General features: G+C 62.1%; 49 protein-coding genes (1 of these 49 running past the window's edge). 26 read left to right on the top strand and 23 right to left on the bottom strand.

What is annotated here, in order from left to right; translation table 11 throughout:
* The 8 genes from NKH73_RS19105 to NKH73_RS19070 all read left to right on the top strand — a co-directional run.
* On the top strand, nt 1-625 hold the 3' portion of the coding sequence (locus NKH73_RS19105) for a LysR family transcriptional regulator (RefSeq protein WP_352934740.1). The gene continues 335 nt to the left of window position 1, outside the view; 625 of the gene's 960 nt are visible here — the last part of the coding sequence; its start codon lies beyond the left edge, outside the window; its stop codon occupies nt 623-625.
* 63 nt (nt 626-688) lie between these two features.
* Nucleotides 689-937, top strand: a complete 249-nt coding sequence (locus tag NKH73_RS19100) for a ParB N-terminal domain-containing protein (RefSeq protein WP_095489540.1) — start codon at nt 689-691, stop codon at nt 935-937.
* A 139-nt stretch (nt 938-1,076) separates the two neighbouring features.
* The gene (locus NKH73_RS19095) at nt 1,077-1,562 is read left to right on the top strand and encodes an SRPBCC family protein (RefSeq protein WP_352934737.1); all 486 of its coding nucleotides are present in this window, start codon (nt 1,077-1,079) and stop codon (nt 1,560-1,562) included.
* 26 nt (nt 1,563-1,588) lie between these two features.
* Entirely contained in the window at nt 1,589-2,545 is a 957-nt protein-coding gene (locus NKH73_RS19090; RefSeq protein WP_352934735.1) for an alpha/beta fold hydrolase, read from the top strand.
* Between the two features lie 189 nt (nt 2,546-2,734).
* A complete protein-coding gene (locus NKH73_RS19085) occupies nt 2,735-3,133 on the top strand; it encodes a GFA family protein (protein WP_352934734.1) in 399 nt (132 codons plus the stop codon).
* Between the two features lie 139 nt (nt 3,134-3,272).
* Nucleotides 3,273-3,488: a hypothetical protein gene (locus NKH73_RS19080; RefSeq protein WP_352934732.1), complete on the top strand. Its 216-nt coding sequence runs from the start codon at nt 3,273-3,275 to the stop codon at nt 3,486-3,488.
* Nucleotides 3,489-3,663: 175 nt separating this feature from the next.
* Entirely contained in the window at nt 3,664-4,680 is a 1,017-nt protein-coding gene (locus tag NKH73_RS19075) for a glycoside hydrolase family 25 protein (RefSeq protein WP_352934730.1), read from the top strand.
* Nucleotides 4,681-4,877: 197 nt separating this feature from the next.
* Nucleotides 4,878-7,076 carry an esterase-like activity of phytase family protein gene (locus tag NKH73_RS19070; protein ID WP_352934729.1) on the top strand — a complete coding sequence of 733 codons (2,199 nt, stop codon included), beginning with the start codon at nt 4,878-4,880 and terminating at the stop codon, nt 7,074-7,076.
* Nucleotides 7,077-7,237: 161 nt separating this feature from the next.
* Here the strand turns inward: NKH73_RS19070 and NKH73_RS19065 are convergent, their stop codons facing one another.
* The 7 genes from NKH73_RS19065 to NKH73_RS19035 form a co-directional block, all read right to left on the bottom strand.
* Entirely contained in the window at nt 7,238-7,969 is a 732-nt protein-coding gene (locus NKH73_RS19065) for a hypothetical protein (protein WP_352934727.1), read from the bottom strand.
* A gap of 303 nt (nt 7,970-8,272) precedes the next feature.
* Nucleotides 8,273-12,043, bottom strand: a complete 3,771-nt coding sequence (locus NKH73_RS19060; protein ID WP_352934725.1) for a vitamin B12-dependent ribonucleotide reductase — start codon at nt 12,041-12,043, stop codon at nt 8,273-8,275.
* A 625-nt stretch (nt 12,044-12,668) separates the two neighbouring features.
* Entirely contained in the window at nt 12,669-13,157 is a 489-nt protein-coding gene (locus NKH73_RS19055; RefSeq protein WP_352934722.1) for an NUDIX hydrolase, read from the bottom strand.
* Nucleotides 13,158-13,374: 217 nt separating this feature from the next.
* Nucleotides 13,375-13,875, bottom strand: coding sequence for a xanthine phosphoribosyltransferase (gpt, locus tag NKH73_RS19050; protein ID WP_352934719.1), 501 nt, complete (start codon nt 13,873-13,875; stop codon nt 13,375-13,377).
* 148 nt (nt 13,876-14,023) lie between these two features.
* A complete protein-coding gene (locus NKH73_RS19045) occupies nt 14,024-14,857 on the bottom strand; it encodes a universal stress protein (RefSeq protein WP_352934717.1) in 834 nt (277 codons plus the stop codon).
* 174 nt (nt 14,858-15,031) lie between these two features.
* Complete coding sequence (locus NKH73_RS19040; RefSeq protein ID WP_352934715.1) at nt 15,032-15,775, bottom strand: competence/damage-inducible protein A; 744 nt, start codon at nt 15,773-15,775, stop codon at nt 15,032-15,034.
* 326 nt (nt 15,776-16,101) lie between these two features.
* Entirely contained in the window at nt 16,102-22,443 is a 6,342-nt protein-coding gene (locus NKH73_RS19035) for a kinesin (protein WP_352934713.1), read from the bottom strand.
* 270 nt (nt 22,444-22,713) lie between these two features.
* Here NKH73_RS19035 and NKH73_RS19030 point away from each other — a divergent pair, with 270 nt between their 5' ends.
* From NKH73_RS19030 to NKH73_RS19020, 3 genes are all read left to right on the top strand, one after another.
* Complete coding sequence (locus NKH73_RS19030; protein WP_352934712.1) at nt 22,714-23,082, top strand: Hpt domain-containing protein; 369 nt, start codon at nt 22,714-22,716, stop codon at nt 23,080-23,082.
* Nucleotides 23,083-23,181: 99 nt separating this feature from the next.
* Nucleotides 23,182-23,502, top strand: coding sequence for a 2Fe-2S iron-sulfur cluster-binding protein (locus tag NKH73_RS19025; protein WP_006334837.1), 321 nt, complete (start codon nt 23,182-23,184; stop codon nt 23,500-23,502).
* A gap of 207 nt (nt 23,503-23,709) precedes the next feature.
* Nucleotides 23,710-24,738, top strand: a complete 1,029-nt coding sequence (locus tag NKH73_RS19020) for an NAD(P)/FAD-dependent oxidoreductase (RefSeq protein WP_352934709.1) — start codon at nt 23,710-23,712, stop codon at nt 24,736-24,738.
* Nucleotides 24,739-24,748: 10 nt separating this feature from the next.
* Here the strand turns inward: NKH73_RS19020 and NKH73_RS19015 are convergent, their stop codons facing one another.
* Both NKH73_RS19015 and NKH73_RS19010 read right to left on the bottom strand, forming a co-directional pair.
* Entirely contained in the window at nt 24,749-26,233 is a 1,485-nt protein-coding gene (locus NKH73_RS19015) for an MDR family MFS transporter (RefSeq protein WP_352934707.1), read from the bottom strand.
* A gap of 277 nt (nt 26,234-26,510) precedes the next feature.
* A complete protein-coding gene (locus NKH73_RS19010; protein WP_352934704.1) occupies nt 26,511-27,128 on the bottom strand; it encodes a DUF922 domain-containing Zn-dependent protease in 618 nt (205 codons plus the stop codon).
* 84 nt (nt 27,129-27,212) lie between these two features.
* Here NKH73_RS19010 and folP point away from each other — a divergent pair, with 84 nt between their 5' ends.
* From folP to folK, 3 genes are all read left to right on the top strand, one after another.
* A complete protein-coding gene (gene folP / locus NKH73_RS19005; RefSeq protein ID WP_352934701.1) occupies nt 27,213-28,055 on the top strand; it encodes a dihydropteroate synthase in 843 nt (280 codons plus the stop codon).
* Between the two features lie 110 nt (nt 28,056-28,165).
* Nucleotides 28,166-28,525, top strand: a complete 360-nt coding sequence (folB, locus tag NKH73_RS19000; RefSeq protein WP_352934698.1) for a dihydroneopterin aldolase — start codon at nt 28,166-28,168, stop codon at nt 28,523-28,525.
* A complete protein-coding gene (gene folK / locus NKH73_RS18995) occupies nt 28,509-29,036 on the top strand; it encodes a 2-amino-4-hydroxy-6-hydroxymethyldihydropteridine diphosphokinase (protein ID WP_352934695.1) in 528 nt (175 codons plus the stop codon). Before folB ends, folK begins: the two co-directional genes overlap by 17 nt.
* A gap of 47 nt (nt 29,037-29,083) precedes the next feature.
* On the opposite strand, the gene NKH73_RS18990 is transcribed toward folK, so the two are convergent.
* From NKH73_RS18990 to NKH73_RS18965, 6 genes are all read right to left on the bottom strand, one after another.
* On the bottom strand, nt 29,084-29,629 hold the full coding sequence (locus NKH73_RS18990; RefSeq protein WP_352934692.1) for a DUF924 family protein: 546 nt from the start codon (nt 29,627-29,629) through the stop codon (nt 29,084-29,086).
* A 13-nt stretch (nt 29,630-29,642) separates the two neighbouring features.
* A complete protein-coding gene (locus tag NKH73_RS18985; protein WP_352934689.1) occupies nt 29,643-31,478 on the bottom strand; it encodes a monovalent cation:proton antiporter-2 (CPA2) family protein in 1,836 nt (611 codons plus the stop codon).
* A gap of 181 nt (nt 31,479-31,659) precedes the next feature.
* A complete protein-coding gene (locus NKH73_RS18980) occupies nt 31,660-32,214 on the bottom strand; it encodes a hypothetical protein (RefSeq protein WP_352934685.1) in 555 nt (184 codons plus the stop codon).
* Nucleotides 32,215-32,380: 166 nt separating this feature from the next.
* Nucleotides 32,381-33,469 (bottom strand): YcjF family protein, encoded by a 1,089-nt coding sequence (locus NKH73_RS18975; protein ID WP_352934682.1) that lies wholly within the window; start codon nt 33,467-33,469, stop codon nt 32,381-32,383.
* A complete protein-coding gene (locus NKH73_RS18970) occupies nt 33,466-34,962 on the bottom strand; it encodes a YcjX family GTP-binding protein (protein WP_352934679.1) in 1,497 nt (498 codons plus the stop codon). The genes NKH73_RS18975 and NKH73_RS18970 overlap by 4 nt, the downstream gene beginning before the upstream one ends.
* 103 nt (nt 34,963-35,065) lie before the next feature.
* Complete coding sequence (locus tag NKH73_RS18965) at nt 35,066-35,569, bottom strand: SixA phosphatase family protein (RefSeq protein WP_352934677.1); 504 nt, start codon at nt 35,567-35,569, stop codon at nt 35,066-35,068.
* A 265-nt stretch (nt 35,570-35,834) separates the two neighbouring features.
* Between NKH73_RS18965 and dksA the strand changes: the two genes are divergently transcribed.
* The gene (dksA, locus tag NKH73_RS18960; protein WP_181057150.1) at nt 35,835-36,251 is read left to right on the top strand and encodes an RNA polymerase-binding protein DksA; all 417 of its coding nucleotides are present in this window, start codon (nt 35,835-35,837) and stop codon (nt 36,249-36,251) included.
* Nucleotides 36,252-36,308: 57 nt separating this feature from the next.
* On the opposite strand, the gene NKH73_RS18955 is transcribed toward dksA, so the two are convergent.
* Complete coding sequence (locus tag NKH73_RS18955; protein ID WP_352934674.1) at nt 36,309-37,064, bottom strand: hypothetical protein; 756 nt, start codon at nt 37,062-37,064, stop codon at nt 36,309-36,311.
* A gap of 337 nt (nt 37,065-37,401) precedes the next feature.
* Here NKH73_RS18955 and cckA point away from each other — a divergent pair, with 337 nt between their 5' ends.
* Both cckA and NKH73_RS18945 read left to right on the top strand, forming a co-directional pair.
* Nucleotides 37,402-39,972, top strand: coding sequence for a cell cycle histidine kinase CckA (gene cckA, locus NKH73_RS18950; RefSeq protein ID WP_352934671.1), 2,571 nt, complete (start codon nt 37,402-37,404; stop codon nt 39,970-39,972).
* A 231-nt stretch (nt 39,973-40,203) separates the two neighbouring features.
* Complete coding sequence (locus NKH73_RS18945; RefSeq protein ID WP_352934668.1) at nt 40,204-40,914, top strand: purine-nucleoside phosphorylase; 711 nt, start codon at nt 40,204-40,206, stop codon at nt 40,912-40,914.
* Here NKH73_RS18945 and NKH73_RS18940 read toward each other — a convergent pair.
* Nucleotides 40,911-41,216, bottom strand: a complete 306-nt coding sequence (locus NKH73_RS18940; protein WP_127204129.1) for a ribbon-helix-helix domain-containing protein — start codon at nt 41,214-41,216, stop codon at nt 40,911-40,913. The genes NKH73_RS18945 and NKH73_RS18940 overlap by 4 nt on opposite strands.
* A 280-nt stretch (nt 41,217-41,496) precedes the next feature.
* Between NKH73_RS18940 and NKH73_RS18935 the strand changes: the two genes are divergently transcribed.
* The 3 genes from NKH73_RS18935 to NKH73_RS18925 all read left to right on the top strand — a co-directional run bounded on the left by NKH73_RS18935 (nt 41,497) and on the right by NKH73_RS18925 (nt 44,119).
* Nucleotides 41,497-41,892 (top strand): VOC family protein, encoded by a 396-nt coding sequence (locus tag NKH73_RS18935; protein ID WP_126106435.1) that lies wholly within the window; start codon nt 41,497-41,499, stop codon nt 41,890-41,892.
* A 79-nt stretch (nt 41,893-41,971) separates the two neighbouring features.
* The gene (locus NKH73_RS18930) at nt 41,972-42,502 is read left to right on the top strand and encodes a gluconate 2-dehydrogenase subunit 3 family protein (RefSeq protein WP_352934663.1); all 531 of its coding nucleotides are present in this window, start codon (nt 41,972-41,974) and stop codon (nt 42,500-42,502) included.
* 45 nt (nt 42,503-42,547) lie between these two features.
* Complete coding sequence (locus tag NKH73_RS18925; RefSeq protein WP_352934661.1) at nt 42,548-44,119, top strand: GMC family oxidoreductase; 1,572 nt, start codon at nt 42,548-42,550, stop codon at nt 44,117-44,119.
* 70 nt (nt 44,120-44,189) lie between these two features.
* On the opposite strand, the gene NKH73_RS18920 is transcribed toward NKH73_RS18925, so the two are convergent.
* Together NKH73_RS18920 and NKH73_RS18915 are read right to left on the bottom strand one after the other, a co-directional pair.
* Complete coding sequence (locus NKH73_RS18920; RefSeq protein ID WP_352934658.1) at nt 44,190-44,549, bottom strand: alkaline phosphatase PhoX; 360 nt, start codon at nt 44,547-44,549, stop codon at nt 44,190-44,192.
* Nucleotides 44,550-44,929: 380 nt separating this feature from the next.
* Nucleotides 44,930-45,325, bottom strand: a complete 396-nt coding sequence (locus NKH73_RS18915; protein ID WP_352934655.1) for a hypothetical protein — start codon at nt 45,323-45,325, stop codon at nt 44,930-44,932.
* Nucleotides 45,326-45,624: 299 nt separating this feature from the next.
* On the opposite strand from NKH73_RS18915, the gene urtA reads away from it, so the two are divergent.
* From urtA to NKH73_RS18885, 6 genes are all read left to right on the top strand, one after another.
* A complete protein-coding gene (gene urtA / locus NKH73_RS18910; protein WP_473631830.1) occupies nt 45,625-46,935 on the top strand; it encodes an urea ABC transporter substrate-binding protein in 1,311 nt (436 codons plus the stop codon).
* Between the two features lie 121 nt (nt 46,936-47,056).
* Nucleotides 47,057-48,673 (top strand): urea ABC transporter permease subunit UrtB, encoded by a 1,617-nt coding sequence (urtB, locus tag NKH73_RS18905; protein ID WP_352934652.1) that lies wholly within the window; start codon nt 47,057-47,059, stop codon nt 48,671-48,673.
* On the top strand, nt 48,670-49,902 hold the full coding sequence (gene urtC / locus NKH73_RS18900) for an urea ABC transporter permease subunit UrtC (protein ID WP_352934650.1): 1,233 nt from the start codon (nt 48,670-48,672) through the stop codon (nt 49,900-49,902). The genes urtB and urtC overlap by 4 nt, the downstream gene beginning before the upstream one ends.
* Nucleotides 49,903-49,906: 4 nt before the next feature.
* Nucleotides 49,907-50,653, top strand: coding sequence for an urea ABC transporter ATP-binding protein UrtD (gene urtD / locus NKH73_RS18895; protein WP_352934647.1), 747 nt, complete (start codon nt 49,907-49,909; stop codon nt 50,651-50,653).
* A 70-nt stretch (nt 50,654-50,723) separates the two neighbouring features.
* Nucleotides 50,724-51,419 (top strand): urea ABC transporter ATP-binding subunit UrtE, encoded by a 696-nt coding sequence (gene urtE, locus NKH73_RS18890; protein ID WP_095485572.1) that lies wholly within the window; start codon nt 50,724-50,726, stop codon nt 51,417-51,419.
* A gap of 457 nt (nt 51,420-51,876) precedes the next feature.
* Nucleotides 51,877-52,053: a hypothetical protein gene (locus tag NKH73_RS18885; RefSeq protein WP_263789703.1), complete on the top strand. Its 177-nt coding sequence runs from the start codon at nt 51,877-51,879 to the stop codon at nt 52,051-52,053.
* Nucleotides 52,054-52,088: 35 nt separating this feature from the next.
* Here NKH73_RS18885 and NKH73_RS18880 read toward each other — a convergent pair whose 3' ends face one another.
* The 4 genes from NKH73_RS18880 to uvrA all read right to left on the bottom strand — a co-directional run bounded on the left by NKH73_RS18880 (nt 52,089) and on the right by uvrA (nt 57,589).
* On the bottom strand, nt 52,089-53,240 hold the full coding sequence (locus tag NKH73_RS18880; RefSeq protein WP_352934644.1) for a GGDEF domain-containing protein: 1,152 nt from the start codon (nt 53,238-53,240) through the stop codon (nt 52,089-52,091).
* A 94-nt stretch (nt 53,241-53,334) separates the two neighbouring features.
* On the bottom strand, nt 53,335-54,141 hold the full coding sequence (locus NKH73_RS18875; RefSeq protein ID WP_352934641.1) for a DUF72 domain-containing protein: 807 nt from the start codon (nt 54,139-54,141) through the stop codon (nt 53,335-53,337).
* Nucleotides 54,142-54,163: 22 nt separating this feature from the next.
* Nucleotides 54,164-54,634 carry a GNAT family N-acetyltransferase gene (locus tag NKH73_RS18870; RefSeq protein WP_352934637.1) on the bottom strand — a complete coding sequence of 157 codons (471 nt, stop codon included), beginning with the start codon at nt 54,632-54,634 and terminating at the stop codon, nt 54,164-54,166.
* Nucleotides 54,635-54,667: 33 nt separating this feature from the next.
* On the bottom strand, nt 54,668-57,589 hold the full coding sequence (gene uvrA / locus NKH73_RS18865) for an excinuclease ABC subunit UvrA (RefSeq protein WP_352934634.1): 2,922 nt from the start codon (nt 57,587-57,589) through the stop codon (nt 54,668-54,670).
* Between the last annotated feature and the right edge of the window lie 82 nt (nt 57,590-57,671).

Here is a 57,671-nt window from a genome sequence, read left to right as displayed (position 1 = left end):
TGTCGTTTCGCCGCTGTTCGACCAAGCGCTATCGCAATTCCACAGCAGCTATCCGCGCGCCAGCCTCACCATCACAGTCGCGGCGAGCACCGAAGTGACCAAGCAGGTGCGAGAGCGCCGCGCCTCTTTCGGTGTCTGCCTCGTCAGCCAGCGCGATCCGGCGCTCGAATACACTATGGTCTATCGCGAGTTCTTCGGCTTCTTCTGCGGGCCGCACCACAGGCTCTATGGGCGAGCAGGCCTGACACTGGCCGATCTCAGGGGCGAGCCTTCCGTATCGTTCCAGACGGACCATATTTCGGATGCATTGCGGCCGGTTGCGCTGCTGCGCAGTGAGGCCAAGCTCGACGCCGAAGTTGTCGGCGTATCTTCGAGCCTGGAGGAGGTGCGGCGCATGATCGTTGCCGGGCTCGGCATCGGGCCGCTGCCGCTGCACGTTGCGCGGCGAGACGTGGCCGATGGATTGCTGTGGCGGCTGCCGCCCTATCAAGCGCCGCCTGCCATTGACATCTTCCTGCTGGTGAATCCTGACAACACATTGAACCGCGCCGAGAAAGCGCTGCTCTCGGGGCTACAGGCCTCGATCGCCGCGACGCCGCTTGAAGATCGCATCTACAATGGTTGAAGGCGCTCTTGGCCCTTTTCGCCAAACCGACTATCACAGGCCTTTTCCGCCACGGGAGCCGACATGCTGAGAGTGCAAAAGGTCAGGGTGGACGACATCTATGTGCCGACCGCGCGCAAGAAGACGCTGCATCCCGAGACCGTCCGGCATCTTGCCGAGGACATTCTGGAAAACGGCATGAAGACGCCGATCCAGGTGCGCCATGACGGCAAGCGCCATATCCTGGTCGAAGGCCTGCACCGACTGGAAGCGGCGAAATGGCTCGGCGAGACCGATATCGACGCCTATCTGGTGCAAGCCAAGCGCCACTAAACTCTCATTCAGCGGTCCGCCGGAATCGGCCTGGCGAAGTTTTTCGCGGGACCGTGTCGGGCTGCGCGTTGCCCGCTCGTCCTTGAGACGGAAACCAGAATTCAAGCCAACTTTTTTGCAAGCAAGTGAGGAGACCATCATGACCACCAAGCTCGACATCGCCCCCAGCTCCGACCGTGAACTGGTTCTCGCCCGCATCATCGATGCGCCGCGCGAGAGCGTCTATCGTTGCTGGACCGAGCCGAAGCTCGTGACGCAATGGTTCGCGCCAAAGCCGTGGACGACGCCGCGCGCCGAAATGGACGTGCGTACCGGCGGCTCCAGCCTCGTCGTCATGGCGGGACCCGACGGCAATGAATTTCCGAACCCCGGCATCTTCCTCGAAGTCGTGCCGGGCAGGAAGATCGTTCTCACCGACGCCTATACGAAGGCGTGGGAGCCGTCGGAAAAGCCGTTCATGACGGTCGTGCTGACCTTCGAGGATGAGGGCGAGGGCAAGACCCGTTACATCGCCCGGGTTGCACATTGGTCCGTCGCTGACCGCGAACAGCATGAGAAGATGGGCTTTCACGAGGGCTGGGGCCAGTGCGCCGACCAGCTCGAGGAGCTGGCCAAGCGGCTTTGATATCAGCGGGATGAAAGGAGACCGATATGTCCAGATCGATGTTTTTCGCCATTTTCGCCTCGGCTGCGGCGCTGTTCGCCGCGCCGGGCGCCACCAAAGCCGAGGAGGCAAAGCCCACCATGACGACCCAAACGACAGTCCTGCCGAAACCGGCAAAATCCGGCCTGCTGCCGATCAACGGCCTGAACTACTATTACGCCGTTTACGGCCAGGGCGAGCCGCTGCTTCTGCTGCATGGTGGTCTCGGCACGACCGACATGTTTGCACCGATCTTGCCGAAATTTGCCGAAAACCGCACCGTCATCGGCGTCGACCTGCAGGGGCACGGCCGCACCGCGCTCGGCGACCGGCCATTGAGCCTCGAGGCGATGGGCGACGACATGGCGGCGATCGTCAAGGCGCTTGGCTACGATAAAGTCGATGTCATGGGCTATTCGCTGGGCGGCGGCGTCGCCTTCCGCATGGCCGTCCAGCATCCCGAGGCCGTGCGCAGGCTGGTCCTGGTCTCGACCGGCTATGCCGCGGACGGCTTCTATGCCGAGATGCGTGGCCAGCAGGCACAGGTCGGCGCGGCGATGGCCGACATGATGAAGGACACGCCGATGTACAAATCCTACGTGGCGGTAGCACCGCGCCCGCAGGATTTTCCGAATCTGCTCGATCAGCTCGGCGCCTATATGCGCAAGGACTACGATTATTCCGCCGACGTGCCGAAGCTGAAGATGCCTGTCATGCTGGCCTTCGGCGACGGCGACATGTACCGGCCCGAGCACGAGATCAAATTCTATCAGATGCTTGGCGGCGGATTGAAGGACGCCGGCTGGATGCGCGAGAACCTGTCGCAGAATCGGCTGGCCATCCTGCCGAACCGCACCCATTACGATGTGTTCTTTGCGCCGGAATTGACAGCCGCCGCGCTGCCCTTCCTCAATGGCGAGACCAAGGTGAAGACCTGGGACGAGATCGTCAGCGAAACGAACTGACGCCTGACAATCGCCTGCAGGCCGTCTTCCGCAAGATGGCCGGCAACGCTTGTTACGCGTCGTGCCTCACCGCACCGCAAGTTCCGCCGGCCGCATCACGTCAACAGATGGCGCCATCAAAGCATTTCAATTGACGCTCCTGTGCCGGTAGCTACCTTGGCGCCCATCTTCAGAAAGAGGGACGCAAATATGGCTAGGTATCAGGGTGGCTGCCTGTGCGGCGCGGTGCGCTACCGCACTGATGCCGCGCCAATCAACGAGCGCGTCTGCCATTGCCGGCTTTGCCAGAAGGCGCTGGGCGCGGCCTTCAACGCCCGCGTGCTGTTCCGCATCGACGACGTGACGACAGAAGGGCCGGTGGCGTTGGTGAATTCCTCGCCCGATCTCAAGCGCGGCTTCTGCCGGGCCTGCGGCACGACGCTGTTTTCCCGGCGCGACTCCGCCGGCATCATCGGCGTCACCTCCGGCTCGCTCGACGATCCTTCGGTATTCAAGCCACAGATGCATATGTGGACCGCTTCGAAGCAGCCCTGGATACAGCTCGACGACGGACTGCCGCAATATGAAGGTGCGCCGCCGCCCGCCTAACCTTTTCCCACAAGGGGAGAGGCAAGGCGCGTGCCCAAATTTTTTCATCCGGGACACGAGATAGCCGGCAAAGCGTCATTGGCGAGCCATCATTGCCACCTATCTATTGCTTGCGGGTCGGCGGTCGAGGAGGCGACGGATGAACGACAGAATCAACACCCTGGATGAGCTTTTGAGCGATCCGATGGTCAAGCTCGTGATGGAGCGTGACCGCGTGCAGCCGGCCGAGCTTCGCACGCTGCTTGAAGAAAAGGTTCGCCGGGCGGAGGATGATGCGCCGGTCAACCCCGGTCGCTTTGTACCGCCAGCCCACATGGTAGCCAAGACCTGCCAAAAACTATGGCTGTGCAGCTAGGCAGCGGTGCCTGACAAGGTCAGCGGTCCTTCGCGCTGTTCCGCCGGCGCTTCGATGAAGAGGCGCTAACAATTTGATTCAAACTTTGTTGGTAATTTCTCGTTAGTAATCTGGACTGGTTTGTCCGGCGGCGTTGTCTTGCCATCGGTCTGTTGTGTTTTGCGTACAGGTCCAGATGCGGTTATCAGGCGTCGTCATCTTCTCGATCGCAGCGCTGTGCCTTGCCGGCTGCACGTCGACGTCCGGCGTCGATGCGCTGCAAGTGCCGTCCAGTGAGACGACCAGCTCGGTTGTGCGGCCGCCCGCGCCGGTGGCCTCGGTCGATGCGGCCGATGCCGCACCCGCCTTCGCTGAGGAAGAGGCGATGGACCAAGCCGTGGCGATGGCCCCTCCAGAGCCTGTGGGAAGCATCGAACCACCCGCCGAGCCGATTGCCCTGGTGGCGCCGAAGCGACTGGCGCGGGCAGCACCGATCCTCGCCGAGCCGGTCCAGCGCTATCGTTTTCGTGACGCCAAGCCGATTAATTTCGGCAAGGCCTCGCCGAGGCACCTGGCCGTTCACGGCGTCGACGTCTCGCGCTGGCAGGGCAACGTGGACTGGGCGAAGCTGCGGGCGCAGGGCGCGAATTTCGCCTATATCAAGGCGACCGACGGCGGCGATCACCTCGACCCGATGTTCAGGAAGAACTGGCGCAATGCCGATGCCGCCGGACTGAAGCGCGGCGCCTATCATTTCTTCTATTGGTGCCGCACCGCAGGCTCGCAGGCCGACTGGTTCATCCGCAACGTGCCGAGGGTCGAGGGCGCTCTGCCGCCGGTGATCGATGTCGAGTGGAACGGCGAATCGAGATGCAAGCGGCGCCCGTCGCGGCAAAAGGTGCTGGAGAAGATGCAGGTGTTCATGGACAAGCTGGAACGCCACTACGGCCAGCGGCCCATCATCTACACCGCGCCCGATTTCTACCGCGACAATCTCAAAGGCGCTTTCCCAGACTATCCGTTCTGGCTGCGCGCGGTGGCACAGCACCCGTCGAAGGTCTATCCCGGCCGCAAATGGGTGTTCTGGCAGTATTCCGGCTCCGGGCTGTCGCACGGCGTGAAAGGCCGCATCGACCTCAACGTCTTCCACGGCGACGAAAGAGCCTGGCGGAACTGGGTTGGCGGGCGGCAGATGGTGGCCGAGGCGGAGTAGGGGGCCGGCTGGAGCATCCTGCTGCTCGCGCCTGCGGCGGTACTGATCGCACCGCACAAAGCCGCATTTGCAGGCCAGCATGACGTGAATATTGACGACCCTGACCGCCTGTCGCGGAACTGTCATGGATCTGTCATCGCATTGAAATGTCGCTCCTCCAAAGCAGGTGGCTTCCATTCGAACAGGAGACGCCACCCGTGCCCCGCCATTCCGCGCTTTTCGTCCTGACGGCAGCGCTTGCTGCCTCCGTTTCCCTGCCGGCCTATGCCGACATGATGTTCAACCGGGTCGCGAGCTTCGCGGTCGCCAGAAACCTCCCGGCGGACGTCGAGAAGACCACGCCGACTTCGTCCGAGATCATCACGGCCAGCGAAGACGGCATGACGCTGGTCTATTCCGACAGCCCGCTCGGCGCGGTCGGCTTCATCGATCTCGCCGATCCCAAGGCGCCCAAGGCGGGCGGCATCGTCAAGATCGACGGTGAACCGACCTCGGTCGTTGTCCTCGGCGGCAAGGTGCTGGCCGGCGTCAACACATCGGAGAGCAAGGCCAAGCCTTCGGGCAACCTCACCGTCATCGACCTTGCCTCCAAGGCGATCGAAAGCACCTGCGACCTCGGCGGCCAGCCGGACTCGCTGGCGCTGAGCAAGGACGGCAAGTTCCTGGCCGTCGCCATCGAGAACGAGCGCGAGGAGGAGCTGAACGACGGAGAAATGCCGCAGATGCCGGCGGGCGACCTCAAGATCTTCGCGCTTGCCGAAGGCCAGCCTGACTGCGCGACGATGAAGACCGTGAACCTGGCGGGCATTGCCGAAGTCGCGGCGGAAGATTCAGAGCCGGAATTCGTCACCTTCAACGAGGCCGGCGAGATTGCGGTTACGCTGCAGGAAAACAATCACATCGCCATCGTCAATGCCGAAACCGGCGCGATCGTCAGCCACTTCTCCGCAGGCTCGGTCACGCTGGACAAGATCGACACCAAGAAGAACGGCGCCCTTTCCTTCGACGGCAAAATGGAAAACGTCGCGCGCGAACCCGACGCCGTGAAATGGCTCGACAATGACCGTCTCGTCGTCGCCAACGAGGGCGACTACAAGGGCGGCTCGCGCGGCTTCACAATCTTCAGCAAGAAGGGCGAGGTTCTCTACGAATCTGGCCCGTCCTTTGAGTACGAGGTCGCCAATGCCGGCCATTACCCCGACGACCGCAACAAAAAGGGCGTCGAGCCGGAAGGTCTCGATACTGGCGCCTTCGGCGAAGACAGGCTGATTTTCGTCGCTTCGGAGCGCGGCTCCGTTGTCGGCGTCTACAAGGACACCGGTGCTGAGCCTCAGTTTGTCCAGATCCTGCCGTCCGGCATCGGCCCGGAAGGCCTGGTCGCGATCCCGTCGCGCAATCTCCTGGTCACCGCCAACGAGGCCGACCTGGTCGAGGACGGGCTCGCCCGCTCGCATGTGATGATCTACGAGCGCTCCGAGGGTCCCGCCACTTACCCGATGATCACGGCAAAGCTTACGGCAGACGGCACGCCACTCGGCTGGGGTGCGCTTTCGGCGCTCGCGGCCGGCGACGCTGCCGGCAAGCTCTTCGCGACGTCGGACTCGTTCTACGCCAACGCGCTCTCGATCTTCGAGATCGATGCCACGCAGACGCCGGCGCTGATCACCGGCAAGACCATCGTCACGCGTGGCGGCCATCCTGCACAGAAGCTCGACATCGAAGGTCTTGTCGCCGACGGTGAAGGCGGCTTCTGGCTGGCCAACGAAGGCGATCCGGCAAAGCTCGTCCCGCACGCCATCCTGCGCGTCGACGACAAGGGCGAGATCAAGCAGGAAATCGGCTTCCCGATGGAATTGCTCGCCCACCAGACCCGCTTCGGCCTCGAAGGCATCACCACCATTGGCGAGGGCGACGACCTGACGCTGGTGATGGCAGTGCAGCGCGAATGGGCCGACGATCCGAAGGGCCAGGTCAAGCTTTTGGCCTACAAGCCGAAGGCCAAGGAATGGTCGGCGGTGCGCTACCCGCTCGAAGCGACCGAAGCCGGGTGGATGGGCCTGTCGGAGATCACTGGGCATGAAGGCAAGCTCTACATACTCGAACGCGACAACCAGATCGGCGACCTTGCCAAGGTGAAGCGCGTCTATTCGGTGACGCTCGACGCCTTCAAACCGGCCAAGCTCGGTGGCGAACTGCCATTGGTCGAAAAGACGCTGGTGCGCGACATCATCGGCGACCTGCAATCAGCCACCAACGGCTATGTCGTCGACAAGGTCGAAGGTTTCACCATCGACAAGAACGGCGATATTTTCGTCGCCACCGACAATGACGGCGTCGATGATTCATCCGGCGAAACGCTGTTTTTACGCTTGGGCAATATCAGCGCCGTGAACTGAGCGCCCCCTTGACCAACAGCCGCAGCGTCTTCGCTGCGGCTGTTCTCATTGGCGACAAACGCGGCGGTTTCCGCGAAACGTAGTTGCCAGCAGGTCCTCCGTGGCGGCGCGGTCTTGCATTCTCCCACAACGACGGGAGAAGGTGGAGCGTTGCCGGATGATTATTTAAGCCGTTTCCGACTAGCCACTTCGTCAGCAATTAGCCTCGCCCGAATTGACTGCCATCTGTCTGCAATCTCTTGGCACGAAGCTGCCAGCAGCTTTCTGCGTTGGCTGAAACTACCAGGTGCAGTGAAAATCTTCTGCGCAAACACATCAATCACAAAACAGAATTCTGCGCGTGGTTCTCCGGCATCTTGGAAACATTCCTCCGCATACCAATGGAGAAGTGCCCCATGCAGCGCCGAAGTTTCTGTCGACAATGGTAGAGTCTTGCAGAGATAAGGTTTAATCAAGCCGAAGCCAAATTCCTTCTTTCCTGTCTGTGGTACCTTGGCCGAGTTTGTCGGTCGGACGCTAACAGAGACACCGCCGAGAAAGAACTTTGGTTGGCTATCTGAAATGCCGTTTAATTTTGCAGCAGTAGGTAGCTTGGCCAAGCTCATAGTGCGGCAAAGTTCAATTGCATCATGAGCTGTAAGAAGCCTTTGTTCATCGTGCGAGGTAGCAGGTTGGCGCGACAGCAAGGCCCTGTCGAGCTGAGACAGTCGGCTGTCATCCTGACCGTGAGTTTCAATGAAATGCATCATTGCGCGCTCAATCTCATTGTAGCGCGTGTCGAGGAGGAAGTTCTTGGGTCTGATGATATCTTCAATGATCGCAGTTCGTCGGGTGGATCGAGCGAAGCAATACTCAATCAATTTATTGGCGCTGATTTGCGGTTCGGTTTTCATAATGAGAAGGCCTTTCTGGAGCCGTTAAAAGTCACACTGCTACCGATGCCTTCTCGACTCCTAGATCAGAATCTCCATATAATAACCTTGCTACAGGAGATGGGATTCTGATCTCGTCGCCCCGCGTGGGCCTCGGCTTATTCCGCGGTATCCAAGGCCGGCCAAAAGGGCCGGCCTTGGTGTTTTCAGAGGATGCTACATAAAGACATCCTTATGCGCTCGTACCCTTTTTGTTCCTTTTGCTATTTCGGCCCGATCTTGCGACCGGGCCGACCATGTTACGTTTTTAGGTATGCAGATTCCTCAGCTGCACCCGCTCGTAGCCCCACAAGTATCGCACTTCTCACATGTCCCGTTCCGGACCATGGTGAAGTTTTGGCATTCGGAGCAGGAATTACCGGTGTAGCCCTGGAGGAGCGATTTGGCGCGGCGGTCGGCGGCCAGCTTCTTCGCCTCGGCCGCCTCGAGGGCTGCGGCATCGGTGAACAGCGCCGCCGTGGCATCTGAAGCCGCCTCCTCGAAGGCGATGTCCTCGATCAGCTCTTTTGCCCGCTCCTCGTAATCGCGCTTGTAGGCGGTGGCTTCGTCGCTGGCCGGCTTCAGCGCCAGCACGTTGGAGCCGGAGAATGCCGTCGGCGCGGAGCGGGCACTGGGCGAGCCCGAACCGGCAAAGCCCTTCGGATCGTTGCCGCTCACCCTCGACACCAGTTTCACCGGCGAGGCGCCGCGGGTCAGGCCCTTGGAAACGGCGTCGGTCTTGCCTTCGCTGATTCCGCGGCCAAGTGCCGTGTTGGAAAAGTCCGACTGGTCGACATGGGCGAGGTCGTTGCGGCCGAGATAGGAGATGGCGAGCTCGCGGAACACGTAGTCGAGGATCGACGTCGCGCTCTTGATGGCGTCGTTGCCCTGCACCATGCCGGCCGGCTCGAACTTGGTGAAGGTGAAGGCGTGCACATATTCGTCGAGCGGCACGCCATATTGCAGGCCGAGCGAGATGGCGATGGCGAAATTGTTGAGAAGGCCGCGCAAGGTCGCGCCCTCCTTGTTCATGTCGATGAAGATCTCGCCGAGACGGCCATCGTCATATTCGCCGGTGCGCAGGAAGATGGTGTTGCCGCCGATCTTGGCCTTCTGCGTGTAGCCTTTGCGGCGGCCGGGCAGCTTTTCCTGCTCGCGCGACACCCGCTCGACGATGCGCTCGACGATCCGTTCGGTGATCTGTGCCGCGCGTGCCGCCGCCGGTGCGGCGATCAGCTGCTCGACGGCATCGTCCTCGTCGTCTTCGACGTCGGCAAGCAGTGAGGCGTTGAGCGGCTGGGAGAGCTTCGAGCCGTCGCGATAGAGCGCGTTAGCCTTCAGCGCCAGCTTCCACGACAGCATGTAGGCGCCCTTGGCGTCTTCCACCGTCGCGTCGTTCGGCATGTTGATGGTCTTGGAAATGGCGCCTGAGATGAAGGGCTGGGCCGCCGCCATCATCTGGATGTGGCTGTTGATCGACAGCGAACGCTTGCCGATCTTGCCGCACGGGCTGGCACAGTCGAACACGGGCAAGTGTTCTGCCTTCAGGAACGGCGCGCCTTCCAGCGTCATCGCACCGCAGACATGGATGTTGGCGGCTTCGATGTCCTTCTTCGAGAAGCCGAGCGCCGGCAGCATCTCGAACGAGAAATCGTTGAGCTGCTCGTCGGTGAAGCCAAAATTCTCCTTCACCCAATCCGCGCCCAGCGTCCACTGGTTGAAGACGAACTTGATGTCGAAGGCCGACTTCAATGCTGCATTGAGTGCCGCGATTTTGTCGTCGGTGAAACCCTTTGCCTTGAGCGAACCGGGGTTGACGGCAGGCGCCTGGTTCAGATTGCCGTGGCCGACTGCATAGGCTTCGATCTCGGCGATCTGGCTTTCCGAATAGCCGAGCGTGCGCAGCGCTTCCGGGACGGCGCGGTTGATGATCTTGAAATAGCCGCCGCCGGCCAGCTTCTTGAACTTGACCAGCGCGAAGTCGGGCTCGATGCCGGTGGTGTCGCAATCCATGACCAGGCCGATCGTGCCGGTTGGCGCGATCACGGTTGCCTGCGCATTGCGGTAGCCATGCTCCTCGCCGAGCTCGATGGCGCGGTCCCAGGCAGCCTTGGCATGGGCGGCAAGCTCCGGCTGCTTCAGGTCGGAGGCGACCAGCGGCACCGGATTGACGGCGAGCTTTTCGTAGCCGTCCTTGTCGCCGTAAGCAGCACGGCGATGGTTGCGCATGACGCGCAGCATGTTCTGCGCGTTGCGGTCGTAGTCGGGGAAGGCGCCGAGTTCGGCGGCCATTTCGGCCGAGGTGGCATAGGCCGTGCCGGTCATGATTGCAGTGAGTGCTGCGCAGATGGCGCGGCCCTCGTCGGAATCATAGGGAATGCCCGAGGTCATCAGCAGGCCGCCAATATTGGCGTAGCCGAGGCCGAGCGTGCGGTATTCGTAGGAGAGCTTGGCGATTTCCTTCGACGGGAACTGCGCCATCATGACGGAAATTTCGAGCACCATGGTCCACAGCCGAACCGTATGCTCGTAGGCTGATATATCGATGGTGCCGTCGGCGTTGCGATAGGGCAGCAGATTGATCGAGGCCAGGTTGCAGGCGGTGTCGTCGAGGAACATGTATTCCGAGCACGGATTGGACGCCCGGATCGCACCGGCCGAGGCGCAGGTGTGCCAGTCGTTCATCGTCGTGTTGAAGTGCAGGCCCGGATCGGCCGACGCCCAGGCGGCATAGCCGATCTTTTCCCACAGGTCGCGCGCCTTCAGCGTCTTCAGCACCTTGCCGTCCTTGCGGGCGGTGAGGTGCCAGTCGGCATCCTCTTCGACGGCGCGCAGGAAATCGTCTTTCAGCGAGACCGAATTGTTGGAGTTCTGGCCCGAAACGGTGAGGTAGGCATCCGAATCCCAGTCGGTGTCGTAGGTCTTGAACGACATCGAGGTGTAGCCCTGCTTGGCGAACTGGATGACGCGGTAGATGTAGTTCTCCGGAACCCCGTCCTTCTTGGCCAGCTTGATCTCGCGCTTCAGCGCGGTGTTGATCGCCGGATCGAAGCAATCGTCGTCCTGGCCTTCGCAGTTGATGCAGGCCTTCATGATCGCTTCGAGGTGCTTCTTCACGATCTTGGAGCCGGTGACCAGCGAGGCGACCTTCTGCTCCTCATTGACCTTCCAGTCGATGAACTCCTCGATATCGGGATGGTCGGCATCGACGATGACCATCTTTGCGGCGCGGCGCGTCGTGCCGCCCGACTTGATGGCGCCCGCGGCGCGATCGCCGATCTTGAGGAAGCTCATCAGGCCGGACGAGCGGCCGCCGCCGGACAGCTTTTCGCCTTCGCCGCGCAGGAACGAGAAGTTGGAGCCGGTGCCGGAGCCGTATTTGAACAGGCGCGCCTCGCGCACCCACAGGTCCATGATGCCGCCTTCATTGACGAGATCGTCCTGCACGCCTTGGATGAAGCAGGCATGCGGCTGCGGGTGCTCGTAGGACGACTTCGACTTGGTCAGCTTGCCGGTGAACGGGTCGACATAGAAATGGCCCTGGCTCGGGCCGTCAATGCCATAGGCCCAATGCAGGCCGGTGTTGAACCATTGCGGCGAGTTTGGCGCGACGCGCTGGGTGGCCAGCATATAGGCAAGCTCGTCACGGAAGGCGCGGGCATCTTCTTCCGATTTGAAATAGCCGCCCTTCCAGCCCCAATAGGTCCAGGTGCCGGCGAGGCGATCGAAGACCTGGCGGGCATCGATCTCGGAGCCGTAGCGCTCGGCCTCGGGCAATTTTGCCAGTTCGGCCTCGTCGGCAACGGAGCGCCAGAGGAAGGAGGGGACGTCATTCTCCTCGACCTTCTTCAGGCGTGCCGGCACGCCGGCCTTGCGGAAATATTTCTGCGCCAGGATGTCGGCGGCAACCTGGCTGAACTGCGCCGGCACGTCGATATTGTCCAAGCGGAACACCACCGAGCCATCCGGATTCTTGATCTCCGAAAGCGCCTTGCGGAATTCGATCTCCGCGTAAGCCGATTGACCCTGCTTGGTGAAACGACGCTCGATGCGCATTGGCCCTTTTCCTTTTGTCTATATATAGCGCTTTTCCCCGGGGATTTCTGCCCCCAATGCGAAACGCGCATGTCCGCCGTCTGCCGGCGTTCAAAAACGGCCGGCTCCTTTTCACAGCCTCCGCCCGCCCTGCTGGTCGACCTCCTTGCGAAGGTGCCGTCCAACGCGCTGACGAACCCTGCGGGTCCCTCAAGACTGAAACTTTTTTGCGACTCCCTCAATCGAGGGAACTTCACACTATCTAGCGTCGAACTTACCTGCAAACACTAAATATAGTATTAACAGACAATTTATTCCAGTCCGACAATTTTCCCTTTTCGTCTCCCCAAGCCCACCAATCCCAACGCTTCCGCCGGCCTCGTAACCAGGCGGAAATGCGGGCAAAACGCACAAAATCCGGGAAAAAGACCGGGCTCAGAACTTTCCGGTCGCGCTCTCAACAGGAGCGCATGGCCTATAAAAGGCGACTCGTTTTGCGCCGTCAAGGATTCGTTTGCGTAGCTTTTGTGACCCCAACATCTTGTGTGTCACACATGTGGATAACGGGGATAGAAAGTGGCGTGCAAGATTTCGATTTTGCTCGCGCGCAGGCGACGCGGCTTTGGCTGTTGGGGCCTAGTCCAACTCAGGAGAATTGGCGCGGGTCGGCACAGAAATAGGCAATGATCTGGCAAAGGTCCGGTTCGTTGACCATGCGCACCGCCTCGGCGGGGCTGACCCATTTGCGGGTGCGCGACCGCTTTTCCTTCCACCGGTCGGCGATCTTGTCGACCTGCAGCGGAAACACCAGGACTTCGCAAGGCACTTCCTCGCCGGAAGACAATGCCTTGGCATAGAAATAGCGACCGGCTTCGTGGTGGGAGATCGTGCCGCGCAGTCCGGCTTCCTCGCCGGCCTCGCGCGCCGCCGCCTCGCAAAGCAGTTCCTTGGCCTCAGGCCAGCCTTTGGGAAGCACCCAGCGGCCGGTATCGCGGCTGGTGATCAGCATGATCTCGATGCCATGTCCGGTATCGCGCCAGGGCAATGCTGCAACCTGCAGGCGGCACGGCGCCGCACCGAAGAGCCGCTGGACCCTTTCGGCCAAATGGTTGTGCGTTGCTGGCGTCGTCAACATCGGAGAAGCTTGCCCCAGCCTCCAGAATCATCTGCCGTCTCGTGAATCTTACGGCTAATCATAAGCAATAAAAGTAAAAAACCTCATACGGGGTGGTTAACCACGACAAGGCGCGTCGATTCAGGAAATATCGTGCGCCGCGGCGTTCTTTCAAGAAGTGGTCGCCAGCAGGAAGTGGCCGCCCGGCTATCCCAGGAGAACAAGCACTTGCCGCGAATCAGCCGACGTGGTCGTCGGCGATCGGCTTCTGGTAGGTGAAGCCCATATCCCACGGAAAATAGATCCAGGTGTCCTGGCTGACTTCGGTGACGAAGGTATCGACTAGCGGCCTGCCTTTCGGCTTGGCGTAGACGGTGGCGAAATGCGCCTTGGGCATCATGGCCCGCACGATGCCCGCGGTTTTGCCGGTGTCGGTGAGATCGTCGATGATCAGCACGCCGGCGCCGTCATCGGCGAGCAGTGCAGGCGTGACCTCCTTCAGCACCTGCAACTGCCCCTGGCTGGTGTAGTCGTGGTAGGAGGCGACGCAGACCGTCTCGATGATCCGGATCCCGAGTTCACGCGAGATGATGGCAGCCGGAACCAGCCCGCCGCGCGTGATGCAGACGATCGCCTTCCATTGGCCTTTGTTGGCGCCGGCAAGCCGCCAGGCGAGCGCACGCGCGTCGCGGTGGAACTGATCCCAGGAGACGGGAAAGGCCTTTTCGGGAAGGGACATTTTTCTGCGCACTCCGCAGCGCGCAAAAAATCGCGCGCAGACACTTGAGGGAATGCGCGCGGAATTAACTGGAAAGCCTAGGTGTTGGCAAGTGGCGGCGGCGAACGATCCCTGTGGACGCGCCCAGCGTGGACTTATCCTTGTGGGCCTACCGCGACAGGAAGGCTGCCACCGGTACCGTGCGCAGCACCGTGCGCGTGACGCCGCCGAACAGAAGCTGGCGCAGCCAGGAATGGCTGTAGGCGCCGAGCACGAGCAGGTCGGCGCCGGTTTCGGCAACCCTGGTCTGGATCACGTCGTCGACCGAGAGGCCGCCCGATTGCAGGACCGAGACGCTGACCGTGGCGCCATGCCTGGACAGGGCAGCGGCGATTTCGGCGCCGGCCGCCTCCGGCGCCGCGTCGAGCGTATCCGGTGGGTCGATGACGACAACATCCGTCTTCTCGGCCTCGATAATGAAGGGAAGGGCGTCGAAGGCGGCGCGCGCGGCTTCCTTGCTGCCGTTCCAGGCGAGCAGCACATGCTTGAAACTGGTGACGAGCGGGCCCGAATGCGGCACGACCAGCACCGGCCGGCCGGCGTCGTAGACCAGCGTGTCGACGTCGGCGCTCGGATCGCCGCCCGACTCGCGCTGCGCGGCGATGATCAGGTCCGCGGTGCGGACGGTCGGGATACCGGTCAGCGCGCTGTCTCCGGAAAAGCTCTCAAGGCTGCGCCATTCGAAGGACAGGCCGGAATCCTCGATATGCCTGAGGAAAAGCGCGCGCAATTTTTCGGCACGCTCCTTGTTCATGTCGGCTGAAACCTGCAGGAACTCAGTGTCGGGAAAGCCGGTGGCCGAGGTGTAGGGGACAGGAAGCGCTTCGGCATGAATGCCGATGAGATGGCTCTCGAACTTGTCGGCGAGCGGAATGGCACATTCTAGCACGCGCTCCGCGTCCTGTTCGTTCTGCAGTATGGCGACGATGGTCTTGAATCGCATGGTAAATCCCTCATTTTACGGCGATCGAAACTCGCCCGCGAGAAACGTCACAGTACCATGCTTGGTTCCGGCCTGATGCGTGTCGCAAAGTCCGCAGCGGTTTGGGACAGCGACATGCATGAAACAAGAACCTAAAGCGCGTCGCATGGATTCCTTCAGACGACGCACTTTAGCTCAACTGGCCGCGCTGGCGAGGCCTGCGACCATTGCCTCGACGTCGGCGCGGGCGGCCTCCAGCGCTTCCTGGCTGCGGGCACGGATGACCAGCTCAGTCCAGAATTTGCCGTCGCCATATTTCGGGTAGGACCCGATGATCGTATCTGGATGCGCCTTCTGGATGTCGCCCAGCGGTCCGCCGACAAGGCCTTCGCCAAAGGGACAGTGCACCGTGGCCGACAACATTATGGTGCCGGCCTTCAGCGTCGGCACCACATTGTCGAGCATCGCCTGGAAAATCGATGGGACGCCGGCCATCACATGGACGTTGCCGATGCGAAAACCCGGCGCGATGGACACAGGATTGTCGATATGGTCGGCGCCGCGCGGCATTCGTGCCATGCGCTTGCGCGCCTCGGTGTATTCGATACCGCGCGCGGCGTAGCTCGCTTCCAGCATGGCATAGGCCTTGGCATCGTATTCGCAGGGCACGCCGAAGGCCCTGGCGATCGAATCCGCGGTAATGTCGTCATGCGTCGGACCGATTCCGCCGGTCGTGAAGACATAGGTGTAACGGGCACGCACGGCATTCACCGCGGCGACGATCTCGCCTTCCTCGTCGGGAACGATGCGCACCTCCTTCAGGTCGATGCCGATCGCCGTCATGATGTCGGCGAGGTGGCCGATATTCTTGTCCTTGGTGCGGCCGGACAGAATCTCGTCGCCGATGACGAGCATGGCGGCGGTAACGATTTCAGGCATGGGAGACTCCGGCAAACGTCGACCTGAAGCAGATAGGGTCGCCTGAAGCAGACAGGATCGCCTGAGGCAGACAGCGGTCGCCTGAGATAGCGCGGCAGATGGCCGGCGGCAATGCGGTATTGATGGCGCTGCCGCAGCAGAGCAATTGCTTCAGGTTTGCGCTGCCCGTCACTGCCTTGCCGGGTGTTGCTATACGAGAGAAGGTCCCGGCAGGCGGAGGCGGTGAGGCGGCGCGGCCGACGACATGCAGTGAACATCACGTAACAAGCTTGCTGCCCGGGGGAAACAAGAGGCGGGCCGAGGCCCGCCTCTTGTTTGGCGCCCGATCAATGCAGACGGCCGCTGGCGTGGGCAAGCATCGTGTAGACCTTGCCGGTGTCCGATGTCAGGTAAGTCTGCGCCATCATGTTATCGCGGTCGTTGCGCGACACATCCTTGAGCAGCTTTTCGAAATCATCGCAGTAACGGTCGACGGCGGCGCGGAATTCCGCCTCCATCTGGTATTTGCGGCGGATCTCGTCGAAAGTCTGCTGGCCTTTCAGTGTGTAGAGACGCCGCGTGAACACGTCACGCTCGCCGCGCCGGTAGCGGTTCCACAGCTCGATCGAGGCATCGTGATCGATGGCGCGGGCGATGTCGACGGAGAGCGAGTTGAGCGACTCCACGACATGAAGCGGCGAGCGCTGGGCAGGTGCCGAGCGTGGCGCTTCTGAGGGCGCCGCGGGCTTGGTGACCTCTTCGCGAGATGCCCCGGTCAAGAGATCGCGCACCCAGCCGCCCTGCGGCGCACGGCCGGGGTCGCGCTGGCGCGGCGCCGTCTCAGCCGGGCTTTCCAGGTCGAGCGTGCCACGCAGTGCGGTGTCACCCGATGGCGCCTGCGGGGCGCGAGGTTCCGGTTGCGGGGCCGAAGGACGGCGCTGCGGTTCAGCGGCGCGCGCGGCAGGCGCTTGCGGTGCTGGACGCAGATTGCGCGGCTCCGAGGAGTCGGTGCTGCGACCCGATTTCGCAACGATTTCAGAAAGTTCCTTCAGCGCGTTGATCTGCTCGGAAACGGCGCGGCGGATGGCCGTGGTCGATTCCTTTGCCTCTTCAGGCATCTCGATGACGCCCTTCTTGAGCTCGGCGCGGGTGAGGTCGAGCTCGCTCTTGATCGAGCCGGCGGTGCGTCGCATCTCCTCGGTCGCGTCGGCGAAGCGCTTCGTTGCCGAATCGACGACGTCGGAGATGGCGGTACGGATCTTGTCCGCCGATTCCAGCGTCTTGCCTTCGGCATTCTGCAACGTCTGGCCGACCAGGGTCTCGAACGAGCGCATGACCTTTTCGAGATCTTCCGATTTCTTGACCAGGCCGACGGCCAGGTCCTCAAGCGACGACTGCCTTTCCAGCGTGTGTTCGAGGTTGCTCTGGGCCGAGCTCAACAGGTCCGAAGCACTGGACAGCAGACGGCTGTGCTCGTCGAACTTGGTGGCGATCGAGGCGACCTCGCGCAAGGTGGCAGACGACAATTCGGTAAGCCGTGTCGTATTCGAATCGACCAGGCGCGCCGAACTAGCGAAGGTCTGTGCGGCTTTTTCGGTCGTTGCCGCGAAGCTCTGCGTGCTGCCGCTCAGGCGCTCGTCGACCTGGCCCAGATTGGCCGCCGCCTGCTCGATCAACTGACCGAGCTGCGCGCTGGAGCTGCTCATGCGGCCGATGAGATCAGCGACACTGTCGGCAAGCGTCGAGCGCGCTCCTTCGACGGCCGACAATGTTTCGGCCGTGCGGCTGGCGAGCGCGTCGACCAAGGCGGCGTTTTCGCTGCGCAGTTTCTCGGTGGCGCGTTCGGTGACTTCTTCCATGCTCTTTTGCAGTTCTGAGCCACCCTGGGCGAAGCGCTCGACCAAAGGCCGTGCCGTTTCGTCGAGGATCTTCGAGATTTCCGCCGAACGCGCCGCAAGCATGGTGTTGAGCTCGCGGGTGTTGGTGCCGATCGTCTTCGCCGCATCGTTGGTGCTCTGGCCGATATGCTGGCCGACAGCGGTGAAGGTTTCCGCGATCGAATTGGCGCGCGAAATGAGTTGCGCCTCGGCGGTCGAAACCTGCTCGTTGAGCTTCTGGCCCAACGTCTCGGTGGTGTAGGCGAGACGGTTCTCGACGTTGGCAACCTGCTCCTCGACGCGAGCCGCCGCAGCCGCGGCGCTGGACGCCAGGCGCTCGTCGGCGCCGGCCAGCGCCTGCTCGATTTCGCGGGCATGGACGGCAAGTTCCTGACCGGTCTGCCTCGCACGTTCGGCAACCCGCTGCTCGGTGCTGGCAAATGCCCCCACGATGTTCTCGGTATGCTCTCCGATCGTCGACGAACTGTCGGCGATGCGGGACACCAGACGGTGATCCGCCTCGTCGAAGATACGGCCGATCTCGGATGCGCGGGCCGACAGCGCTTCCGAACCTTCGGCAATGCGCGACATCAGCTGCTGATCGGCGGCATCGAAAATGCGGCCAAGGTCGGATGCCCGAGCCGCGAGCGCTTCGGCCGATTCGCCGATGCGTACGCCGAGCCGTTCGTCGGCGCCTTCGAAATTGCGCAGGATGTCGCCGGCGCGTGCGGCCAGCGACTGCGCCGTTTCGACTGCGCGGGCAACCAGCTTCTGGTCCGCCGCATCGAATGTGCCGGCGATCTCGCTGGCACGGACTGCCAGCTGGTCGGCTGTTTGCTGGGCGCGCGCCAGCAACGAGTTCGACGTATCGTCGACACGGGCGATGATTGCGCTCGATGTATCCTCGGCGCGGGCAATGAGCGCGCTTGACCTGTCCTCGGCACGTTCGGCGAGGCGGCGGTCCGCCTCCTCGAAGGTGCGGGCGATATCCTCCGCTCTGGCGAGCAAGGCAGCCGAAGTCTGCTCGGCACGCTCGGCGATCTTGCGGTCGGCGTCGCTGAACGCCGCGCCTGCCTGTTCATGCAGCGCGCTGGTGACTTCCATCACCTTTTCACGCAGCGCTCCTGCAACGAAGACGGCGCTCTTTTCGAGCACGCTGCGGACGTTGTCGACACCGGTCGACAGCGCGCGCTCCATGGTTCCGGCGCGCTCCTCGATGATGCCGGTCTGGCGGCTGAACGCCCGCTCGATCTTTTCGACATCGGCGGCAATGGCATCGGAGATGTCGCTGCTTCTGGCGGCGATCTGGTCGATATGACCGGACAAGGAACGGTCGACTTCCTTGCGTGTGTCGGCGAGTTTGGAGAGATCGTCCTCCAGCGCGCGGGTCAGCGCGTCACGGCCTTCGGCCAGCTTGCCGACATGCCCGGCGATGATCTCGTCTACGTCGCTGCGGCTCATTGCGATTTTCTGCAGATCTGCTTCCAGCGCACGTCTGAGGATGTCGCGCCCTTCGGCCAGTTTCTCGACTTGGCCGGCAACCAGCCCGTCGATGCTCGACCGGCTCTCAGCCAGTTTGGCGAGATCGTCTTCGAGCGCCTTCGACAGGGTCGAGCGATCCTGGATGAGCTTCTCGGCGTGGCTGTTTACAAGGCCGTTGACGCTGCCGAGATCGGTCTCCAGCGCCCGAGCAAACTGTGCCCGGTTGTCGGTCAGCTGCTGCGACTGGTCGGCGACGACACCCTTGATGGTATTTAGGTCTGCTTCCAGCGCACGTCTGAGGATGTCGCGGCCTTCGGCCAGTTTCTCGACCTGGCCGGCAACCAGCCCGTCGATGCTCGACCGGCTTTCCGCCAGCTTGGCGAGATCGTCTTCGAGCGCCTTCGACAATGTCGAGCGCTCCTGGACGAGTTTTTCGGCGTGGCTGTTGACAAGATTGCTGACGGTGCCGAGATCGGCCTCGATCGCACGGGCAAACTCTGCGCGGCTGTCGGTCAACTGCTGGGACTGGTCGGCGACGACGCCCTTGATAGTGTTGAGGTCCGCTTCCAGTGCGCGCCTGAGGATGTCGCGCCCCTCTGCCAGCTTCTCGACTTGGCCGGTCACCAGCCCATCGATGCTGGAGCGGCTTTCCGCCAGCTTGGCAAGATCGTCTTCGAGCGCCTTCGACAGGGTCGAACGATCCTGAGCAAGTCTGTTCATATGGTCGGAGATGAGGCTGTTTACGCTCTGCAAATCGGCTTCCAATGCCTGTGAGAGCTGACCACGGTCCTCCGCCAGCCTTTCCGACTGGCTCGATATGACGTCCTTGATCGTGTTGAGATCGGATTCCAGCGCGCGCTTGAGGATGTCGCGGCCTTCGGCAAGCTTCTCGACCTGGCCGGCGACCAGTCCGTCGATGCTCGACCGGCTTTCCGCCAATTTGGAAAGGTCAGCCTCGAGCGTCTGCGAAAGCAGGCTGCGATCGTCGGCGAGCCTGCCCGAATGGTCCTCGATTAGGCCTCGGATGCCGGAAAGGTCGGTTTCGAGTGAGCGCGAAAGCTGCGTGCGATCTTCCGCCAGCTTGGCGGAATGGCTCTCGATGAGCCCCTTGATGCCGATAACGTCTGCTTCCAGCGCCTTGGCGAGTATGGCGCGACCTTCGGCGATCTTCTCGACCTGGCCGGCGACCAGCCCGTCGATGCTGGCGCGGCTGTCGGCCAGCTTGCCGAGATCGGCTTCGAGAGCGCGTGAAAGAATGCTGCGGCCTTCGGCGAGCTTTCCAACATGGCCGGCAACCATTTCATCAATAATCGTACGGGCTTGTACAAGTTTTCCGGAGTCTTCGTTCAAAGCCTGTGAAAGCCTGTTGCGGCCCTCTTCGAGTCTTTCGAGATGGCTGCCGAGCGAAGCATCGATGGTGGCACGCGACTCGTTGACCTTGCGCAAATCCTCTTCGAGAGCGCGCGAGATCAGGTTGCGGCCTTCGGCAAGCTTCTGCACCTGGTCGGTGACCGCTGCGTCGATGCCGGCGCGGCTTTCGGCGAATTTCGCCAGATCGGCTTCCATTGCCGCCGCCATGCGTTCGCGGCTTTCGGAAAGCTTGCGGCTGTGGTTCTCGACGGCTTCCTCGATGCCGACGCGGGCATCGGCAAGCCGCTGGATGTCGGCGTCGAAGGAGCGCGACACCACATGACGGGCCGCTTCCATGCGCCCGGCGAAGTCACCGGCGCGCGCTTCAAGCATAGACGAGGTCGACGAAACGATGTCGGCCATGTCGGCGCCGATCTGGGTCTTGCCCTGATCGATCATCGCCGACAGCGTCTCTTTGCTTTCCTGGAAGGTATGGGCGATTTCGCGCGCGCGCTCGACCAAAGTCTCGTTGATCTGGCGTGCGCGGGCCTCGAGCGCGGCGTTGAGCTTCTGTGTGCCGGTGTCCAGCGCTTCGGCGCGGGTTTGGAATTCGCTGATCAGCGCCTGGCCGCGCTCGGCCAGCGTCCGCTCGATGCCGTCAAGGCTGGCTTCGAATTCGGAGTTGAGCGTGCGCGCGGCACCACCAAGCAGCGAAACCATGCCGGAGGTCCGATCGTCGAGCAGATCGGTCAGCGACCGGGTGAGGCCGTCGGTCGTGTCCGTCAGCTTGGCAATGCGTGTATCGAGGAGACTGGCGAAGGCTTCGCCGGAGGTCGACAGCCGGTCCGTGATCGATTCGAGACGGCCTTCCACCGAATCGAAGATCGACATCGAGCTTTGGTTGATCCTGTCGATCAGCGTGTCACCTGAGTTGGTGATGGTCATCGACAGGTTGGTCGAGGCGTTGAGGATGCTGTCGCGAATGATGTCGCTGGCAGCCCCGATTTCGTCCTTCAGCGTCTCGTGCGCGCCGGTGATCGAGGCACGCACGCGTTCGGCGTGGGTGACCACCGCTTCGCGCTCGCTGCCCAGCCCGTCGACAAGCGAGCGGATGCGGGATTCATTCTCGGAGTAGGAGCGCTCGATCTGGTTGACTTCGCTGTGCACGAGGGTTTCTAGCTCGACGGCACGCGCAAGCGTACGCTCGATGCCTTCGCCCATGGCCGCCACCTCGCGGCGAACCGCCTGCCCGATCATCATGACGCGATCCTGGGCTATATTTTCCGGCTCGGTGAGGCGGAAGGCCACTTCCGTCATCGACTGAGCGGCGATGCGCATTTCCTGCGCGCGGCGGATCATGGCTGCAAACGCCCAGAACAGGAGGAGGGGCAAAATTGCAGCAGCCGCCAGGCCGATCAGTTCGGGACGGGCGAAAAACTGGTCGGGCGTGCGGATCTGCCAGATGCTTGGTCCAAACAGCATATTGGCCAATGCACCGGCACCGGCGATCCAGGCGAGCGAAACGAGCGCCACGACCCAGTAGATCGTGTTGGAAGCACGCCGATTGAGGGTGTGCAGCAGCGTTTTGTAATCTTTTTGACGGGGATCATTGGCTGGCGTGAAACCAGCCGGCTGCTGGCCATTGCGCGTTTCCACAGGGCGCAGTTCAGCCGGCTTGGCCTTTGCAGCGGGCTTTGCCTGGTCCTGGTCCTGGTTGGTGACGGGCTCCGCCTTCTGGCTCTGGTTCGCGACGGGCTCGACGTTCGGGCTTTGACTGACGACAGGCTCGGCATTCTGGTTGCGGCCTTCGCGCGCCAGCTCGTCCGCAGCCTGCGATATCTGGGCTTCCAGATCTTCCATCGACGCCGCGATATCGAGATCGCCGCCGACGTCCCCGCTCAGGTCGATTTCAAGTGCTTTTTCGAGTTCCCTGGCTACGTCGCTGTCGAGCGTTCTTGCCGTCGTTGTTTTCTTCGCCATGCCTTCGCTACCCTGTACAAGCTGCCGCGGGACTTATGATTCTGCTTGTCGTGTCCCACGCAAGAGGCTGAAAATGGACCTGTCGTATCGTAATGACACACCCGGGTAAAGAAAACATGCATTCGGTGCGATACGTAAAACTTTAAATATAAGGTTAACAGAACCGTGATTCCGGCGCCGCTATCGCGACATTTTTCCGGGCCAATCATTAACCCGTTGTGCACAGGATGCGCCTAGTTTTTTCGGCTGGAAGAATGGAGTTGCAGATTCATGCGTGGCGATAACGGCATTGCCTTTTCGATGCCCGGCGGTGACGTATCGGGAACGGCTGGGTCGCGGCCGGTGGACTTGGCGCATCTCGCGCGCCAGACGATGGGCGACCGCAGCCTTGAACAGGAGGTGCTGGCGCTGTTCGTGCAGCAGGCGCTTTCCGTTCGCGATAAGATCGTCGATGCCGATGTGAGCCAAAGATTGCTTCTGGCGCATGGGCTGAAAGGCTCGGCGCGCGGTGTCGGCGCTTTCGCTATCGCCGACTGCGCCAGCGCGATCGAACATCAGCCTGAAGACACCAACACCCTCAAGCGGCTTGGTTCGCTGATCGAAGAAGTCCGCGATTTCGTCGCCGCCGTCAGTCGTTAAACCCATTTCCGAAAAAACGGCATAGAACGCCGCTTTCGCGCGGCAGTTGACTTGTCTGCCGGAGTGATTATCTCGGCTGGGACTTCCTTCAGGTGACAAATGACCAAGCTGACCTTCATCGCCCATGACGGCACACATTTTGACGTGGATGCCGAAAACGGCTCGACCGTCATGGAGAACGCGATCCGCAACGCCGTGCCGGGGATAGAGGCCGAATGCGGTGGCGCCTGCGCCTGTGCGACCTGCCACGTCTATGTCGACGAGGCATGGACGGCCGAGGTCGGCGAGCCGGAAGCGATGGAAGAGGACATGCTGGACTTCGCCTACGACGTCCAGCCGAACTCACGGCTCTCCTGTCAGATCAAGGTGCGCGACGCTCTCGACGGCCTGGTTGTGCGCGTGCCCGCCCGCCAAGGCTGAAGAGTGAAGGCTGAAGCGCGGGTATATGGCCGATTTTTCTGGCCCCCGCTTGGCAGCGGGCCAATGGTCATGCAGTGTCGCGCCGTTCTCTACAGCGTCGCGCGCCTCTTGGACACGCAAAGGACGGCTGTAGCACCGTGATCTGGCGCATGGTCCTAACGGAAATCGATTCTGATTTTCGGGGTCATGCGCATCAAAGGCGCATTCATGACCGATATCACCAGAACGGACGTATTGATTGTCGGGGCAGGGCCTGTCGGCCTGTTCGCCGTGTTCGAACTCGGCCTCTTCGACATGAAGTGCCATCTGATCGACATACTCGACCGGCCCGGCGGGCAATGCGCCGAACTCTATCCAGAAAAGCCGATCTACGACATTCCCGGCTGGCCGTCGATCTCGGCGCAGGGGCTGGTCGACAAGCTGCTTGAGCAGATCGCGCCGTTCAAGCCCGACTTCACCTTTAACCGCATGGTCTCGAGCCTCGAAAAGCTCGATGACGGCAGCTTTCGCGTCATCACCGACGAGAACGAGGTGTTCGAGGCCAAGGTTGTGGTTATCGCCGCCGGCGGCGGCTCGTTCCAGCCGAAGCGGCCGCCGATCCCGGGCATCGAGCTTTATGAAGGCAAGAGCGTTTTCTACTCCGTTCGCCGGATGGAGGAATTTCGCGGCCACGACCTCGTCATCGTCGGCGGCGGCGATTCGGCGCTCGACTGGACGCTGAACCTGCAGCCGGTGGCCAAGAGCGTGACACTGGTCCACCGACGGCCGGAATTCCGCGCGGCGCCCGACAGCGTCAACAAGATGTACGCCATGCAGGAGATGAAGGAACTGGATTTCCAGGTCGGGCAGGTGACCGGCCTGACCGGCGCCGACGGCCAGCTTTCCTCCGCGACGATCAAGGGACCGAACGGTGACATCGAGGTGCCGTGCACGCGGATGCTGCCGTTCTTCGGCCTGACCATGAAGCTCGGGCCGATCGCCGAGTGGGGGCTCAATCTCCACGAGAACATGATCCCGGTCGATACCGAGAAGTTCCAGACGTCGGTGCCGGGCATCTTTGCCGTCGGCGACATCAACTGGTACCCCGGCAAGCTGAAGCTGATCCTGTCGGGCTTCCATGAGGTCGCCCTGATGGCGCAGGCGGCCAAGCGCATCATCAGCCCCGGCGAGCGCATCGTATTCCAGTATACGACCTCGTCGACCAGCCTGCAGAAGAAGCTCGGCGTCGCCGGCTGACACTCCACTCTTACTCAACGAGAATCGGCCCCTCGGCCTCGGGATGGCCGCGCAGCGGCTTCTCCGGCATCAGGCCGAGCGTGACAAGCGATACGAGCAGCGTCGCCGCGGCGGCAAGAAAGATCATCACGAACGGGGCGGCCGATGCGATATGGCCGGCCGTCGGCGCGCCTTCGCTGGCCAACGGCAGACCGTAGCCGAGCGCGACCGTGCCGAGCATGGCGACACCAAGCGCGCTGCCCAGCGAGCGAAGGAATGCCAGCACGCCGGTCGCGACACCCAGATGCGGGCGGTCGACCGCGTTCTGGACCGCTACGGTGACAACCGGGAACGTCGTCCCGGCACCCAGCCCTATGCAGGTCGTCAGAATCTCGACAACCACCAGCGAGGCCTGGCCGGCGACAAGGCTGAGCAGGCCAAGACAGGCTATGGCAAAGATCGTTCCCGCCACCGCGATGCGCTTGTAGTGGACAAAGCGCGGTATCATGCGGCCGCTGAATGTCGCGCCTGCGACGGTGCCGAGCAACAGCCCGAGCATCGCGATGCCCGAATTGCTGACCGAGAGACCAAGGACAGACTGCAGATAGACGGGCAGGTAGACCGCCAGGCCGACATTGGCGGCCTGCAGCAGGAACATCGAAAGCGTGCCGGCAAGCACGATCGGATTGCCGAGCACTTCGAGCGAGATCAGCGGTTCGGCCGCGCGCATGAGCCGCAGCGCAAACGCGCCGCTAAAGACAGCCGAGCAGGCGAGCAATCCAAGGATTTCGCGCGACGACCAGGGGTAGGCGCTGCCGCCCCAATTCAGTGCAAGAAGCAATAGCGCGGTGGCCACGACAAGAAGCAGCGCGCCGAGGCCGTCGATGCGGTGATGCTTTGCGGCGACCGGCAGCTTCTTGAGCGGCTTGTCGATGATCGCCATGGCCAAAAGGCCGAGCGGGATGTTGATCCAGAAGATCAGCGACCAGTGCAGATGTTCGGCGAAGGTGCCGCCGAGCAGCGGCCCGGCGATGCTGGCAACCGCCCATGTGCCTGCGATCCAGGCCGCATAACGTGCGCGTTCGCGCGGTGGAACGAGATCGCCGATCACGGTTTGCGCCAGGGCGAACAGGCCGCCACCGCCGGCGCCCTGGATCGCCCGTCCAACGACCAGGACGAGCATGTTGGGGGCCATGGCGCTGACAAGCGATCCGGCGAGAAAGATGAGGATTGCCGCATAGACGGTCGGCCGGCGGCCGTAGACGTCGGAGATCTTGCCGTAGAGCGGCGCCGTAGCGGTCGCGGTCAGAAGATAGCCGGTAACGATCCACGGCAGATATTCGGCATGTCCAAGCAAATGCGCGATGGTCGGCATTGCCGGCGCGACGATGGTCTGGTCTAGCGCCGCCAGCAGCATTGACAGCAGCACGCCGCCGATGATGGCATTCTTTTCACTTTCCGTCAGCGGCGACGCCTCTACCGGCGCCGTGGCCGCTTCGCTGACAGCTTTGTCCATCGATCCACTCCGTCCGCCGCTGGCGACACTGTTTCCAGAGGAAGAGCCGAGGCCGTCCTTCTAAGCGCCGGTGGCGGCGACAGGCCGGAAATCGGACCCTCTGAACGGGGCTGTGGACCTCGTCGGGGCAACGGGGCTTCGGATCCCGCGAGGCGGGATCGCCGGGCTACCGACCGGCATGCGCTTCGTCTAACAGCGGCGTGGCAATAGCAGGCGATCCCCGACGTGTCGAGGCGAAGGCCCTGCCAGTGCCTAAATCGTTACCGTCTGGCGCAGGCTAGCCCGGCAGCCGGCCGTTCTCGATGCGCTCCATGCGATAACGCAGCAGCCTGAGGATGCGGCTTTCGAAATTGATGCTCTCGACGCGATCGAATTGCACCTGGGCCCGATCGTGCTTGGCAAGAATTGCGGCGGCTATCTCCGCAGCCTTGGTCTTGGCCTCCTGGCAATTCTTCCGCGGGTAGGTCGCCTTCAGCGCATCCTCGAGTTCGCGGGCATGGTTCTTGGCGATCTCGACATGGCGGTCCTCATGGCGCTTGATGTCGGCGGACAACGTATCCCAGAACAGCCTTACGCCCGCATCGGCCTTGCGCGAGCGGCGCCACTCGGGAAGGATCACCTTGACCTTGACGATGACGTTGGCGTCGGCAATCCGGCAGGAATTCGATTTTTCCGCGTAGCTGACGCGAGTGGTGAATGCCATCTGTGTGGCGCCGGGATGCCGCATCCCGGTGCTTTTCACTTGGGGGCCGAGTTTCGTAAGCTGGGTTCCGATGTCGTCGAGCGTTCTGCCGCCGATGCTGAAGTAGCTATATGTTTTTACCAGACTCGCCGTGCCCGCCGGCAAGGCGGAAAAAGCGAGCATCAGGGCACAGAGCAGGGAGCGTTTCATCATGTTGCCTCTTTACCCACCTTGCGTTACGGCCGTTGCCGACGCAACGGAATTGATCTGTGATGGATCACACATGGTTGATGGACAATGACGACAAGGGGATGGCAGCTGGCGCATGGGGCCCGTCTCGACCTTGGCGGCAAGGCTGTGATCGTCGGTATTCTCAACGTCACGCCGGACAGTTTTTCCGACGGGGGGCTGTTCGTTGCGCCCGAACAGGCGATCGCCCAGGCGCGCCGGATGGTGGAAGAGGGGGCCTCTGTCATTGACGTCGGCGGGGAATCGACACGCCCCGGTGCATCTCCCGTAACCATCGAGGAAGAGCAGGCCCGCGTGCTGCCGATCATCGAGGCGCTCGCCAGATTTGGCAAGGCGCTGATTTCGGTCGATACCTATCGCGAGGACACCGCCCGGCTTGCCGTCGCCGCCGGCGCTCATGTCGTCAACGATGTCTGGGGCCTGCAGCGCGAACCCGGCATCGCGCGGGTCGCGGCCGAGACCGGTGCCGGGCTTATCATCATGCACACTGGGCGTGACCGGCAGAAATTGCCCGATGTGATCGACGATCAGTTTTTCTTCCTCAGGAAATCACTGGAAATCGCGCGGCGAAGCGGCGTTGCCGACGACCAGATCGTGCTCGATCCGGGCTTCGGCTTCGCCAAGGAAACAGCGGAAGAAAACCTCGACCTGATGGCACGGTTTTCCGAACTCGGTGCGTTGGGTTTTCCGCTGATGGCGGGCACATCGCGAAAGCGCTTCATCGGCGCCGTCACCGGCCGCGACGCCTCGGCCAGGGGCGCCGGAACAGCGGCGACGAGCGTCATCCTGAGGCTCAAGGGCGCGCAGCTATTTCGCGTCCACGATGTCGCAATCAATGTCGATGCGCTGGCGCTTGCGGATGCTATGCTGGCGCGCGAGACCAATGCATAAGCGCGAAAACCGAAATCGATTTTTGCGAGATGCTTAGATTAAAAGCGTTAGAGCGTAATTTGTCCGCCCACATGGACGCACGTCGCTCTAATCGAGCGAGACGCTGAGCAATGTATGTCATCCGCATGAAGAACTGCGCCTTCTTCGCCCGGCACGGCGTGCTGGATGAGGAGGAGACGCTCGGCCAGCGCTTCTATGTCGACGCTGCGCTCACCGTCGAACCCGGCCGCGCGCTGGTCGATGATTCCATCGAGGACACCGTCCACTATGGTGTAGCCTTCGGGGTGATCGAAAGGATCATAACCGGAGAGAGGCGTTTTCTGATAGAAGCGCTGGCGCTGGAGGTGGCTCGGGCGCTGACGGCCCAGTTTCCCCAGATCAAAAGGGCCGAGATCACTGTGCGCAAGCCGAACGCGCCGGTGCCCGGCGTGCTCGATCATGTCGAGGTGACCGTTGTCTGGCCAGAATAAAAACAACAACGATAACACTGTCTATCTCAGCCTTGGCGGCAATATCGGCGACCCGGCGAGGTCGATGGGCGCGGCCCTGCGCATGATGGACGCCGACGAGAACACGCGTGTCGTCGTCGTCTCCTCGCTTTATCGCACGCCACCCTGGGGCAAGCTCGATCAGCCGGATTTTCTCAATGCGGCGGCCGAAATTTCGACCGCACTCGCACCACATGCATTGCTCGATCTTTGTCTCGGCGTCGAACGCAGATTGAAGCGGGTGCGCGAGGAACGCTGGGGGCCACGCTTGATCGACATCGACATTCTGGTGTTCGGCGATCGGGTCATTCACGAAACCGGGCTGGAAGTGCCGCATCCGCGCATGCTGGAGCGCGCCTTCGTTCTGGCGCCGCTGGCCGAGATCGCGCCTGGCCTCACCGTCGGCGGCAGAAGCGTGCCGGAGCGGCTTGCCGCTCTCGACAGCGCCGGTATCGAGCAATTGCCGTCTGGCCGGGATTGGTGGTTGGCCTGAAGCATCGGGCCCAAACCGGTAACCACTTGTGGGCCGACGCACTGAACTCAGCCGGAAAATCCGCCTCCGTCGAGGAACACCTGTTCTTCCGCCGTCGTCTCGCGGCCAAGCATCCTGTTTCGATGCGGAAAACGGCCGAACCGCTGAATGATCTCCAGGTGCTCGACCGCATATTTCAGATAGGATGGGGCTTTGGCGGTAAACAGCTCCATCGATTTGAGCTGGTCGGCGAGATTTTCCGAATGCTCATACGGCAAATAGAGGAAGGCGCGCAGGTCTTCGTCCAACGCCAGATCCTGGCCGGCGGCGATGGCCTTTGCGGCGAAATGTCTTGCCAGCGGATCGGTGGCATACATATGGCCGGTGCCACGAAAGCAATTTCGCGGGAACTGGTCGAGCAGGATCATCAGCGCCAGCGAGCCTTCGGCATGCTCCGACCAGTCGTCACATTCACGCCGTGCGGCTGCGTAGTGCAGGTCGAGAAACCGGTTGCGGAACTCCGTGTCGAAAGTGTCATGCTTCTCGAACCATGCATCCTTCCCGGCGTCACGCCAGAATTTGGTGACTGAAAAGGCTCGCGTGTCGATGTCCATGAGTGATCCTCGGTCAGTCCGCAGGTTCGGATTTATGCAGCACGCCGGCGGTCTCCTCGTTGAGCGCCTGGCCGATACGACGTGGCGGGGTGAGCGGTGTCGGAATGGGCGTGCCGATATTGCCCTTCAGGAAGCGTTGTCCGGCCCGAATGCCTTCGGCAAGCTGCGTTTCGATGCGGGCAGTATCGCGTCGCCGGACATCCTCGATCGCTTCGGCGACCTCTTCCGGGTCGACACCCAGGGCTTCGAGGGTGGAACCGCCGAAAACGAGGGCTGATTCGAAGGTTTCCCGAAGCTGGAAGTCGACACCTGCACGAATCAATTGTAGCGCCGTGCCACGGTCGAAGGCTCTTGCCAGCACCGTGAGCAAGGGGAACTCCGCCTTGATGAGTTCGGCAATGCGGATGGCGACATCAGCCTTGTCGACGCATATGAGCACGGCGCGTGCGCGACCGGCGCCCGCGGCATGCAGGATATCCAGCCGCGTGCCGTCGCCATAGTAGACCTTGAAGCCGAAATCGGCGGCCGCCTGGATCATTTCGACATCATTGTCGATGATCGACACGTCGATCCCGCGCAACAGCAGCGGCTGGCTGGCGATCTGGCCGAAGCGCCCAAAGCCGATGATCAGCACGCTGCCGGTAAGGCCATCGGCAATGTCGACGCCTTCGAGCGATTGCTCGTCGCGCGGCGTCAAATACCGCAACGCCACGATGGCCAGAGGCGTCAGCACCATAGAGATGATGACGATCGCCGTCAGGGTCGCATTAGCCTGGCTGTCGATGATGCCGACCGCCGCTGCGGCGGAATAGAGAACGAAGGCGAATTCGCCGCCTTGCGCCATGAACACGGCACGCTCGAGCGCTTCGCGGTGACCGGTCTTGAGGATGCGGGCGACGAGATAGATGCCGATCGCCTTTATCACCATGTAGGCGACGACGTAGACGGCGACAATCCGCCAGTTCTCGACGACCACATGCAGGTCGAGCGACATGCCGACCGCAAGGAAGAACAGCCCAAGCAGGACACCGCGGAATGGTTCGACATCGGCCTCCAACTGATGGCGGAAGGTGGATTCCGACAAAAGCACGCCGGCCAGGAAAGCGCCCATCGCCATCGAGAGGCCGCTGAGCTGCATGACAAGCGCCGATCCCAGAACGACCAGAAGAGCGGCCGCGGTCATCACCTCGCGGGCGCGGGCATCCGCCAGTATGCGGAAGAACGGATTGAGCAGGAAACGCCCGGCCAGCACCAGTCCGAGGATGGCAGCAAGGCCGATGCCCACCTCGGTCAGCCGCTGCGTCAGGCTCATATCGGCGCCGCCCGGTGCCAGGAACGCGATCAGCGCCAGCAGCGGCACGATCGCCAGGTCCTCGAGCAGCAGGATAGAGACGATGCGCTGGCCTTTGGGCGCTGCAATCTCGCCGCGTTCTTCCAGAAGCTGCATGACGATCGCCGTCGAGGTCAGCACGAAGCCGGCGCCGGCGACGAAGGATTGCGCGATGGGAAAACCGCCTGCCAGTCCGACGCCGGTAAGCAACAGCGCGCACACGCCGACCTGCAATGCCCCAAGGCCAAAGATCTCTCGCCTGAGGCTCCATAGCCGTGACGGCTGCATCTCCAGCCCGATGATGAACAGGAACATGACGACGCCGAGTTCGGCGACGTGAAGAATGGCTTCCGATTCGGAAAAGATACGAAGTCCGAACGGCCCGATCACCACGCCGGCCGCCAGATAGCCTAGGATGGAGCCAAGCCCCATGCGCTTGAAAATCGGCACGGCGACAACACCTGCGGCCAGCAGCGCCACCACGTGGATAAGATCGCTGCCCGCTGCCTCTGCCGCCATGCCTGCCATTCCGTTCTCTAGAGGACCGCTGCATGTGCTGCGGCATCGAGCGGCCAAGATAGGGGCTTCGGCGGAGAACGAACAGTCCGAATTCGGAAACTGGTGCGGCAGTGTTGCAGGCGCGCTCCACAGCTTTTACGCACCCGGCACGCGCGTCCTATCGAACGCGCAAAATAATCACTCAGTTCGGCGCGATAGAGCCGACCTCGAGCGCATCGACCCGCTTCAGCTTCATGCCGATGACCGGCACCAATTGCTGGTCGACACGCACCGCAACCGTGACCGTCATCGAATTGTCGTTGGGGACAAGGGCTTGCATGACGCCGCGCAACTGGTTGCGGTTGATGGTGAAGACGACCTTGTTGGCGCTGACCACATTGCCGCCGACGATGTCGAGACCGGAACCGGCGGCGCCGCCCATGAAGCTGCCCTTGTAGCCTTCGCGGCCCTTGCGCTGGATCGTCGCCGACATCTGCTGGGTGAACATGCCGACCCGGCAACCGCCGTCCAGCGACATGCCGATCTTGCCGTCAGGTGTCGAGCCGGTGAAGCTGCAGGTGAATTTCGTCCCCTTGTACTTGCCGGCGACGATTTCTCCGGGACCGACCCATTTGCCTTCCACCGATTGAAAGAACTGCTTGTCCGATTCTGCCGCAAAGGACTTTTCGACCAGGCCAGCAGTTGTTGAAACGATGACCGCCAGGGCCAGGACGTTGGACAAGATCACGCTTTTCATCGACGACACCCGGCAACAAAGAGACTGGTTTGGAACCCGTCCGACCATGAACAAGATTGGTTAATGCTTCGTCACCGCTGGTGCATGACCCGGAACTGAAAGACTGCGTCAGTGCTTACAGCGTCCTTTGCGGGCCGCTGAAACCGCGTGGGGCTGGCGGCGGCTGTCACGCGTCGGAAGCGGATGTTTCCTTCTGCTTTTTGGTTGCGAACGACGTCAGAGCGGACAGGAAATCGCCCATGCCGGGCCGTTTCGTGGCACTGAAGGGCAGGGGCCTCGCGGTTTCCATCGCCGCAATGCCTATACGCGCCGTCATCATGCCGTTAACGACGCCTTCGCCAAGCTTTGCCGAGAGCCGGGCAGCGAGGCCGTGGCCGACGATCTGCTGAACGAAACTGTCGCCCACGGCAATCGAGCCGGTCACTGCCAGATGGGCGAGAACGCTGCGGGCCAGCCGGAAGAATCCCAGCGTGCCCGGCCGACCGCCATAAAGTTCCGACAAGCGGCGAATCAGCCGTCCGGCTTCGAACACGACATAGGCGACGTCGACCAGGGCGCGGGGGCTGACCGCCGTTACCAGCGAAACACGCTTTGCTGCGTCGAGGATCATCACCTTGGCGCGCGCATCGAGGGGCCCGAGGATTTCGGTCTCGGCCAGGCGCACCAGATTGCCACCATCGATGATCTCGTCGCGCAGTTCAGCCAGCGCGCGTCTGCCGGCCGCGGTTTCGGGCTTGGCCGCGACAAACGCCGAGAGCTCGTCGACCACGGCGCGGGCGGCTTTCGGATCGTCGCGGGCGATGGCGTCGAGTGCCCGCTTCTGCAGTTTTTCGACCTCGGCGAGGCGGGCGATCGCCAGGAATTCGCGGACAAGGATGACCAGAAGCGCCAGCGCCGCGATCACGGCCATCCCGGCGGCCAGCCAGCCCAACCATTCGGCGCGTGCGAACAGATCGCGGATCAGCTGGTCGGTCCAAAGCCCGAGGGCCAGCGAAACTAGAACGCCCAATGCGCCGAAGAACAGGCTTCCAAGCAGCGAACGCTTCCGCGGCGCGGTCGCCGGCGGCGGTTCGGCGGCGACGATGTCGGGCTCGTCGAAGACATCGATCTCGGCCGGCACGACGACTGCACCATCCGTCTTCAGCGCGCGCGGCTTTCGCGCTGACGGGGCGTCGGGCTGGCGGAAGGCCGCCTGTTCCTTTGCAGTGGCTTCCGGCTCGATGCGAAATGCCGCCGGCTTGCGGGGCGCTATCATGCCAGATGATCTCCGATCAGGAACTGCAGGGCACGGTCAAGCCTGATATGCGGCAGCGACAGCGTGATGCCCTCGGCAGTGCGTTCGAGTTTTGGCGGGCGAAAGCGCACGAAACGGATCGCCGGATCGTCATTATTCTGCCGATGGTCTGGGCTTTGCCGATGGTCTGGTCCAGAGACATCGAACACCGCATCAATTTTCTCCGGTAAATCACCGGGAAATATGGCCGTTTCGGTGTTTCCGTCAAATGTTTCGCCGTTGATTCTCTCTCCTTTCAACGGTGTGCCGATGATGACCGGCAGCGTTTCGCGGCCTTGCTTGACCGTGCCTTCGCGGGTCGCGCGCACGGCCGCCAGGGCAACCACGTCGACATCGGCACCGGTGAAATTCGCTCGCGCCACGGCACGGTCGGCAAGCCGCCGCACGATCGCCTGCAGCCGGTCGTGACTTTCGTGGTGCAGATGGTCCGCCTTTGTCGCCGCCACCAATATGCGGTCGATGCGCCTCGAAAAAAAGTCTGTCAGGAAATTGCCGCGGCCGGGGCGGAAACAGGCGAGGATTTCGGTCACCGCACGTTCGAGATCGGCCATCGCGCCGGGGCCCGCGTTCAAGGCCTGCAGGGCGTCGATCAGCACGATCTGGCGGTCGAGGCGTGTGATGTGTTCCCGAAAGAACGGCTTGACGACATGGGTCTTGTAGGCCTCGTAACGCCGTTCCATCATCGCCTGAAGCGACCCCGAACGCGCCCGCCGCTCACTCAGGTCCGGCAAAGGCGCGAAGGTCAGCGCCGGCGAGCCCTCAAGATCGCCGGGCATCAGGAAGCGGCCCGGCGGCAAAGTCGAAAGCGCCCGCTCATCAAGCTTGCATGCCTTGAGATAGGCGGCGAAGCTCTCTGCGAGGCGGCGCGCCGTCATCTCGTCGGCGTCTGCATTCGGGTCGACTGCGGCCGAGAGCTGGCGCCATTCCTGCGAAAGGTCGACGCGCACCGGCAACGCCGCCATCTCGAAAGCTTCGCGCGAGAAATCGCCGTAGGACTTGCCGAGCAGCGGCAAATCGAGCAGCCATTCGCCTGGATAATCGACGATATCGACCGACAGTCTGCCTGATGAAAACATGCGGCTCCAGCCGGAGGCCGATTCATATTCGATGGTGAGCCTCAACTCGGAAATGGCACGTGTCGAATCCGGCCAGAGGCGGTCGTTGACCAGGGCTGCGATGTGATCTTCGTACTGGAACCGCGGCACGGCGTCATCCGGTTGCTCTTCGAGGAAGGCACGGGCGATGCGTCCCGATTTCTGCGCCTCGAACAGCGGCAAGCGCCCGCCATGGATCAGATTGTGGACAAGGGCCGAGATGAACACCGTCTTGCCGGCTCGGGAGAGGCCGGTAACACCCAGCCGCAGCGATGGCGAAAAAAGCCCGGTAGCGCGCCCCGACAGCGTATCCAGGGCAATCTTCGCCTCGTCGGTGAAAGTGGTCAGCGATGATGCCAAATCGGTTCTCTCGGGCTTCGGTACGCTCCGATATAGACGTTGCCGCCTAGTGTGGCGAATCTGAAATTCGCAGCAAATCCACCACGCTAGGTTCGAAATGGCGTCAGAAATCGGCCGGCGTCACGAAGGCTTCGAGATAGCCGGTGCCTTGCGCGGCGTTGGCAAGACTGCCTGGAAAACGGACGGCCGCAAGGCCGGAGGTTGGGAACCCGTAGTTCAGCATTGCCCTCGCAGCCTCGTCGCCGTCGCCCGAAAGCGCGATCGCAAGATCCTCCGTCATCGGATTGTGACCGATGAGGAGCAGCGAGCCTGGCCCGCCATTGCCGCGGATGATCGAGAGATAACCGGCGGCATCCTCGCTGTAGAGCGTGTCCAGGAACAGGACCCTGCCTGGATCGGTGTGGCCGGCAACGCCCTCCAGCGTTTGCAGCGCTCGCTTTGCTGTGGAGCAAAGGGTGAGGTCCGGAATGTAGTTGTGGGCCCGCATGGCCGCACCCATAGTTTCGGCATCGGCGAGGCCGGATGCGTCGAGCGGACGATCGAAATCACGCATGCCCGGCAGGGCCCATCCGGCCTTCGCATGCCTCAACAGATAAAGCTTGCTCACCGGCCCCTCGCTTGTGCCAAATACCGAAACCCGTCAAAAAGGCGCTGCAGGATTAGCCATGAGAAAAGCTCGGTTTACAATGGCCGGCACCCTTCAAACCCAACGAAACGTAGGCGAATTCGGTCGCACCCTTCATGCGAATGATGCCGCCAATACCTTTTTGGCCGACATTAACAATTGCGTGAAACTGTCGTCGATTACGCTTGTGCAGCATTCGGTCCGCGAATATATAGGCGCCAAATTTGGGGCTGTTTGGGTGAGTCGAATGAACGACATCGTTACCGCCAATTACGTACCCTCCGAAGACGAGCCATTCATGAACGAGCGGCAGAAATCCTACTTTCGCCTGAAGCTCGTCACCTGGAAGAACGACATACTACGCGAAGCGCGCGAAACTCTCGAAATCCTGCAGCAGGAAAACGCCAACCATCCCGATCTCGCTGATCGGGCCTCGTCCGAAACCGACCGCGCCATCGAACTTCGCGCCCGGGATCGCCAGCGAAAACTCATTTCAAAAATCGATTCCGCGCTGCAGCGCATTGATGAAGGCACTTACGGCTATTGCGAGGAAACCGGCGAGCCCATCGCGCTGAAACGGCTCGATGCACGTCCGATCGCGACCTTGTCGATCGAGGCGCAGGAGCGCCACGAGCGTCGCGAGAAAGTCTACCGCGACGACTGAAGCAAGACGCGAAACGTCAGGCCGGCCTCCGACCAATTTTGCTGGCCGATCTGGCGTTTACCTTTTCTGGCTGGACAGCTCGCCGAGAAGCTTCGTCATCTCGTCGTCGAGAGACGGCGGCGCTTTTGCCGCCGGCTTGTTCTCCGGCCGGGCGGGCTGCGGGTCATCAAGCGAGACCTCGAGCTCCCTCATCAGTGTATCGTCAATAGAATCCCGAGAATCATGCCTGGTTGGGGATTCGTGCCTAATCGGGGTGTCCTGTCTTGCCGACGACGGCGCGTGCCGAACGGCATTGGCGTTCGCCGATTCGAAGGCGGGCAGTGGCGTGATGGTCGCCGACTGATGGCTTTGCGCTGCCGGTGCCGCCTGATGGGATCGGGTAGGCGTTAAGGCCGCGCTCACCGGCTGCGGAGGCGGTGCTTGCCTCACTGGCGCAGGAGCGGGTTGAGGCGCGCGCGGCCGCGTGGCCGGCTGATGGCCGCCACCATCTCCGGTCAATGCAGGACGGCGCAGCGCCGACAGCCTGATGTCGCGTTCGACGACGACGTCGGTCGGGCCTCCGATCAGCAGCAGGTGCTCGATATCGTCGCGGCGCACCAGCACCAGCCGGCGGTGACTGTCGACAGCGGTGGCGTCCATGACGGCCAGCCGCGTCTTGCGATTCCTGCCGCCGGCGACGAATGTTCCAAAGGTCAGATTGCGGATCAGCTTTACGATGAGGAGAATGACGGCCAGAAGGACAAGCGCGACAAGCGTCCACAGGATTGCCGGGGCATAACCAGGACCCGCCACGCTATCCAGCCACTGCAGCATTGGTGCCCCCAATATCGGCTATCGAAGAAGACGCGACACTAGACTGTTGCGGCACGCCACTGCAAGTTGCCTTTCGCGCTTCGTGAACGGTTTGACGGCGTCAGCGTTTCGGAACTGCAAATCCACCACGCTGGATTTTTTCAGCAAGTTGCTGGCGTGATGAAGCCGAAATTTCGCTCTGCGCTGCGCCAATGTGGTGCGAATTTCGGATTCATCACACCGGGCGCCGAACGGGCGTCATTTTTAGCGGACATTTGCCGCCAAGGCCTTTTCCAGGCCCTGAGAATGTGATTCAACCGGGCAGGGGCAAGTACCGGAATTCACGAACAGGGGGCACATGGCCAAGGAAGCGCGCGGCGATTTCTATCCGGTACCGATCGTCGACCAGAACACGCGACCGGGTGCGGTCACCCGGCTCATCGTCTTCATCGCCGTTCTGACGGGTGCCGCGATCGTCTTCGGCCTTTTCCGCGAACGTCTTGGCGATCCCTTCCTGCTTGGAATGCTTGGTGTGCTGGCGATGATCGGCGTCGGCTTTCTGTTCGCTACCGCCATCGGTTTCGTGCAGATTACGCCGCGCTCGACGAGTGACGAGCTGTCGAAAGCCTTCGTCGATTCGATGTCGCAAGGTCTTCTCGTCACCGACACCAAGGGGCGTGTCGTCTACGCCAATCGGGCTTATGCCGATATGACCGGCGCGGCGTCGGCGGCGGATCTCAAGACAGTCGAAGGGTTGCTGTCCGATGTTCCCGAGGCCTCGGTGACCATATACCGGCTGGCCTCCGGTCTGCGCGACGGCCAGCCCGGCGATGGGGAGTTTCGGCTTGCACAATCCATTCGACCCGGCGCCGAGCCGGGCGCGCGCTGGTATCGTGCCCGCGCCCGCGCTTTCAGCGTCCCGGGCCAACGGTTGCCCTTGCTCGCCTGGCAACTCGCCGACATCTCGGAAGAACGGGCCGAGCAGGAGCGGTTCTTCCTCGATCTGCAAAAGGCCATCGATCATCTCGATCATGCGCCGGCCGGCTTCTTTTCGGCCGACCAGGAGGGCCGCGTCACCTACATCAACGCCACGCTTGCCGAGTGGCTGGGCATCGACCTGACGAGCTTCACGCCCGGTGCCGTAACGCTTCCGGAGATCGTCGCCGGCGACGGTATGGCGCTGGTCCGCTCGGTCAAGGCCGATCCCGGCACCACGCGCAACGCCGTCATCGATCTCGATCTGACGACAGTGAAGGGCGAGGCGCTGCCCGTGCGTTTCATGCATCGGGTTTCGGCCAGCCGCGAGGGCGTCAGCGGTCCGACGCGCACCATCGTTCTCAACCGGACGCAAGGCGAGGACGCTTCCGCCGATCTTCGCGCCTCCGAGGTCCGCTTCACACGCTTCTTCAATTCGACGCCGATGGCAATAGCGGCCGTCGACAACAGCGGGCGCATCTTGCGCACCAACGCGCCCTTCCTGTCGCTGTTTTCCTCCGTCGTCGACGGGGACGCGGTCGATCGGCGCGTGCGGCTCGATACGGTGATCCATGAGCGCGACCGGCCCGCTTTTGCCGCGGCGTTCGAGAAAGCGCGACAACGGCAGGCCGACATCGAACCGATCGATACGCTTCTGCCCGGCAATGAAGAACGGCATATGCGCTTCTACGTCAACGCGGTTGCCGACGGCACCGGCGAGGGCGCCGAAGAATCGGCCATCGTCTACGCCGTCGAAACCACCGAGCAGAAGGCGCTCGAGGGCCAGATGGCGCAAAGCCAGAAGATGCAGGCGGTCGGCCAACTCGCCGGCGGCATCGCACACGACTTCAACAATGTGCTGACCGCCATCATCATGGCGTCGGACCTTTTGTTGACCAACCACCGCCCGTCGGACCCGTCCTTCCCAGACATCATGAACATCAAGCAGAACGCCAATCGGGCGGCCTCTCTGGTGCGGCAACTCCTGGCCTTCTCGCGCAAGCAGACGCTGCGGCCGGAGGTGCTCAACCTGACCGACGTGCTTGCCGATCTCCGGATGCTGCTGGCCCGCCTGGTCGGCAACGACATCAAGCTAAAGGTCGACCATGGCCGCGACCTGTGGCCGGTGAAGGTCGATATCGGGCAGTTCGAGCAGGTGGTGGTCAACCTGGCGGTCAATGCGCGCGATGCGATGCCGACCGGCGGCGACCTTACCGTGCGCACCCGGAATGTGACCACGGAGGAGAGCAAGAGCCTTTCCTACCGCGAACTGGTGCCGGCCGACTATGTCGTGGTCGAAGTCGAAGACACCGGCAGCGGCATTGCCCCCGAAGTGCTCAAGAAGATTTTCGAACCCTTCTTCACCACCAAGGAGGTCGGCAAAGGCACCGGCCTCGGCCTGTCGATGGTCTATGGCATCATCAAGCAGACGGGCGGCTTCATCTTCTGCGATTCCGAAGTCGGCAAGGGATCGGTGTTCCGCATCTTCCTGCCGCGCTACATTGCAGAGGCGAGAACGGCGGGCGAACCCGGCGAGGCGCCGGCTGCACCGGCAAAGATCGCCGATGTCGGCAAGGATTTGTCGGGCTCGGCAACGGTGCTGCTTGTCGAGGACGAGGATGCCGTGCGCATGGGCGGCATGCGAGCGCTGACGTCGCGCGGCTACACTGTCCACGAAGCGTCGTCGGGCGTCGAGGCGCTGGAAGTGTTCGAGGCGCTCGGCGGCAAAGTCGACATCGTCGTTTCCGACGTGGTGATGCCTGAAATGGACGGGCCAACGCTGCTTGGCGAATTGCGCAAGCGGCAGCCTGACATCAAATTCGTCTTCGTTTCAGGCTACGCGGAGGACGCGTTCGCCAAAAACCTGCCGGCAGACGCGCATTTCGGCTTCCTGCCGAAGCCGTTTTCGCTCAAGCAATTGGCCACGATCGTCAAGGATGTGCTCGAATCCTAGACCAACAAGTGCATAGCTGCCTTGGTGAAATATCTAAGGGGCGCGGCCTGAATGTGATCCAGCGCACAGACGCCAGGACGATGCCGTTTACACTTGGCGGCGCCGGAGAGGGAACCGTCCGTTCATAACCAGTGAGGTCCGGCCACTGGGGTTTCGCAATTGTGGCTTGCGCATCCACGCCAGCCTGCCATGATTGCGACGACAACGCGGCGGGGATTTGGGGTAGATGCCGTGACGCCGCACAACGAGGCAAGCAGGGGCGATTATGCCGAAACGGTGCTGTTGCCGGGTGACCCGCAGCGCGCCGAATGGATGGCAGAGACTTTTCTCGAGGCGCCGCGCTGCATCAACCGCCGCAGGGGCGCCCTCGGTTTCACCGGCCTTTTCCAAGGCATGCCGGTCAGCATCCAGTCGACGGGGATCGGTGTCTCGTCATTTCTGATCTACGCGCATGAATTACTGGACTTCCATCGCGTCAAGACGCTGATCCGCACCGGTACCTGTGGGGCCTTGACCGCCAAAGTCGGGCTGCGCAGCCTGGTGATCTCGCAATCGGTTCATGGTGAAAGTGCGGGGAGTGGCCAGGTCTACGGGCTCTACGACGCCGCTGCTGGCCCCGATCCTGTGCTGCTTGCCCGCGCTGTGGCCAGAGCTGGCGAACTCGGCATCGAACACCATGCCGGGCTGACCGCCTGCAGTGACATATTCTATCATCCGGAGGGGTGTGCCCGCTTTGCCGGGGTGCAGGCTGAAGGCGCGCTCGCCGTGGATATGGAGACCAGCGCGCTCTATCGCATCGCTGCGCATTTCGGCGCCCGGGCCCTGTCGATCCTGACTGTCGTCGACAACGTGGTGACCGGCGAGCAAACCGACTATTCCGAACGGCAGGCGCTTTTCACCGATATGACCCGGCTGGCGCTCGATGTTGCAGCTGAAAACTAAGCCGCCTGCCGCTTGGGCGCCGTGTGTTCTTCGATGCCTGGCCGATGGCCTTTCAGATAGAGGGCACAGGTCGTGCGCAACATCGAGGCGAAGTTTGGAATCTGGCCGTTGATTTCGATAGCCTCGTCATAGAGCTTCGAGATGAATTTCGGCGTCGTCAGGCCTTGGCTGTCGGCGATCTCGTCGAGCAATGCCCAGAACGTCGCCTCAAGCTGGATGCTCGTCGAGTGCCCATCGATACGGATCGATCGGTTGATCTGTCGATAGCCCTCCGGATCCTGCCCGGCAAAAACCCTGCACATCGTTACCTCCCGTTCTATTCCTTTTTGGCCGTTCTTATTGGTGTTGGCCATTCTTGTTGATTTTGGGCGCAATCAGCAGCGATTCGCGCCTTTGAGCAGTGCCTGTCGTGGCCGATTATCTTCAGCCGGAAAGCGGAAAACAGCAATCGGACTTTCGTCCTTAAACGGTCTTTCATTCCGCCGTTAGCGTAGCGCGTGGTAATCGGCTGCCACCACCTTTGCAGTAATCCGCGCATAATCACCCCGACGCGCATAAGGCGCTGCTGCGACGGAGTGTCATTTGGCGAAGACGATTCACACCATGATCCGGGTTCTGGACGAGGCCCGGTCCGTCGACTTCTACCGGAAAGCCTTTGGGCTTGATGTCGCCGAACGGCTCGATTTCGAAACCTTCACGCTCGTCTATTTGAGCAATGCCGAGGCAGAGTTCGAAGTCGAGCTCACCGTCAACAAGGGCCGGCAGGAGCCTTATTCGCTCGGCGACGGCTACGGCCATATCGCGGTTTCGGTCGCCGATCTGGACGGCGAACACGACCGGCTTGGCGCGCTTGGCCTGAACCCAAAAAAGATCGTCGAGTTCAATCGCGACGGAGCGCTGCTCGCGCGCTTCTTCTTCATCGAGGATCCCGACGGCTACAAGATCGAGGTCCTGCAGCGTCAGGGCCGGTTCAAATAGGAGACATCAGGTCGCGCCGGCCAGCGCGGCGCCAGCCACGGCACCTTTACGGTGCAAATAGCAACCAAGGGAGGAAGAAATGGTCACGATTTACGAAAGCAAGCCCGGGCTGTCGCGCCGCGAGCTTCTGAAACGCGGCGGTGTCGGCGCGTTGCTGGTCATTTCGGGCAGCGCCGTCATCAGCCCACAACATGCGTGGGGTCTCGAAACGTCGGCGCTCAAGCCTGAAACCATGGCGACCCTGATCCAGATGGCGCGCGACATCTACCCGCACGACCAAGTGCCTGACAAATATTACGCAATCGCCGTCAAGGCCCATGACGAGCAGGCCGGCAAAGACCCAGCCCACAAGGATCTCATCGAAAAGGGCATCGCCGATCTCGACTTGAAGTCGGGCAAGGACGGCTACACCGGCCTCGGCTGGGAGGAGCAACGCGTTGCGGTGCTGAGAGAGATCGAGGACACGCCGTTCTTCCAGGCGGTCCGCGGCGGGCTTGTCGTTGGCCTCTACAACCAGAAAGAGGTCTGGCCGATCTTCGGCTACGAGGGCGAATCCTACTCCAAGGGCGGCTACATGGCGCGCGGTTTCGACGATATCGAGTGGCTCTGAGCCCCCCGCCGCAACCGCATACAACAGACATCATGGGAGGAAACCATGGCAGCACCATTTGATCTCAAGAACGATGGCGTGGTCGTCATCATCGGCTCGGGCGCCGGCGGCGGCACGCTTGGCAACGAGCTTGCGCAGAAGGGCATCGATGTCGTCATCCTGGAGGCGGGCGCCCGCCACGAATACGAGGATTTCATCAACGACGAGTGGGATTCATTCGCCCAGCTCGCCTGGACGGGCAAGCGCACGACCTCGGGCGACTGGCGGGTGGCTAAGGATTTCCCCAACCTGCCGGCGTGGATCGTCAAGTCTGTCGGCGGTTCGACCACGCACTGGGCAGGCGCCTCGCTGCGCTTCCAGGAGCACGAATTCAAAACGCTTTCGACCTACGGAAAACTGGAAGGCGCCAACCTGCTCGATTGGCCGATCACGCTGACCGACCTGGAGCCCTACTACGCAAAGGCAGAAGACAAGCTGGGCGTGACGCTCACCAACAACATTCCAGGCCTCCCTGGCAACAACAACTTCAAGGTGATGAAGGCCGGCGCCGACAAGCTCGGCTACAAGGAGTGCCACACCGGTCGGATGGCGATCAATTCCGAGCCGCGCGACGACCGCAATGCCTGCCAGCAGACCGGCTTCTGCTTCCAGGGCTGCAAATGGGGCGCAAAATGGTCGACGCTGTATACCGAAATCCCGAAGGGCGAGGCGACCGGTCATCTCGAGGTCAGACCGAATGCCATGGCGATCAAGATCAGCCACGATGCGTCAGGCAAGGTGACCGGTGTCGTCTATGCCGACAAGGATGGCAAGCTTCAGGAACAGAAGGCCCGCATCGTCGCCGTCGCCGGAAACTCGATCGAGAGCCCGCGGCTGCTGCTCAACTCGGCATCGAGCCAATTTCCCGACGGTCTTGCCAATTCGTCGGGGCAGGTGGGCAAGAACTACATGCGCCACACCACGGGCTCCGTCTACGGCGTCTTCGACAAGCCGGTGCATATGTATCGCGGCACCACCATGGCCGGGATCATCCGCGACGAAGCCCGCAACGATCCTTCGCGCGGCTTCGTCGGCGGCTACGAGCTCGAGACGCTGTCGCTCGGCCTGCCGTTCATGGCCGCGTTCCTCAATCCCGGCGGATGGGGACGTTCCTTCACCACAGCGCTCGATCACTACGACCACATGGCCGGCATGTGGATCGTTGGCGAAGACATGCCGCGCGAGGAAAACCGCATCACGCTGCATGCCGACATGAAGGACGAGCACGGCATGCCGGTGGCGGATGTCCATTTCGACGACCATGCCAATGACACGGCGATGCGCAACCACGCCTACAAGCAGGGCTCGGCGCTTTACGCGGCGGTGGGCGCGACGCGGACCTTCCCGACACCGCCCTATCCTTCGACCCACAATCTCGGCACCAACCGGATGAGCGAAAAGGCGGCCGACGGCGTCGTCAACAAGCATGGCCAGGCGCATGACATCAAGAACCTGTTCGTGTCGGACGGCAGCCAGTTCACCACCGGCGGTGCCGAAAATCCGACATTGACGATCGTGGCGCTAGCGATCCGTCAGGCCGATTATATTGCTGAACAGATGTCGGCGAAGAGCATCTAACCGTAGCCCTCCCGGCTGCTGCTGGCGCGGAGCCCTGCAAGGTTCCGCGCCTCTTTTGTCGGCGCCAGAGCTACGCGCCGACCGGCTTGCCATCCTTGCGGCGGATGGCGACCACGGCGGGCCGCGGCGGTTGGCCGTCCTTGAAGTCGGGCCACAGCGTCGCGGCCTTGTCGAGCGTCTCGGCGTCCTCGGCCGGGTGCTGGACCGACAGGAACAGCGTCGTGCCATCCGGCGTGAAGCAGGGGCCGCTAGCCTCGGCGCCCTGCGGGCAGGTTGGCAGGCCGCGCGTCGGACCTTCGGTGTCGATGCCGTAGACGCCGTCCGGCAGGTCGAAGTCGTTGGCGCCATCGGTTCCGACCCAGAGCCGCCCGGCCGGATCGAAGGTGATGTTGTCGGGGCAGACGAACCAGCCATCCTCCGACGTCCCCATGGAAGTTCGCGCCGACCGCCGCGTCCTTGGGGTTGCCACAGAGCACGAACAGGTCCCATTCGTATTTTTCGGCGGTATGATCGGCCTCGGCGCCACGGCCGCCGGGCGGGATCAGCTCGACGATATGGCCCCAGAGGTTTTCGGGCCGATCGAGGATGTCGGCAATGGGTTTTCGGATCGCCACCGAAAACATCGGAAACGCCTTCCTCGCAGGTGAGCACCGTGCCCCATGGGGTGCACCGCCGCCGCAATTGTAGCTGGTACCGAGAGCCTTGGTGCAGGTTGACGGCGCAGCGCTGCCTATGCTGCTTCGGCAACACCCGGATGACATGAGAGGAAATACTTCTTGATAACGGGGCTCGGCGGCCCTGAGCCGTCGCTCAACGCTTTGTGCAGGTTGAGGCGGTGAAGGCGCCGTCAGGCTGCTTCATGATGATGTCGAAGGACGGGCTGGTTTGACCGTCCAGAGTGGCCTGCGTGAGCGAGATAGAGTTGCCGCCGGTCGTATAGCCGCCCAATGGACCCAACCAGGTGATCTCGCCATTTGCATTCATCTGATAATTGTAGCCCTGCCGGGCGGCTCCGAAGGTCACCGGTCCGCTATAGACATTTCCCTTGATGGTGATCTCGCCGAGACTGAGGAACATGCCAAGCAGATAGACTTCGCAGTGATAGGCCCCGTCAGGCAGTTTTCCGTCGGTGAAGTCGGCGCGCGCGCTGCCGGTGGCCGCAACCAGAAGCATGCTGATGAAAATACGAGAGATCCTGGGGGCCATGACGTCGCTCTTTTGAAGATCGAATTTGCCCTATTTTCCCGCACAGCTGCAACGGGTCATCGCTCGTGATATAGGATTGCTCAAAATTTACGCACTAATTGGTACTTGAGCAAAAATTGGGCGGTGGTTTGTGGTTTTTTCTCAAGCGGAACACGGATGAAAGCGCGCACATCTCGCCGCTAATATACTAACCAGCTGATAGACCTACGAAATCTCAGCGCGTTCAATTTTGCTCCGCGGTTGGCACAGCCGTTGCATGGTCTGTTGCGATGCGATCAACCAGCTTGGGAGTGTGGAATATGAGGGGCAGTTTCTCGACAATAACAAGAATGGTTTCGGCGGGCGTGGTCGCGGCGGGTCTGTTGACGCCCATTCAGGCCAAGGCGGCTGACGATACGATCAAGGTGGGCATTCTCCATTCGCTGTCGGGGACCATGGCGATTTCGGAGACGACGCTGAAGGACGCCATGTTGATGCTCATCGAAGAGCAGAATGCAAAGGGTGGTCTGCTCGGCAAGAAACTCGAAGCGGTCGTCGTCGACCCGGCTTCCAACTGGCCGCTCTTCGCCGAAAAGGCACGCGAGCTGATCTCCAAGGACAAGGTCGCGGCCGTGTTCGGCTGCTGGACGTCCGTGTCGCGCAAGTCGGTGCTGCCGGTGTTCTCCGAACTCGACAACATCCTGTTCTACCCCGTCCAGTATGAGGGCGAGGAGAGCGAGCGCAACGTGTTCTACACTGGAGCGGCGCCGAACCAGCAGGCCATTCCCGCGGTCGACTATCTGATGAGCGAGGACGGCGGCTCGGTGAAGCGCTGGGTGCTTGAAGGCACCGACTACGTCTATCCGCGCACCACCAACAAGATCCTCGAAGCCTATCTGAAGGCCAAGGGCGTCGCCGCAGAAGATATCATGGTCAACTACACGCCGTTCGGCTTCTCCGATTGGCAGACCGAGGTGTCGGCGATCAAGAAGTTCGGCTCGGCCGGCAAGAAAACCGCCGTCGTCTCGACCGTCAACGGCGATGCCAACGTGCCGTTCTACAAGGAGCTCGGCAATCAGGGCATCAAGGCCGAGGACATCCCGGTCATGGCCTTCTCGGTTGGCGAGGAAGAGCTTGCCGGTCTCGATACGGCGCCGCTGGTCGGCCATCTCGCTGCCTGGAATTACTTCCAGAGCATCGACACGCCCGAGAATGCGAAGTTCATCGCCGACTGGCACAAGTTCATCAAGAACGACAAGCGCACCACCAACGACCCGATGGAAGCCCACTATGTCGGCTTCAACATGTGGGTGAAGGCGGTCGAGAAGGCAGGCACCACCGATCCCGATAAGGTCATCGACGCTGTGATCGGCGTCTCGGTGCCGAACCTGACCGGCGGCTATTCGACCATGATGCCGAACCACCACATCACCAAGCCGGTGCTGATCGGCGAAATCCAGGCCGACGGCCAGTTCGAGACCGTCTCGCAGACGTCCGGCCTGGTGATGGGTGACGAGTGGTCCGACTTCCTGCCCGATTCGAAGGACCTGATCTCCGATTGGCGTGCGCCACTGTCCTGCGGCAACTTCAATGTCGCCACCGGCAAATGCGGCGGCAAGGGAACCAACTGATCCTCCCGGGTCTGACGGTCGTGGATTTCTCCACGACCTAGACCGCGATGCGTCCGGGCGAGATCCTCTCCTCCAGCCCGCCCGGACGCCAATTTCAACCCTTCGAGAGTCGCCAGAACCGATGATCTTCATCCGTGCGATTGGGCTGACGCTGCTGCTCCTCTTGGGGATGCTGTTGCCGTCGAACGCTGCCGAAGCGGATCTGCGCGCCATCATCGCCAAATTTGCCTCCGCCGCCAATTTTCCGGCGATCGAAGCCGTCGTGGACGAGCTCGCGGCCACCGGCGATACTGCCGTCGAACGCCCGCTTGGCGCGCTTGCGGAGGGCGATCTCTACGTCCGCAAGACCGATTCGCAGGTTTTCATCGGCAAGGAAGCTGGCGGCAGCGTTGAGCTGCTCGACCCGTTGAGCGGTGAAAAATCCGGCGATGCGGTCAAGGGCGAGATCACCAAGATCAAGGTCAACAATACGCTGCGCCGGGCCGTCCGCGATGCTCTGGGCACGCTGACGCTCGGCGCGAAAGACCCGGCTGCGCGCATCGCTGCCGCCGACACAATGTTCAAGACGCCCGATGCCACAAACATCGAGCCACTCGATGCCGCAATCGGCAGTGAGACCGTGGCCAGCGTCAAAGCGCTGCTCGAACAGGCCCGCGCGGCGTCGGTTCTCGTTTCCGACCGGCCGGAGGCCGACAAACTGGCGACGATCGCCCTGATCGGCGCACGCGGCGACCGCAACGCGCTGTCCCTGCTCACCTCCGTCGAGGCCAATTCCGAAGGCGCGGTCAAGGACGCGGCGACGGCGGCGATCACCAACATCAATTCGACGCTGGCGCTGTGGGATGCGGGACAGAACATCTGGTACGGCATTTCACTGGGCTCGGTGCTGCTGCTCGCGGCGATCGGCCTCGCCATCACCTTCGGCGTCATGGGCGTCATCAACATGGCGCATGGCGAGATGGTCATGCTCGGCGCCTACACCACCTTTGTCGTGCAGGAAGTGATCCGCAATTCCTTTCCCGGCCTGTTCGACTGGTCACTGGCCATCGCACTGCCGCTCGCGTTCCTCGTCGCGGCGCTCGTCGGCCTTGCCATCGAACGCGGCGTCATCCGTTTCCTCTACGGCCGCCCGCTGGAAACGCTGCTGGCGACATGGGGCGTCTCGCTGATCCTGCAACAGGCGGTGCGCACCATCTTCGGACCGACGAACCAGGAGGTCGGCAATCCCTCCTGGATGTCCGGATCGTTCGATGTCGGCCAGCTTGCGATCACCTGGAACCGGCTCTGGATACTGGTATTCGCGCTCGGCGTGTTCGCAGTGCTGCTCTATGTGATGAAGCGCACGCCCTGGGGCCTGCAGATGCGCGCCGTCACCGCCAACCGCCGCATGGCCGCGTCGATGGGCATCAGGACGCCATGGGTCGACGCGCTGACCTTCGCATTGGGCTCCGGCATCGCCGGCATCGCCGGCGTCGCGCTCAGCCAGATCGACAATGTCTCGCCCAATCTCGGCCGCGGCTACATCATCGACAGCTTCATGGTCGTCGTCTTCGGCGGCGTCGGCAATCTCTGGGGCACGCTGGTCGGCGCCTTCTCGCTCGGCATCGTCAACAAGTTCCTCGAACCCTATGCCGGGGCGGTCCTCGGCAAGATCGTCGTCCTGGTCCTGATCATCCTGTTCATCCAGAAACGCCCGCGCGGCCTGTTTGCGCTGAAGGGCAGGTCGGTGGAAGCATGATCACGGGACGCTTCTTCGCCGCCGGCGCCGACCGCCGCATCGCCATCACCATCTTCATCCTGCTGGCGGTCGCCATCATCGTGCCGCTGCTCAATCTTGCGGTCTCGCCGACGAGTGCGTTCTACGTGCCGTCCTATATCGTCGCGCTCACCGGCAAGTATCTCTGCTATGCGCTGCTGGCGCTCGCGCTCGATCTGGTCTGGGGTTATTGCGGCATTCTCTCGCTCGGCCATGGCGCCTTCTTCGCGCTCGGCGGCTATGCGATGGGCATGTACCTGATGCGCCAGATCGGCTCTCGCGGCGTCTACGGCAATCCTGTGCTGCCCGATTTCATGGTGTTTCTGAACTATAAGGAATTGCCATGGTTCTGGTACGGTTTCGACCATTTCTGGTTTGCCGCGATCATGGTGCTAGCGGTGCCCGGCCTGCTCGCCTTCGTGTTCGGCTGGTTCGCCTTTCGCAGCCGCGTCACCGGCGTCTATCTGTCGATCATCACCCAGGCGATGACCTATGCGCTGCTGCTTGCCTTCTTCCGCAACGACATGGGTTTCGGCGGCAACAACGGCCTGACCGATTTCAAGGATATTTTGGGCTTCAACGTGCAGGCCGATGCGACACGCTCCGCATTGTTCGCGGCCAGCGCCGTCACGCTCGCGCTCGCCGTCTACGTCACCTGGGCCATCGTCGGTTCCAAATACGGCAAGCTGCTGATGGCGGTGCGTGACGCCGAGAGCCGCACGCGCTTTCTCGGCTGGCGGGCGGAGAACGTCAAACTGTTCGCCTTCACCGTTTCGGCCGTCATGGCCGGTATCGCCGGAGCGCTCTACGTGCCGCAGGTCGGCATCATCAATCCGGGCGAGTTTGAACCGTCGAATTCGATCGAGGTCGTGGTGTGGGCAGCCGTTGGCGGACGCGGTACCATCGTCGGGCCGATCATTGGTGCGCTTGTGGTCAATGCCGGAAAATCCTGGTTCACCGGCGTGCTGCCCGAGTTCTGGCTGTTTGCGCTGGGCGGGCTGTTTGTCGCCGTCACGCTGTTCCTGCCCAAGGGCATTATCGGCATGTGGGATTCCTGGCGTGGCAATGCCAAGGCGCTGCGCGCGGCCTCGATCGCCGAGGAAGCCGGCACCGACCCTGGCGTCCCGGCGCCACCGAAGGTCGTTCGCGGTGCTGCGAGAGCGCCCGGCGACTGGTCCGCTTCCGGCCCTGAACCGCAGCCGGCGGAGTAGAGCGATGTCGAAGTCGAATACGATCCTCTATCTCGACGACGTCTCGGTTTCCTTCGACGGCTTTCGCGCCATCAACAATTTGTCGCTGGTGCTCGACAAGGGCGAGATGCGCGCGATCATCGGTCCCAACGGCGCCGGCAAGACCACGATGATGGACATCGTCACCGGCAAGACGCGACCCGACGCAGGCGAGGTTTACTTCGACGGCCAGGTCGATCTGACCAAACATGACGAGGCCGAAATCGCCATGATGGGCATCGGCCGCAAATTCCAGAAGCCGACCGTCTTCGAAAGCCACACGATCGAAGAGAATCTGATGCTGGCGCTGAAAGGCCCGCGCTCGATTTTCCCGGCGCTGTTCCATCGCCGCTCGGCGGCGGAAGTGCGGCAAATCGACGACATCCTCGGCATCATCCGGCTCGGCGACAAGCGCGACGAAATCGCCGCCAATCTCAGCCACGGGCAGAAGCAATGGCTCGAGATCGGCATGCTCTTGGCGCAGGATCCGAAGCTGTTGCTGGTCGACGAACCGGTCGCCGGCATGACCGACGCCGAGACCGAGGAGACCGCGCGGCTGCTCAAGGATATTGCGCGCGATCATTCGGTCATCGTCGTCGAGCACGACATGCATTTCGTGCGCGAGCTCGGCGTCAAGGTCACCTGCCTGCATGAAGGCTCGGTCCTTTCCGAAGGCTCGCTCGATTTCGTTTCGGCCGACGAGCGTGTCGTCGAAGTCTATCTGGGGAGGTGAATATGGTCTGGCGCGTTCCGTTCCATCATTTCGACCTTTCGTTCTTCAGGCGTTGGAGAAAGCGCTGACCATGCTCGAAGTATCCAACGCCACGCTTCACTACGGCGCCGCCCAGGCGCTGCGCGGCGTCTCGCTCAAGGCCGGCGCGGGCAAGATCACCTGCGTGCTCGGCCGCAACGGCGTCGGCAAAACCAGTTTGATGAGATCGATCGTCGGCCACCACCGGCTGACGAGCGGAAGTGTTGCCTTCGAGGGGAAGGCGCTCGACCGGAGCGCGGCGTATGATCGCGCCCGGTCGGGCATCGCATTCGTGCCGCAGGGCAGGGAGATATTCCCGCTGCTCACTGTGCGGGAAAACCTCGAATCGGGTTTTGCGCCATTGAAGCGCGCCGATCGCAACATACCCGGCCATATCTTCGAATTGTTCCCGGTGCTGAAGCAGATGCTCGGCCGCCGAGGCGGTGACCTTTCCGGCGGCCAGCAGCAGCAGCTTGCCATCGGCAGGGCGCTGGTGATGCGGCCGAAGCTGCTGGTGCTCGACGAGCCGACTGAAGGTATCCAGCCGTCGATCATCAAGGATATCGGCCGCGCCATTCGCTATCTGCGCGACCAGGCAGGCATCGCCGTGCTGCTGGTCGAACAGTATCTCGATTTCTGCCGGGAACTGGCCGACGAGGTCAACATCATGGACCGCGGCCTGATCGTCCACACCGGCCCGGCCGAGGATCTCGACCGGGCGGACGTCCGCAAGTTTCTTACGGTCTAGGGTCCATCCCGTCGTCGTCCTGGGCGAAGCAAGGGGGCGAAGCGACGCGTCGCAGCCCCCAGGATCCATGCCTGACATCCGCCGAAGAGTGCAGCGGTCAAGAATAGAAGCCGTTCTCCGGCGCGCCCTATCCTGGATTCTGTACCGTGGCGATGCTCTGAAGTCACGGCATGGATCCTTGGGTCTTCGCTCCGCTTCGCGTCGCTGCGCCCAAGGATGACGAAATCACAAAGGCCTACGAGATTTTCTTCAACGACATCGTTTGCAACTCTGGCGCGCCGAAGATTGCATGTTAATCTTTACTTGGCCTTGTTGAGTCGGCCGCTTCCGTATCAGTCTCGTTGACAGATCAAGGGTGAGGCGCGGGCTCAGCCGGCATGTTCCATGCGAGCAGCCCCCGTCCTGCGATCTGATCGTTGTTCAATGCATTGGGGCATTTTGGCGCCAGGGACAGCCGATGGAACGTTATGTCGAAGACTACCAGAAACGACGGCTCACCGAGCGCGTCGACATCATGACCGCCATCAATATTCTGAAATCGCAAGGATACGATCACGACGAGCTGATTGCGGAGATCACCAAGGTCTTCTACGTCGATCTCGATACCTACAACGAAATCGTCATGGCAGCATAAGAGCTGGCGGAGGGGCGGCTGCCCGCCGCAAGCGGCTAGCTCGCGCGTAGGAATGTCGAGGCCGCGACGCGGTTGCGGCCGCCGCGCTTGGCGGCATAGAGCGCCTTGTCGGCGGCGCTGAGCACTTTGTCGAAGCTCATGCCGTCCTTGCTGCCGAAAGCGTATCCGGCGCTGACCGTACATGTCAGCGGACGGGTTTCGGTCACGATGACGCGCGCGGCGAAGGCGGTGCGTATACGCTCGGCGGTGAATTCCACCGTTTCGGGCAGCGTCCGCTTCAGAACCAGCGCGAATTCCTCACCGCCCATACGCGCGGCGACATCGGTCGGGCGAAGGGCCTCGGTGATTTCCTCGGCGAACACTTTCAGCACCTGATCGCCGGTAGCGTGGCCGAATTCATCATTGATGGCCTTGAAGCCGTCGAGGTCGAATACGACGACCGCCGTGAAGGCCCCGATCGGGGCGTCGCCATTGAGATCGAACAGGGCGCGGCGATTGAGAAGGCCGGTCAGCGGATCGGTCAGCGCATCCAGACGGTGATGCCGGGCCAGACGGCCCTGGTTGAGCGCCAGCGAAAGAGCGCCGATGCCGGTCATGCTGGCGATGACGACGACGAGGCTCAGATCCTCGGCCCAGTTGCTGGGCGCATGTCCGAGCACAAGCTTCCCATCCCATGCCAGAGCCATGGCACACAGCAGGAAGGAGATGCCGGTGGTCGAGTAGAGCACGGCGAGGCCGACGATCGGGACGGGGGCTTCGGTGCGCCCGATCCAGTACTGATAGGCCGTTGCAAATAGAAGCAGGGCGGCAAGCGAATTTTCGAGCATGAAGCCGAGGCCGTCATAGCCGAGCGCCATCGGCGGCAGCGCCAGGGCAAGTGTGATGCAGCTGCCGAGAACCGTCAGCGGGATCGGCGATCGGCCTGACCTGAACTGGTAGGCGGCGCCCAGCATGGTCGAGAACCCCACCAGGAGCAGCGTGAACGTCGCGATGCCGAGGATGCGTCCGGGCGTCTCGATATAGTCTTCGTAGATAAAAACGTCGCCGACGATCAACAGCGCACTGATCGACCATGTCAGCAGGAATTTTTCGGTTCGCGCAGTCAGCCAGATGCCGAACAACGTCAGGCTCAGGCAGGCGGCGGAAAAACCGACAGCCAGCAGAAGTGAGTGGTAGTCGACCGACATGCCCTGACCCGCGCTGCCTCAGCTCCGCGGATTCATGCAGCAAGGAGGTATCGATAAAGTTACGACAGTGATGAAGATGTCACAATTCGGGCCGTCAGCTTGTAACACGCTTCATCAGCGCCATGGCGCCGAACGGCGCGCGGACCTTGCCCTCGGTGATAAAGTAGACGAACACATCACGCGGTTTGACCGGTGCGTCGGTTGCCGGATCGGCGCGCGGCAGGTCGGCCGGCGCCTTGCCTTCCGCCCAGACCTTCGCCCGCGCCGCCCATTCATCGAGCCCCTTGGGCGTATAGCAGTCGGGATTGTCGTCGCTGCCAGTCTGCAGCCGGGCATAGATGAAATCCCCAGTGACGTCGGCAATACCAGGATATTTGGCGTGGTCGGCATAGACGATCGCCACCTTGTACTTGCGTGCCAGCGCGGCGAATTCCGCCACGACGAAACTGTCGTTGCGCACCTCGACCGCGTGGCGCAGCGCAACACCATCCTGCTTTTCCGGCAACAGTTTGAGGAAGGCCTCGAAATCGCCCGGATCGAACTTTTTCGTCGGCGCGAACTGCCACAGGATCGGCCCGAGCTTATCGCCGAGTGCGGCGACGCCCGACCCCAGGAAGCGCATCATCGATTCTTCGGCCTCGCCGAGCACGCGGCGGTTGGTAACGAAGCGGTTGCCTTTCAGCGAATAGACGAAGCCGTCCGGCGCCTCGTTAGCCCATTTGACGAAGGTCGGCTCCTTGAAACTCGAATAATAGGTGCCGTTGACCTCGATGCTTGGCACCTGCCGGCTGGCATAGTTCAGTTGCTTGGCCTTGGGGAGCTTGTCCGGATAGAAGGAGGTATCCCACGGCTCGAAGGTCCAGCCGCCCATGCCGGCGCGGATTGCTCCATGGCTGCTCATTGTCGTCCTCCCTAGAAAGCGATCAAGCCGGCGTCACGGTTTCGACCGGCTTTGCCATGTCGACGACCATCCATCCCGGCCGATAGGGGTTTGGCCGGCGGCCTGTCTCGCGAAAGCCGTAGGCTGTGTAGAGCGCAATGTTCCGTTCCATCCTGGCGTTGGTGTAGAGCCGCACCTCTGGCAGATGCCACAGCCGTGCCTGCTCGTCAGCGAAGTTGAGCAGCGCGATGCCGAAGCCCTTGCCCTGAAAGCCTGGCGCGACCGCGACGCTGAAAATCATCGCGTGATCCGGGTGCCGTTCGAGAACCAGAAGACCCGCCACCTCCTTGCCGCTCTCCAGCAGCCAGACTTCGCCACGTTCGATCCTTGGAGCATAATCCTCCGTGACCGGGATTGGCGGCGCGCCAAGCAAGGCGGTGTAGGGCGCATAGGCCGCTTCGGTCAGCCGGACGACTGCATCAAGATCACCGGCAAGCGCTTTTCTGATCTTCATTTAAGAGTCTTCCAAACGCCAGCCAGTCCTCATTCACTCCGCCGCTTCGCGCTTGCCTCCGGGCCGCCGCTCCAGCAATTCTCGCAGGAATTGCCCGGTGTAGCTGCGCTTCTCGCGAACGATGTCCTCCGGCGTGCCCGACGCCACCAATTCGCCGCCACCGTCGCCGCCTTCGGGACCGAGGTCGAGCACCCAGTCGGCGGTTTTTATCACCTCGAGATTGTGCTCGATGACGACGACCGTGTTGCCTTGATCGACCAGCTCGTGCAGCACTTCGAGCAGCTTGGCGACGTCGTGAAAATGCAGGCCGGTGGTCGGCTCGTCGAGGATGTAGAGCGTCTTGCCGGTCGCCTTGCGCGACAGTTCCTTGGCGAGCTTGATGCGCTGCGCCTCGCCGCCCGACAAAGTCGTCGCCTGCTGGCCGACATGGATGTAGCCGAGGCCGACCTGCTTCAGCGTCTCCAGTTTATCGCGCACGCCGGGCACGGCGGCGAAGAAATCGACGCCTTCTTCGACCGTCATGTCGAGCACGTCGGCAATCGACTTGCCCTTGAACAAGACGTCGAGCGTCTCGCGGTTATAGCGCTTGCCGTGGCAGACGTCGCAGGTGACATAGACATCCGGCAGGAAGTGCATCTCGATCTTGATGACGCCGTCGCCCTGGCACGCCTCGCAACGGCCGCCCTTGACGTTGAATGAGAAGCGGCCGGGCTGATAGCCGCGCGCCTTGGACTCCGGCAGGCCGGCGAACCAGTCGCGGATCGGCGTGAACGCGCCGGTGTAGGTGGCGGGATTTGAGCGCGGCGTCCTTCCGATCGGCGACTGGTCGATATCGATGACCTTGTCGAGGAATTCGAGCCCCTCGATGCGGTCATGCTCGGCCGGATGCTCGCGCGAGCCCATGATGCGGCGCGATGCCGCCTTGAACAGCGTCTCGATCAGGAAGGTCGACTTGCCGCCGCCGGACACTCCGGTGACGGCGGTAAACGTGCCGAGCGGGATTTCGGCGGTGACGTTCTTCAGATTGTTGCCGCGCGCGCCGACGATTTTCAGACGCCGGTTCTTCTTGGCCTCGCGCCGTACCGCAGGTGTGGCCACTTCAAGCTCGCCTGACAGATATTTGCCGGTGATCGAGGCGGGGCTGGCCATGATCTGCTGCGGCGTTCCCTGGGCGATGATGTGGCCGCCATGGATGCCGGCGGCTGGGCCGATATCGACGACATAGTCGGCATGCAGGATGGCGTCTTCGTCATGCTCGACGACGATCACCGTGTTGCCGATGTCGCGCAGATGCTTCAGCGTGTCGAGGAGCCGAGCATTGTCGCGCTGGTGCAGGCCGATCGACGGCTCGTCCAGCACATAGAGCACGCCGGTCAGGCCGGAGCCGATCTGCGAGGCCAGCCGGATGCGCTGGCTCTCGCCGCCCGACAGCGTGCCGGAATTGCGCGACAGCGTCAGATAGTCGAGCCCGACATCGTTGAGGAAGCGCAGCCGCTCGCGGATCTCCTTGAGCACGCGCACCGCGATCTCGTTCTGCTTGTCGCTGAGCGAGGCGGGCAGCTCGGTGAACCAATGGTCGGCCTTGCGGATCGACAGCTCGGTAATCTCGCCGATGTGCTTTCCGGCGATCTTCACCGCTAACGATTCCGGCTTCAGACGGTAGCCGCGGCAGGCCGGGCAAGGTGTGGCCGACATGAAGCGCTCGATCTCCTCGCGCATCCAGGCCGATTCGGTCTCCTTCCAGCGCCGCTCCAGATTGGGAATGACGCCCTCGAAGGTCTTGGTCGTCTTGTAGGAGCGCAGGCCGTCATCATACTGGAAGGTGACCTCGCGCTCGCCGGTGCCATGCAGGATGGCTTGCTTTGCCTCTTCGGTCAGATCCCGGAACTTGTCGCCGAGCTTGAAGCCATAGGCCTTGCCGAGCGCTTCCATCGTCTGCACGTAGTAGGGCGAGGTCGATTTCGCCCACGGGCTGACGGCGCCGGCACGCAGCGACAGATTGTCGTCGGGCACGATCAGGCTGGCGTCGATGGCGCGCTGGTTGCCGAGACCGTCGCAGGTCGGGCAGGCGCCGAACGGGTTGTTGAAGGAGAACAGCCTGGGTTCGATCTCGGGGATGGTGAAGCCGGATACCGGACAGGCGAACTTTTCCGAGAACAGGATGCGCTCATGCGTCTCGTTCTTCGACTTGTTGACCGAATCCTCGCCGGTCTGGCTGGCGTCGAGCGGCCGGTCGGCGAATTCGGCCACCGCCAGCCCCTCTGCGAGCTTCAGCGCGGTTTCGATGGAATCCGCAAGCCGCGTCGCCAGATCGCCGCGCACGACAATGCGGTCGACGACGACGTCGAGGTCATGCTTGTACTTCTTGTCCAGCGCCGGCACGTCGGCGATCTCGTAAAAGACACCGTCGACCTTGACGCGCTGAAAACCCTTCTTCTGTAGCTCCAGCAGTTCCTTGCGGTACTCGCCTTTGCGGCCGCGCACCATCGGCGCCAGGATGAACAGGCGCGTGCCTTCCTCGACCGCCAGCACGCGGTCGACCATTTGCGACACCGTTTGGCTCTCGATCGGCAGGCCGGTGGCCGGCGAATAGGGGATGCCGACGCGCGCGAACAGCAGCCGCATGTAGTCGTAGATCTCGGTGACGGTGCCGACCGTCGAGCGCGGGTTCTTCGACGTGGTTTTCTGCTCGATGGAGATAGCCGGCGACAGACCGTCGATCTGGTCGACATCAGGCTTCTGCATCATTTCGAGGAATTGCCTGGCATAGGCCGACAGGCTCTCGACATAGCGACGCTGGCCCTCGGCATAGATGGTGTCGAAGGCGAGGGACGACTTGCCGGACCCCGACAGGCCGGTCATGACGATCAGGCTGTCACGCGGCAGGTCGAGATCGACATTCTTCAGATTGTGTTCGCGCGCCCCGCGAATGGAAAGATATTTATGGTCGGCCATCGCCGGTCGCCGCCTCAGATCTGGAATCTCATGGGATGGCAGGTTGTCCCGGCCATCCCCTATGTAGGTAATTTCGTCACCT

The sequence above is a fragment of the Mesorhizobium sp. M0938 genome, assembly GCF_040319125.1.
GTDB classification, from domain to species: domain Bacteria; phylum Pseudomonadota; class Alphaproteobacteria; order Rhizobiales; family Rhizobiaceae; genus Mesorhizobium; species Mesorhizobium robiniae.
This window is presented reverse-complemented; position numbering and strand designations above follow the sequence as displayed.

Bases quoted from the DNA above. Each gene is read 5' to 3' on its own strand.
- NKH73_RS19100 (WP_095489540.1), top strand. From the start codon at position 689: ATGCTGAGAGTGCAAAAGGTCAGGGTGGACGACATCTATGTGCCGACC.
- NKH73_RS19095 (WP_352934737.1), top strand. From the start codon at position 1,077: ATGACCACCAAGCTCGACATCGCCCCCAGCTCCGACCGTGAACTGGTT.
- NKH73_RS19090 (WP_352934735.1), top strand. From the start codon at position 1,589: ATGTCCAGATCGATGTTTTTCGCCATTTTCGCCTCGGCTGCGGCGCTG.
- NKH73_RS19085 (WP_352934734.1), top strand. From the start codon at position 2,735: ATGGCTAGGTATCAGGGTGGCTGCCTGTGCGGCGCGGTGCGCTACCGC.
- NKH73_RS19080 (WP_352934732.1), top strand. From the start codon at position 3,273: ATGAACGACAGAATCAACACCCTGGATGAGCTTTTGAGCGATCCGATG.
- NKH73_RS19075 (WP_352934730.1), top strand. From the start codon at position 3,664: ATGCGGTTATCAGGCGTCGTCATCTTCTCGATCGCAGCGCTGTGCCTT.
- NKH73_RS19065 (WP_352934727.1), bottom strand. From the start codon at position 7,969: ATGAAAACCGAACCGCAAATCAGCGCCAATAAATTGATTGAGTATTGC.
- NKH73_RS19060 (WP_352934725.1), bottom strand. From the start codon at position 12,043: ATGCGCATCGAGCGTCGTTTCACCAAGCAGGGTCAATCGGCTTACGCG.
- NKH73_RS19055 (WP_352934722.1), bottom strand. From the start codon at position 13,157: ATGTTGACGACGCCAGCAACGCACAACCATTTGGCCGAAAGGGTCCAG.
- gpt (WP_352934719.1), bottom strand. From the start codon at position 13,875: ATGTCCCTTCCCGAAAAGGCCTTTCCCGTCTCCTGGGATCAGTTCCAC.
- NKH73_RS19045 (WP_352934717.1), bottom strand. From the start codon at position 14,857: ATGCGATTCAAGACCATCGTCGCCATACTGCAGAACGAACAGGACGCG.
- NKH73_RS19040 (WP_352934715.1), bottom strand. From the start codon at position 15,775: ATGCCTGAAATCGTTACCGCCGCCATGCTCGTCATCGGCGACGAGATT.
- NKH73_RS19035 (WP_352934713.1), bottom strand. From the start codon at position 22,443: ATGGCGAAGAAAACAACGACGGCAAGAACGCTCGACAGCGACGTAGCC.
- NKH73_RS19030 (WP_352934712.1), top strand. From the start codon at position 22,714: ATGCGTGGCGATAACGGCATTGCCTTTTCGATGCCCGGCGGTGACGTA.
- NKH73_RS19025 (WP_006334837.1), top strand. From the start codon at position 23,182: ATGACCAAGCTGACCTTCATCGCCCATGACGGCACACATTTTGACGTG.
- NKH73_RS19020 (WP_352934709.1), top strand. From the start codon at position 23,710: ATGACCGATATCACCAGAACGGACGTATTGATTGTCGGGGCAGGGCCT.
- NKH73_RS19015 (WP_352934707.1), bottom strand. From the start codon at position 26,233: ATGGACAAAGCTGTCAGCGAAGCGGCCACGGCGCCGGTAGAGGCGTCG.
- NKH73_RS19010 (WP_352934704.1), bottom strand. From the start codon at position 27,128: ATGATGAAACGCTCCCTGCTCTGTGCCCTGATGCTCGCTTTTTCCGCC.
- folP (WP_352934701.1), top strand. From the start codon at position 27,213: ATGACGACAAGGGGATGGCAGCTGGCGCATGGGGCCCGTCTCGACCTT.
- folB (WP_352934698.1), top strand. From the start codon at position 28,166: ATGTATGTCATCCGCATGAAGAACTGCGCCTTCTTCGCCCGGCACGGC.
- NKH73_RS18990 (WP_352934692.1), bottom strand. From the start codon at position 29,629: ATGGACATCGACACGCGAGCCTTTTCAGTCACCAAATTCTGGCGTGAC.
- NKH73_RS18985 (WP_352934689.1), bottom strand. From the start codon at position 31,478: ATGGCGGCAGAGGCAGCGGGCAGCGATCTTATCCACGTGGTGGCGCTG.
- NKH73_RS18980 (WP_352934685.1), bottom strand. From the start codon at position 32,214: ATGAAAAGCGTGATCTTGTCCAACGTCCTGGCCCTGGCGGTCATCGTT.
- NKH73_RS18975 (WP_352934682.1), bottom strand. From the start codon at position 33,469: ATGATAGCGCCCCGCAAGCCGGCGGCATTTCGCATCGAGCCGGAAGCC.
- dksA (WP_181057150.1), top strand. From the start codon at position 35,835: ATGAACGACATCGTTACCGCCAATTACGTACCCTCCGAAGACGAGCCA.
- NKH73_RS18955 (WP_352934674.1), bottom strand. From the start codon at position 37,064: ATGCTGCAGTGGCTGGATAGCGTGGCGGGTCCTGGTTATGCCCCGGCA.
- cckA (WP_352934671.1), top strand. From the start codon at position 37,402: ATGGCCAAGGAAGCGCGCGGCGATTTCTATCCGGTACCGATCGTCGAC.
- NKH73_RS18940 (WP_127204129.1), bottom strand. From the start codon at position 41,216: ATGTGCAGGGTTTTTGCCGGGCAGGATCCGGAGGGCTATCGACAGATC.
- NKH73_RS18930 (WP_352934663.1), top strand. From the start codon at position 41,972: ATGGTCACGATTTACGAAAGCAAGCCCGGGCTGTCGCGCCGCGAGCTT.
- NKH73_RS18925 (WP_352934661.1), top strand. From the start codon at position 42,548: ATGGCAGCACCATTTGATCTCAAGAACGATGGCGTGGTCGTCATCATC.
- NKH73_RS18920 (WP_352934658.1), bottom strand. From the start codon at position 44,549: ATGGGGACGTCGGAGGATGGCTGGTTCGTCTGCCCCGACAACATCACC.
- NKH73_RS18915 (WP_352934655.1), bottom strand. From the start codon at position 45,325: ATGGCCCCCAGGATCTCTCGTATTTTCATCAGCATGCTTCTGGTTGCG.
- urtA (WP_473631830.1), top strand. From the start codon at position 45,625: ATGAGGGGCAGTTTCTCGACAATAACAAGAATGGTTTCGGCGGGCGTG.
- urtB (WP_352934652.1), top strand. From the start codon at position 47,057: ATGATCTTCATCCGTGCGATTGGGCTGACGCTGCTGCTCCTCTTGGGG.
- urtC (WP_352934650.1), top strand. From the start codon at position 48,670: ATGATCACGGGACGCTTCTTCGCCGCCGGCGCCGACCGCCGCATCGCC.
- urtD (WP_352934647.1), top strand. From the start codon at position 49,907: ATGTCGAAGTCGAATACGATCCTCTATCTCGACGACGTCTCGGTTTCC.
- urtE (WP_095485572.1), top strand. From the start codon at position 50,724: ATGCTCGAAGTATCCAACGCCACGCTTCACTACGGCGCCGCCCAGGCG.
- NKH73_RS18885 (WP_263789703.1), top strand. From the start codon at position 51,877: ATGGAACGTTATGTCGAAGACTACCAGAAACGACGGCTCACCGAGCGC.
- NKH73_RS18880 (WP_352934644.1), bottom strand. From the start codon at position 53,240: ATGTCGGTCGACTACCACTCACTTCTGCTGGCTGTCGGTTTTTCCGCC.
- NKH73_RS18875 (WP_352934641.1), bottom strand. From the start codon at position 54,141: ATGAGCAGCCATGGAGCAATCCGCGCCGGCATGGGCGGCTGGACCTTC.
- NKH73_RS18870 (WP_352934637.1), bottom strand. From the start codon at position 54,634: ATGAAGATCAGAAAAGCGCTTGCCGGTGATCTTGATGCAGTCGTCCGG.
- uvrA (WP_352934634.1), bottom strand. From the start codon at position 57,589: ATGGCCGACCATAAATATCTTTCCATTCGCGGGGCGCGCGAACACAAT.